Annotated in this window: 54 protein-coding genes (2 of these 54 running past the window's edge); 15 read left to right on the top strand and 39 right to left on the bottom strand. The window is 67.4% G+C overall.

The features are described 5' to 3' along the window. Together AABM56_RS09950 and AABM56_RS09945 are read left to right on the top strand one after the other, a co-directional pair. Nucleotides 1-182, top strand: the 3' end of a protein-coding gene (locus AABM56_RS09950) for an exonuclease domain-containing protein (RefSeq protein ID WP_133859240.1). 370 nt of this gene lie to the left of the window's left edge; 182 of the gene's 552 nt are visible here — the last part of the coding sequence; its start codon lies beyond the left edge, outside the window; its stop codon occupies nucleotides 180-182. 82 nt (nucleotides 183-264) lie between these two features. Then, nucleotides 265-546 (top strand): pyrimidine/purine nucleoside phosphorylase, encoded by a 282-nt coding sequence (locus tag AABM56_RS09945; protein ID WP_027597776.1) that lies wholly within the window; start codon nucleotides 265-267, stop codon nucleotides 544-546. 109 nt (nucleotides 547-655) lie between these two features. Here the strand turns inward: AABM56_RS09945 and pdxB are convergent, their stop codons facing one another. Continuing rightward, entirely contained in the window at nucleotides 656-1,819 is a 1,164-nt protein-coding gene (gene pdxB / locus AABM56_RS09940; protein ID WP_133859241.1) for a 4-phosphoerythronate dehydrogenase PdxB, read from the bottom strand. A 130-nt stretch (nucleotides 1,820-1,949) separates the two neighbouring features. Between pdxB and AABM56_RS09935 the strand changes: the two genes are divergently transcribed. From AABM56_RS09935 to AABM56_RS09925, 3 genes are all read left to right on the top strand, one after another. Next, complete coding sequence (locus AABM56_RS09935; RefSeq protein WP_347884059.1) at nucleotides 1,950-3,326, top strand: MATE family efflux transporter; 1,377 nt, start codon at nucleotides 1,950-1,952, stop codon at nucleotides 3,324-3,326. 70 nt (nucleotides 3,327-3,396) lie between these two features. Further along, a complete protein-coding gene (locus AABM56_RS09930; protein ID WP_133859243.1) occupies nucleotides 3,397-5,550 on the top strand; it encodes a mechanosensitive ion channel family protein in 2,154 nt (717 codons plus the stop codon). An 85-nt stretch (nucleotides 5,551-5,635) separates the two neighbouring features. Beyond that, entirely contained in the window at nucleotides 5,636-6,286 is a 651-nt protein-coding gene (locus AABM56_RS09925; protein ID WP_133859244.1) for an SGNH/GDSL hydrolase family protein, read from the top strand. 220 nt (nucleotides 6,287-6,506) lie between these two features. On the opposite strand, the gene AABM56_RS09920 is transcribed toward AABM56_RS09925, so the two are convergent. The 3 genes from AABM56_RS09920 to rlmM form a co-directional block, all read right to left on the bottom strand. Then, nucleotides 6,507-7,088, bottom strand: coding sequence for an Sbal_3080 family lipoprotein (locus tag AABM56_RS09920; RefSeq protein ID WP_263258679.1), 582 nt, complete (start codon nucleotides 7,086-7,088; stop codon nucleotides 6,507-6,509). Between the two features lie 74 nt (nucleotides 7,089-7,162). Further along, on the bottom strand, nucleotides 7,163-7,402 hold the full coding sequence (tusA, locus tag AABM56_RS09915) for a sulfurtransferase TusA (protein ID WP_027597771.1): 240 nt from the start codon (nucleotides 7,400-7,402) through the stop codon (nucleotides 7,163-7,165). A 56-nt stretch (nucleotides 7,403-7,458) separates the two neighbouring features. After that, a complete protein-coding gene (gene rlmM, locus AABM56_RS09910; RefSeq protein ID WP_133859245.1) occupies nucleotides 7,459-8,520 on the bottom strand; it encodes a 23S rRNA (cytidine(2498)-2'-O)-methyltransferase RlmM in 1,062 nt (353 codons plus the stop codon). Nucleotides 8,521-8,717: 197 nt separating this feature from the next. Between rlmM and acnA the strand changes: the two genes are divergently transcribed. The 3 genes from acnA to AABM56_RS09895 all read left to right on the top strand — a co-directional run bounded on the left by acnA (nucleotide 8,718) and on the right by AABM56_RS09895 (nucleotide 12,348). Next, complete coding sequence (gene acnA, locus AABM56_RS09905; protein WP_133859246.1) at nucleotides 8,718-11,417, top strand: aconitate hydratase AcnA; 2,700 nt, start codon at nucleotides 8,718-8,720, stop codon at nucleotides 11,415-11,417. A 161-nt stretch (nucleotides 11,418-11,578) separates the two neighbouring features. Further along, entirely contained in the window at nucleotides 11,579-11,755 is a 177-nt protein-coding gene (locus AABM56_RS09900; protein WP_133859247.1) for a YhfG family protein, read from the top strand. Next, nucleotides 11,752-12,348: a putative adenosine monophosphate-protein transferase Fic gene (locus AABM56_RS09895; protein ID WP_347884058.1), complete on the top strand. Its 597-nt coding sequence runs from the start codon at nucleotides 11,752-11,754 to the stop codon at nucleotides 12,346-12,348. Before AABM56_RS09900 ends, AABM56_RS09895 begins: the two co-directional genes overlap by 4 nt. A 6-nt stretch (nucleotides 12,349-12,354) precedes the next feature. Here the strand turns inward: AABM56_RS09895 and AABM56_RS09890 are convergent, their stop codons facing one another. The 11 genes from AABM56_RS09890 to AABM56_RS09840 all read right to left on the bottom strand — a co-directional run bounded on the left by AABM56_RS09890 (nucleotide 12,355) and on the right by AABM56_RS09840 (nucleotide 24,222). After that, a complete protein-coding gene (locus tag AABM56_RS09890; protein WP_133859249.1) occupies nucleotides 12,355-13,245 on the bottom strand; it encodes a LysR family transcriptional regulator in 891 nt (296 codons plus the stop codon). Between the two features lie 121 nt (nucleotides 13,246-13,366). Continuing rightward, complete coding sequence (locus AABM56_RS09885) at nucleotides 13,367-14,572, bottom strand: acyl-CoA dehydrogenase family protein (RefSeq protein WP_347884057.1); 1,206 nt, start codon at nucleotides 14,570-14,572, stop codon at nucleotides 13,367-13,369. After that, the gene (locus AABM56_RS09880; RefSeq protein WP_133859251.1) at nucleotides 14,573-15,898 is read right to left on the bottom strand and encodes an LLM class flavin-dependent oxidoreductase; all 1,326 of its coding nucleotides are present in this window, start codon (nucleotides 15,896-15,898) and stop codon (nucleotides 14,573-14,575) included. Then, the gene (locus AABM56_RS09875) at nucleotides 15,895-16,842 is read right to left on the bottom strand and encodes an ABC transporter substrate-binding protein (RefSeq protein WP_347884056.1); all 948 of its coding nucleotides are present in this window, start codon (nucleotides 16,840-16,842) and stop codon (nucleotides 15,895-15,897) included. Before AABM56_RS09875 ends, AABM56_RS09880 begins: the two co-directional genes overlap by 4 nt. A 70-nt stretch (nucleotides 16,843-16,912) precedes the next feature. Further along, nucleotides 16,913-18,001 carry an LLM class flavin-dependent oxidoreductase gene (locus AABM56_RS09870; protein ID WP_133859253.1) on the bottom strand — a complete coding sequence of 363 codons (1,089 nt, stop codon included), beginning with the start codon at nucleotides 17,999-18,001 and terminating at the stop codon, nucleotides 16,913-16,915. A gap of 631 nt (nucleotides 18,002-18,632) precedes the next feature. Beyond that, on the bottom strand, nucleotides 18,633-19,499 hold the full coding sequence (locus AABM56_RS09865) for an ABC transporter permease (protein ID WP_133859254.1): 867 nt from the start codon (nucleotides 19,497-19,499) through the stop codon (nucleotides 18,633-18,635). A 15-nt stretch (nucleotides 19,500-19,514) separates the two neighbouring features. After that, nucleotides 19,515-20,396 carry an ABC transporter ATP-binding protein gene (locus AABM56_RS09860; RefSeq protein ID WP_133859255.1) on the bottom strand — a complete coding sequence of 294 codons (882 nt, stop codon included), beginning with the start codon at nucleotides 20,394-20,396 and terminating at the stop codon, nucleotides 19,515-19,517. 158 nt (nucleotides 20,397-20,554) lie between these two features. Then, nucleotides 20,555-21,436, bottom strand: a complete 882-nt coding sequence (locus tag AABM56_RS09855) for a TauD/TfdA family dioxygenase (protein ID WP_133859256.1) — start codon at nucleotides 21,434-21,436, stop codon at nucleotides 20,555-20,557. A gap of 26 nt (nucleotides 21,437-21,462) precedes the next feature. Further along, entirely contained in the window at nucleotides 21,463-22,470 is a 1,008-nt protein-coding gene (locus AABM56_RS09850; RefSeq protein ID WP_166655854.1) for an ABC transporter substrate-binding protein, read from the bottom strand. A 168-nt stretch (nucleotides 22,471-22,638) separates the two neighbouring features. Next, nucleotides 22,639-23,322: a TerC family protein gene (locus AABM56_RS09845; protein ID WP_133859258.1), complete on the bottom strand. Its 684-nt coding sequence runs from the start codon at nucleotides 23,320-23,322 to the stop codon at nucleotides 22,639-22,641. A gap of 162 nt (nucleotides 23,323-23,484) precedes the next feature. Then, nucleotides 23,485-24,222, bottom strand: a complete 738-nt coding sequence (locus tag AABM56_RS09840; RefSeq protein WP_208690892.1) for an ABC transporter substrate-binding protein — start codon at nucleotides 24,220-24,222, stop codon at nucleotides 23,485-23,487. A gap of 333 nt (nucleotides 24,223-24,555) precedes the next feature. On the opposite strand from AABM56_RS09840, the gene AABM56_RS09835 reads away from it, so the two are divergent. Both AABM56_RS09835 and AABM56_RS09830 read left to right on the top strand, forming a co-directional pair. Next, nucleotides 24,556-25,944: an LLM class flavin-dependent oxidoreductase gene (locus tag AABM56_RS09835; protein ID WP_347884055.1), complete on the top strand. Its 1,389-nt coding sequence runs from the start codon at nucleotides 24,556-24,558 to the stop codon at nucleotides 25,942-25,944. Beyond that, nucleotides 25,941-26,726: a MetQ/NlpA family ABC transporter substrate-binding protein gene (locus AABM56_RS09830; protein WP_347884054.1), complete on the top strand. Its 786-nt coding sequence runs from the start codon at nucleotides 25,941-25,943 to the stop codon at nucleotides 26,724-26,726. The genes AABM56_RS09835 and AABM56_RS09830 overlap by 4 nt, the downstream gene beginning before the upstream one ends. A 24-nt stretch (nucleotides 26,727-26,750) precedes the next feature. On the opposite strand, the gene AABM56_RS09825 is transcribed toward AABM56_RS09830, so the two are convergent. The 10 genes from AABM56_RS09825 to AABM56_RS09780 all read right to left on the bottom strand — a co-directional run bounded on the left by AABM56_RS09825 (nucleotide 26,751) and on the right by AABM56_RS09780 (nucleotide 36,550). Next, entirely contained in the window at nucleotides 26,751-27,353 is a 603-nt protein-coding gene (locus AABM56_RS09825) for a trans-aconitate 2-methyltransferase (protein WP_263258680.1), read from the bottom strand. Between the two features lie 166 nt (nucleotides 27,354-27,519). Continuing rightward, entirely contained in the window at nucleotides 27,520-28,611 is a 1,092-nt protein-coding gene (sfnG, locus tag AABM56_RS09820; RefSeq protein WP_133859263.1) for a dimethylsulfone monooxygenase SfnG, read from the bottom strand. A 226-nt stretch (nucleotides 28,612-28,837) separates the two neighbouring features. Then, nucleotides 28,838-30,022, bottom strand: a complete 1,185-nt coding sequence (locus AABM56_RS09815) for a signal peptide prediction (RefSeq protein ID WP_347884053.1) — start codon at nucleotides 30,020-30,022, stop codon at nucleotides 28,838-28,840. Beyond that, nucleotides 30,019-31,008, bottom strand: coding sequence for a GTP-binding protein (locus AABM56_RS09810; RefSeq protein WP_133859265.1), 990 nt, complete (start codon nucleotides 31,006-31,008; stop codon nucleotides 30,019-30,021). The genes AABM56_RS09815 and AABM56_RS09810 overlap by 4 nt, the downstream gene beginning before the upstream one ends. Next, nucleotides 31,005-31,304, bottom strand: a complete 300-nt coding sequence (locus AABM56_RS09805) for a hypothetical protein (protein WP_133859266.1) — start codon at nucleotides 31,302-31,304, stop codon at nucleotides 31,005-31,007. Before AABM56_RS09805 ends, AABM56_RS09810 begins: the two co-directional genes overlap by 4 nt. A gap of 9 nt (nucleotides 31,305-31,313) precedes the next feature. Continuing rightward, a complete protein-coding gene (locus tag AABM56_RS09800; RefSeq protein ID WP_133859267.1) occupies nucleotides 31,314-32,063 on the bottom strand; it encodes an SDR family NAD(P)-dependent oxidoreductase in 750 nt (249 codons plus the stop codon). A gap of 10 nt (nucleotides 32,064-32,073) precedes the next feature. Then, nucleotides 32,074-32,844, bottom strand: coding sequence for an SDR family NAD(P)-dependent oxidoreductase (locus tag AABM56_RS09795; protein WP_347884052.1), 771 nt, complete (start codon nucleotides 32,842-32,844; stop codon nucleotides 32,074-32,076). A gap of 11 nt (nucleotides 32,845-32,855) precedes the next feature. Further along, nucleotides 32,856-34,214, bottom strand: coding sequence for an MFS transporter (locus AABM56_RS09790; RefSeq protein ID WP_133859269.1), 1,359 nt, complete (start codon nucleotides 34,212-34,214; stop codon nucleotides 32,856-32,858). 25 nt (nucleotides 34,215-34,239) lie between these two features. After that, nucleotides 34,240-35,121 carry a polysaccharide deacetylase gene (locus AABM56_RS09785; protein WP_133859270.1) on the bottom strand — a complete coding sequence of 294 codons (882 nt, stop codon included), beginning with the start codon at nucleotides 35,119-35,121 and terminating at the stop codon, nucleotides 34,240-34,242. A 73-nt stretch (nucleotides 35,122-35,194) separates the two neighbouring features. Next, nucleotides 35,195-36,550 carry an amidase gene (locus AABM56_RS09780; RefSeq protein WP_347884051.1) on the bottom strand — a complete coding sequence of 452 codons (1,356 nt, stop codon included), beginning with the start codon at nucleotides 36,548-36,550 and terminating at the stop codon, nucleotides 35,195-35,197. A 285-nt stretch (nucleotides 36,551-36,835) separates the two neighbouring features. Here AABM56_RS09780 and AABM56_RS09775 point away from each other — a divergent pair, with 285 nt between their 5' ends. Beyond that, a complete protein-coding gene (locus AABM56_RS09775; protein ID WP_133859272.1) occupies nucleotides 36,836-37,849 on the top strand; it encodes a GntR family transcriptional regulator in 1,014 nt (337 codons plus the stop codon). Here AABM56_RS09775 and AABM56_RS09770 read toward each other — a convergent pair. The 7 genes from AABM56_RS09770 to AABM56_RS09740 form a co-directional block, all read right to left on the bottom strand. Then, nucleotides 37,846-38,499: a methionine ABC transporter permease gene (locus AABM56_RS09770; protein ID WP_044342295.1), complete on the bottom strand. Its 654-nt coding sequence runs from the start codon at nucleotides 38,497-38,499 to the stop codon at nucleotides 37,846-37,848. The genes AABM56_RS09775 and AABM56_RS09770 overlap by 4 nt on opposite strands. Then, on the bottom strand, nucleotides 38,492-39,586 hold the full coding sequence (locus AABM56_RS09765; protein WP_133859273.1) for a methionine ABC transporter ATP-binding protein: 1,095 nt from the start codon (nucleotides 39,584-39,586) through the stop codon (nucleotides 38,492-38,494). The genes AABM56_RS09770 and AABM56_RS09765 overlap by 8 nt, the downstream gene beginning before the upstream one ends. Continuing rightward, the gene (locus AABM56_RS09760) at nucleotides 39,583-40,425 is read right to left on the bottom strand and encodes a MetQ/NlpA family ABC transporter substrate-binding protein (protein WP_133859274.1); all 843 of its coding nucleotides are present in this window, start codon (nucleotides 40,423-40,425) and stop codon (nucleotides 39,583-39,585) included. The genes AABM56_RS09765 and AABM56_RS09760 overlap by 4 nt, the downstream gene beginning before the upstream one ends. Before the next feature lie 62 nt (nucleotides 40,426-40,487). Then, the gene (locus AABM56_RS09755) at nucleotides 40,488-41,516 is read right to left on the bottom strand and encodes an ABC transporter substrate-binding protein (protein WP_347884050.1); all 1,029 of its coding nucleotides are present in this window, start codon (nucleotides 41,514-41,516) and stop codon (nucleotides 40,488-40,490) included. A 203-nt stretch (nucleotides 41,517-41,719) separates the two neighbouring features. After that, the gene (locus AABM56_RS09750; protein WP_133859973.1) at nucleotides 41,720-42,685 is read right to left on the bottom strand and encodes an ABC transporter substrate-binding protein; all 966 of its coding nucleotides are present in this window, start codon (nucleotides 42,683-42,685) and stop codon (nucleotides 41,720-41,722) included. 5 nt (nucleotides 42,686-42,690) lie between these two features. Next, nucleotides 42,691-43,644 carry an ABC transporter substrate-binding protein gene (locus tag AABM56_RS09745; RefSeq protein WP_133859276.1) on the bottom strand — a complete coding sequence of 318 codons (954 nt, stop codon included), beginning with the start codon at nucleotides 43,642-43,644 and terminating at the stop codon, nucleotides 42,691-42,693. After that, nucleotides 43,641-44,420 (bottom strand): class II aldolase/adducin family protein, encoded by a 780-nt coding sequence (locus AABM56_RS09740; protein ID WP_133859277.1) that lies wholly within the window; start codon nucleotides 44,418-44,420, stop codon nucleotides 43,641-43,643. The genes AABM56_RS09745 and AABM56_RS09740 overlap by 4 nt, the downstream gene beginning before the upstream one ends. A gap of 251 nt (nucleotides 44,421-44,671) precedes the next feature. Here AABM56_RS09740 and AABM56_RS09735 point away from each other — a divergent pair, with 251 nt between their 5' ends. Continuing rightward, entirely contained in the window at nucleotides 44,672-45,274 is a 603-nt protein-coding gene (locus AABM56_RS09735) for a cysteine dioxygenase (RefSeq protein WP_133859278.1), read from the top strand. Further along, nucleotides 45,271-46,839: a rhodanese-related sulfurtransferase gene (locus AABM56_RS09730; RefSeq protein WP_133859279.1), complete on the top strand. Its 1,569-nt coding sequence runs from the start codon at nucleotides 45,271-45,273 to the stop codon at nucleotides 46,837-46,839. Before AABM56_RS09735 ends, AABM56_RS09730 begins: the two co-directional genes overlap by 4 nt. Nucleotides 46,840-46,969: 130 nt before the next feature. On the opposite strand, the gene AABM56_RS09725 is transcribed toward AABM56_RS09730, so the two are convergent. Next, nucleotides 46,970-47,665: an alpha/beta family hydrolase gene (locus tag AABM56_RS09725; protein ID WP_347884049.1), complete on the bottom strand. Its 696-nt coding sequence runs from the start codon at nucleotides 47,663-47,665 to the stop codon at nucleotides 46,970-46,972. Between the two features lie 112 nt (nucleotides 47,666-47,777). Between AABM56_RS09725 and hemN the strand changes: the two genes are divergently transcribed. After that, the gene (gene hemN, locus AABM56_RS09720; RefSeq protein ID WP_347884048.1) at nucleotides 47,778-49,160 is read left to right on the top strand and encodes an oxygen-independent coproporphyrinogen III oxidase; all 1,383 of its coding nucleotides are present in this window, start codon (nucleotides 47,778-47,780) and stop codon (nucleotides 49,158-49,160) included. Between the two features lie 63 nt (nucleotides 49,161-49,223). Next, on the top strand, nucleotides 49,224-49,955 hold the full coding sequence (fnr, locus tag AABM56_RS09715; protein ID WP_007162251.1) for a fumarate/nitrate reduction transcriptional regulator Fnr: 732 nt from the start codon (nucleotides 49,224-49,226) through the stop codon (nucleotides 49,953-49,955). Nucleotides 49,956-49,999: 44 nt separating this feature from the next. Here the strand turns inward: fnr and AABM56_RS09710 are convergent, their stop codons facing one another. The 6 genes from AABM56_RS09710 to dnaX form a co-directional block, all read right to left on the bottom strand. Next, nucleotides 50,000-52,417: a TonB-dependent siderophore receptor gene (locus tag AABM56_RS09710; protein WP_133859282.1), complete on the bottom strand. Its 2,418-nt coding sequence runs from the start codon at nucleotides 52,415-52,417 to the stop codon at nucleotides 50,000-50,002. A 77-nt stretch (nucleotides 52,418-52,494) separates the two neighbouring features. Next, on the bottom strand, nucleotides 52,495-53,427 hold the full coding sequence (locus tag AABM56_RS09705; protein WP_347884047.1) for a DUF4880 domain-containing protein: 933 nt from the start codon (nucleotides 53,425-53,427) through the stop codon (nucleotides 52,495-52,497). Beyond that, nucleotides 53,424-53,933, bottom strand: a complete 510-nt coding sequence (locus AABM56_RS09700) for a sigma-70 family RNA polymerase sigma factor (protein ID WP_133859284.1) — start codon at nucleotides 53,931-53,933, stop codon at nucleotides 53,424-53,426. Before AABM56_RS09700 ends, AABM56_RS09705 begins: the two co-directional genes overlap by 4 nt. A gap of 98 nt (nucleotides 53,934-54,031) precedes the next feature. Next, nucleotides 54,032-54,631 (bottom strand): recombination mediator RecR, encoded by a 600-nt coding sequence (gene recR, locus AABM56_RS09695; protein WP_133859285.1) that lies wholly within the window; start codon nucleotides 54,629-54,631, stop codon nucleotides 54,032-54,034. Between the two features lie 62 nt (nucleotides 54,632-54,693). Next, on the bottom strand, nucleotides 54,694-55,020 hold the full coding sequence (locus AABM56_RS09690; protein ID WP_007162246.1) for a YbaB/EbfC family nucleoid-associated protein: 327 nt from the start codon (nucleotides 55,018-55,020) through the stop codon (nucleotides 54,694-54,696). A 33-nt stretch (nucleotides 55,021-55,053) separates the two neighbouring features. Next, on the bottom strand, nucleotides 55,054-55,098 hold the 3' portion of the coding sequence (gene dnaX / locus AABM56_RS09685) for a DNA polymerase III subunit gamma/tau (RefSeq protein WP_133859286.1). Its footprint extends 1,935 nt past the window's final position; only the last 45 of its 1,980 coding nucleotides appear in the window; its start codon lies beyond the right edge, outside the window; the stop codon is at nucleotides 55,054-55,056.

Here is a 55,098-nt window from a genome sequence, read left to right as displayed (position 1 = left end):
TCCCGCATCGCAATCTCAAGCAGGCCTTCGCCAAGGCCCGTGGTCTGGCGCGTCCGCTGGGTCTCACCGCCGCCCTGGAATCGGCGGGACTGGCCTTTACCGGGGTACTGCACCGCGCCGAGACCGACGCGCGCAACACCGCCAAGCTGATACCCGCCAGCCTGCCGGCCCTCGCGCGCTAGCCTCGTCTGGAGCGGTGACAGTGGGCCTCGGCCTTGGGCATACTCGCCGACGGTCCCAACCGCTCTCGCACAAGGAAATCCGATGTTCAAGGTCAACGAATACTTCGACGGCACCGTCAAATCCATCGCCTTCAGCCTCAAGTCCAAGCCTGCCACCCTGGGCGTCATGGCCCCCGGCGAATACGAATTCGGCACCAGCCAGCTGGAAGTCATGCACGTGGTGGCCGGCGCCCTGACCGTGAAGCTGCCGGGCAGCGAGACCTGGGAAACCTTCGCCGCGGGCAGCCAGTTCACCGTGCCGGCCAACGCCAAGTTCCAGCTCAAGGTCGCGGAAGACACCGCCTATCTCTGCGAATACCACTAAGCTCGGAGCGCTGTACGGCTCCCTCGCCTTAGGCTCCCGTCATTCGGCCGCGCGGGCCGGGTGGCGGGAGTCCGTTGTCCCGCCTGAACGCTTCCGCTTCGCCTCGGTCCTAAGCGACACCGCCGCTTTCGGAACCGTCGCCATGTCGCCAGCCGCAGCCCAGGGCCCTCGCCAGCCGAGCCACGCCCGCCCCTTCGAGCACCAGCCCCGGAATCTCCCGACGCACGGGATAGCCCTTGCGCAGGGCGTCGAACGCCTGAGCCCGCGCCTGGGCCGGCAAGGCGAGGGTCGCGCGTAGCGCCGCATCGTCGTCGCGCGGGTCATAGACCGCACGACAGACGCGCCTGAAGGCCGTCGCCTCGGGCGTATCCGCACCAAACACCAGGCGCTCCAGCTGCTGCGGCGGCAACAGGTCGCTCAGACCCAGCCGCGGTGTTTCCCCGGTCCAGGCGCAGAAGGCCGCGTAGATCTGCGCCGTGCCGCGCCACTTGCCTTCCAGGCTGTGCCCGGCGATATGGGGCGTCACCAGCTGACAGAGACGGGCCAATTCAGGATCGATACCCGGCTCGCCTTCCCAGACATCCAGGGCCACCGCCAGCTCGGCGCCACCAGCCAGATGGGCACACAGCGCGGCGTTGTCGACTACCTCGCCCCGGCAGGCATTGAGCAGCCAGCTGCCCGGACGCAACCTCGCCAGGCGCGGCGCATCGAACAGGTGTAGGGTGCGCTGTTCGCCGTCACGGATCAGCGGGGTATGCAGACAGAGCACATCACAACGCTCGATCAATTCTTCGAGACTGTGGAAACCGCCGCCCTCCGCAGCCTGGCGGGGCGGATCGCAGACCAGCACCGTCCAGCCCAGTCCGCGCAGCACCTCGGCCAGGCGGCTCCCGACCTGGCCGGCGCCGACGATGCCATAGGTTCGCCTGGCCAGGTCGGCGCCAGCACCATCGGCCAGTGCCAACAAGGCGCCGAGCACCCAGTCCACCACGCCGCGGGCATTGCAGCCAGGCGCATTGCTCCAGCGGATACCCGCCTGGTCCAGATAGCCGAGGTCCAGATGATCGGTACCTATGGTGCAGGTGCCGACGAAGCCGACCCGAGATCCGGCCAGCAGCGTCTCGTCGACGCGGGTGATGGAGCGCACCAGCAGCGCATCGGCGCGACTCACGGCGGCGCGATCGAAGGCGCGACCGGGAAGGCGTTCGAGGGTGGCGTGGGGGCCGAAGAAGGCGTCCAGCAGCGGTATGTTTTCGTCGGCGAGAATGTGCATGCCTGGGCACTCGCAAGGGCGGGGACCGGCACTTTAGCAGGCCGCCGGCGGCAGGCAACGGTCGCCGCGAGGGTTGCCACCCGGGCCATGAGGACTAGACTATCGGCCCCGAAGCTGACCGAACGATCAAGTGACCGCCTCCCTGCCCCGCATCAGACGTGAATCCGGCGCCCTGCTCTCCCTGGCCGCGCCCATCGTCATCGCCCAGCTCTCCCATTCGGCCATGGGCTTCGTCGACGCCGTCATGGCCGGTCGTGTCGGCCCGCTGGACCTCGCCGCCGTCGCCCTGGGCAACTCCGTGTGGATTCCGGTGTTCCTGCTGATGACCGGCATCCTGCTGGCGACCACGCCCAAGGTGGCTGAGCGCCACGGCGGCGGGCGCAGCCAGGAGATCGGTCCGCTGGTGCGCCAGGCGCTCTGGCTGGCCCTGGGGTGTGGCCTTATCGCCAGCCTGCTGCTGCTCAATGCCCGACCGCTGCTGGTGGCCATGCATGTCGACGCCCAGCTGATCGGCCCGACCCTGCTCTATCTCAAGGGCATCGCCATGGGCCTGCCCGCCACGGCCTTCTACTATGTGCTGCGCTGCTTCAGCGACGGCCTCGGGCGTACCCGGCCGGCGATGCTGGTGGGCCTTGCCGGGCTGGCACTGAACGTGCCGCTGAACTGGATCTTCATCCATGGGCACCTGGGCCTGCCAGCCCTGGGCGGCGCCGGGTGCGGCTTCGCCTCGGGCACGGTGATGTGGGCGATGCTGCTGGCCATGCTGGCGATCATCCGCACCGAGCGCTATCGCGCCTGCGCCATTTTCGCCCGCTTCGAGCGACCGCACGGACCAACGCTGCGCGCCCTGCTGGCCATCGGCGTGCCCATCGGCATTGCGGTGTTCGCCGAATCCAGCATCTTTTCCGTGGTGGCCCTGCTGATCGGCGAGCTGGGTCCGACAGTGGTCGCCGGGCACCAGGTGGCGCTCAACTTCTCCGGTCTGGTGTTCATGGTGCCCCTGGCCCTGGGCATGGCGGTGACAGTGCGGGTCGGCCAGGCGCTGGGGCGCGGTGAGCCGCGCGAGGCGCGCTTCTCCGCCGGGGTCGGCATGGCCGCCGGGCTGCTCTGCGCCTGCGTTTCCTGCACCCTGATGCTGACCGCGCGCACGGCTATCGCCGGCCTCTATTCCCAGGACCAGGCGGTGATCCAGCTGGCGGCCTCGCTGCTGGTGTTCGCCGGCATCTTCCAGTTCTCCGATGCCATCCAGGTGACCGCCGCGGGCGCCCTGCGTGGTTACCAGGACACCCGCGCGACCATGGTCATCACCCTGCTGGCCTACTGGGGCGTGGGCCTGCCGGTGGGCTGGGCGCTGGGGCTGAGCGACTGGTTCGGGGCACCGCGGGGTCCGGCCGGCCTCTGGCAGGGTCTGGTACTGGGACTGACCTGCGCGGCCATCCTGCTGTCGGTGCGGCTGGCGCGCAGTGCCCGGCGACGCATCCACAGCGCCAAGCCCTTGCTACACTGACCCCCTCTCGTCGGACGGCCCCAGGCCGTTCAGGACGGGCGTTTCCCCCTTTCGCGAGCGTGCGGCTTCGATGATCTTTCGCCTGCTACAGCTGTTTTGCCTCTGCTTCCTGCTCATCGGCCCGGTCCAGGCTGCCCTCCCCGGGCTGCCGGGCGCCCAGAAGGATCAGGTCGATCCGCAATTCGGCCCGTCCCTGGACCAGGTGATCAAGACCCTGGAAAGCGAGCAGCAGCGCAACCGTCTGCTGGCGGATCTCAAGAAGCTGCAGGCAGCGCAGAACAAGGCCGAGCCCAGCGCCTCCCAGGGCGTGATCGGGTTGATCACCGACACCATGACGGTGGTCGAGCAGCAGCTGCAGCGTGACAACCTGCGCGAGCGCTGGCAGTACCAGCTGGACCAGGCGGGCGCCGAGCTGGCCGCCCTGGCGCCGGCGCCCGAGCAGCGCCTCAACCTGCTGTCAGGTTTCGTCATCACCCTGGCCTTTTGGGCCGGTTGCGCCCTGGGCCTGAAAAGCATCAGTCATCGGCTGCGCATCAGGTTCAGGCTCTCCGAGGAGCTCCCGCTCAGACCGCGGACCCTGGACCTGGTGCGTTTCGCCCTGCGCAAGCTGGCACCCTGGCTGCTGGCGTTCGTCATCACCCTGCTGGTATCCCTGTGGATGCCGGACTCCCTGGGCAAGACCGTCGCCGTCACCCTGGCCTATGCCGCCGTCATCGGCCCGCTGTTCGCGGCAACGGTGGTGGTGATCTGCTCCCTGCCCAGCGGCGCCCATCGCAGCCGGGCGCTGTTGATCCTGCGCCGCCGCGCCTTTCGCCCGCTATGGATCATCGGCAGCCTGGCGGCCCTGGGTGGCGCTGCCAGCGATCCGCACCTGGCCGAGACCCTGGGGCCACATTTGGCGGCGGTCATCGCCATCGGCGCCAACATCTGCGCGGCGCTGCTCACCGCCCAGTTCGCCCTGAGATTCCGCCGGCCCATCGCCCACCTGATCCGCAATCAGCCGCTGGCCAAGCGTCAGGCGCTGCACGGTCTGCAGGGCGTGCGCCATCTGATCGCCCGCCTCTGGCACCTGCCGCTGCTGATCCTGGTGGCGGTCTCGGTGGTGGCCACCTTCGTCTCCGCCGGCGATACCAGCGACGCCCTGCGCCGGGCGCTGCTGTTCGCCGTGACCATGGGCGCCGCCCTGGGCCTCAACGCTCTGGTGCGGGCGCGGCTGCTGCGCCGGCGACCGCACGGCCGCATCCAGGAGGCCTATGCCGAACGGCTGCGGGCCTTCTTCGTGCTGGTGCTGGGCATCGTCATCTGGCTGGTGGGGATCGAGCTGGCCCTGCGCGCCTGGAATCTCTCGCTGCTGAGATTCAGCCAGGGCGACGGCCATGCGGTCGCCAGCAAGTTCTTTGGCCTGGGTGGCACCCTGTTGCTGGCCTGGCTGGTGTGGATCCTGGCCGACACCGCCATCCACCGCGGCCTCAATCTGCATCGCGTCAGCCCGAACAATGCCCGCGCCCAGACCATGTTGCCGCTGATCCGCAACGTGCTGTTCCTGACCATCTTCGTCATCGCCCTGATCGTCGCCCTGGCCAACATGGGCGTGAACGTCACCCCGCTGCTGGCCGGTGCCGGCGTCATCGGCCTGGCGGTGGGCTTCGGCGCCCAGAGCCTGGTGGCCGACCTCATCACAGGGCTGTTCATCATCATCGAGGACTCCCTGGCCATCGGCGACTACGTCGACGTCGGCAATCACCTGGGCACCGTCGAGGGCCTGACCATCCGCACCGTGCGACTGAGGGATATCGATGGCATCGTCCACACCATCCCCTTCAGCGAGATCAAGAGCATCCAGAACTACTCGCGGCAATTCGGCTACGCCATCTTCCGCCTGCCGATTCCCCAGGCGCTGTCGGTGGACAAGGCCATCGAGATGGTCCAGGAAGTGGGTCGCACACTGCGCCAGGATCCCTTCATCGGCCGAGACATCTGGTCGCCGCTGGAGCTGCAGGGGGTGGAGAGCTTCGATTCCGGCATGGCGATCCTGAGATTCCGCTTCAAGACCGCGCCGATCAAGCAGTGGGAGGTGTCGCGGGCCTTCAACCTCAGGCTCAAGCGCTACCTGGACGACGCCGGCATCGAGTTGGCCTCGCCGCGCATGAACGTGCGCTACGAGGTAGGCGGCTCGCCGCTGGATCAGGCGGCCCGGGGGAACGAAGCGCCGAGCGAAGGCTGAGGTCGCTGCCACGACCGTCGGTTCTCGCGGCGCTACGGAAAAGCCTCTAGGGTGGACGTTACTCTGTCCTGGCGAGGTCCCCGACATGCCCCTGCGTACCCTGCTCTGCTATGGCGACTCCAACACCCACGGCACCCGCCCCCTGACCCAGCCCGGCGTGCTCGAACGCTTCGGCTGGGACGAACGCTGGCCCGGCGTACTGGCCCGCGGCCTGGGCAGCGACTGGCGGGTAATCGAGGAAGGCCTGCCGGCACGGACCACGGTGCATGACGATCCTATCGACGGCCACCACAAGAACGGGCTCACCTATCTTCGACCCTGCCTGGAGAGTCAGCTGCCGGTGGACGTCCTGCTGCTGATGCTCGGGACCAACGATCTCAAGGCGCGGCTGTCGGTGACGCCCGCGGACATCGCCAGTGCGTTGCAGGTGCTGCTGGAAGAGATCAGGCGCTGCAATGCCGGCCCGAACGGCGGCACGCCCAGGCTGATTGTCATGGCGCCGGCGCCCATCGAGGAAGTGGGCTTTCTCGGCGAGATCTTCGCCGGCGGTGCGGTCAAATCCCGCCAATTGGCCGCACGTTATCGCCAGGTCGCCGACGCCCAGGGCGCGGCCTTTGTCGATGCGGGCGAAATCATCCAGGTGAGTCCGGTGGACGGCGTGCATTTCGAGGCGGACCAGCATCGGCGGCTGGGGGAGCATCTGGTAGGGGTGGTCAGAGCAGCCGCAAGCGCCTGAGCGTAGCGTGGACAACGGCGCAGCCTTGTCCGCGGACGCGAGACCACGCAGTGGAAAACGCTGCGCGGTTTTCCACGCTACGACTCCCTTGGCATCGGTCCGTTGGGCTTCGACGATGGAGCCGTCTCAACCCAACCTGCGAAAGCCCGGCCCGCGCGGCGGTGCATCTTAGGTGGGTTGAGCGCAGGCGAAGCCCAACATTACGGGCTCGACATTGAAGTCAGCGATCGAGACCATAGCGCTGCCGAAGCGCACGGTACTGATTGCTGTAGTCCTGATAGCTGAGGTTTTTTGCCTGAAGCTCAGCCAATTCGTCTTCAAAGGTCAGCCCGGCAGGTGCGGAGGTCGGGACAGCAGTCGTGATCGGCCTGATTACAGGTGCGGGACGCATCTGACCCAAGAGCTCATCTACCACCGGATTGATCTTTGTTGCGGTCCCCTGCCACTTCATAAGGGAGAAACCGCCCTTACCCCGCAGGTGATAGTCAGCCTGACCCAACAGGCGCCCACTGGCGTCACGCAGGGTCAGCTCGGCAGCTGATAAGTAAGGTACGCCGTCCCAGGTTTGCCGCGCAGTGTATTCAAGAACGTATGGGCACTCGCGTGGCACCTGCGTATAGCTTTCGGTAGGCACCCTGTGCCGAGCAAAGCCGGCCCGGACCACGGGGAGAAAGTCTTTCACCCAAACCGCAGGATTCTCCTGGATACATACCAAGTCCGGGCGTACGGCGACGGGCTGGACCTGTACCGACGTGCACCCCGCGAGAATGAGCGAGACAACACCCAGCATCCCGGCTTTCATAAAAGGCTTCCTTGCTTGCTAGATCACTGATTGTGAACCGAATCACAATAGCAAAGCGAGCTTTCGCGCGACCCTCACTCCACCTTCTTGCGAATCCAGTACAGATAACGCCCTTCCCCTTCGCTCTTTTCCACCAGTTCATGGCCCAGGAAGACGCAGAACTTGGGGATGTCGCGCTGGGTGGAGGGATCGGTGGCGATGACCTTGAGCAGGGCGCCGGGGGCGATGTCGCGCACCTTGTTGTGCAGCATCATCACCGGCTCCGGGCAGTTCAGCCCGCTGGCGTCGAGGGTGGCATCGGCTTCGAGGGTCATGGGGTCTCCAGGGATAGAACGGTTACAGCGATCTGCATTCAGAGCCTGATGGCGGCCTAGGGTTTCCGATCCAGGCGGCGCAGATGACAGGTCACTTCCTCGCGGTCGTGGTAGAGCTGCTTGCAGCCGATGGCGACCCGCTGACCGCGATCGGCGAAATGGGCGTGCAGGCGTTCGAGGATGCCGGCCACTTCGCGATAGCGCTGCTTCATCGGCAGCTTGAGATTGACCACCGCCTCGCGGCAGTGGCCCTCGCCGATCCAGCGTTCGATCAGCGCCGCGGTGCGCGCGGGCTTCTCGACGATGTCGCAGACCATCCAGTCCACCGGGCGCTTGGGCACGAAGGCGTAGCCGTCGACCTGCAGGTGCTCGACGAGGCCGGTATCCATCAGCGCCTCGTTCATGGGGCCGTTGTCCACCGCCGTCACCAACATCTCGCGGGCCACCAGCTGCCAGGTCCAGCCACCCGGGGCGGCGCCCAGATCGACGGCGCGCATCTCGGAGGACAGGCGGGTTTCCCAATCGGCACGCGGGATGAAGTGGTGCCAGGCCTCTTCCAGCTTGAGGGTCGAACGACTGGGCGCCTCGCGGGGAAACCTCAGCCGCGGGATGCCCATGGGCCAGAGCGCGGCGTTGCCCGGTTCGACCACGCCGACGAAAACCTCGCGCCCGCTGAGAAAGGTCAGCTGCAGCCGTGGCGCCCGGGCATCATCCACCAGGCGGCCGGCCTTGCGCAGCGCCAGGGTCAGGGGACGCTCGAATTTCTTGCAGAAGGTGGAGAGCGCCTTGCCATCGTTGGTGTCGGGCATCTCCAGGGCCAGACTGCCGCAGACGGGATAGCCCGCCAGCAGCTCCAGCAGCGGGCCGATGCGGTCCTGCTCGGGCAGGCTGAGAAAGGCGCCACGGGACCACTGACGGGGAAAGATCAGCTCGGCGAAGGTGATGTTCTGCATCAACCGGGCGGCACCCTCGGCGTCGCCACAGACGAATTCGGCATAGGCCGCACCCGGCTTGCCCTTGGCATAACCGGCCACGCCGAGCAGCGCCGCCCGCTCGCCGAGCTCGGCGCAGACCTCGCCTTCGAATCCGGTACGGCACAGCAGCAACAGGGTATTCACGACGGGGCTTCCTCAAGGGGTCACGCAGGGCGCGCACTATACCCCAGCGCGCCCGCTGGGGAACGCCAGCGGCGCCTATCGGTCCAGTACTACACCTAGAAAAATCAGTCCGCCCAGCGCTGGTACGGGTCTCCTTCACGTTTCGAGGCTCGTACGGCCAGCGGGCAACCGTCGAAGCGTCGATAAGGAGACCCCTGATGCCAGCCCTGGACAGCCTCAAAAGCCTCAAGACCCTGCAGGTCGGTGAGCGCACCTACCACTATTACAGCCTGCCCGACGCGGCCCAGACCCTGGGCAATCTCGACAAGCTGCCCAAATCCCTCAAGGTGCTGCTGGAGAACCTGCTGCGCTGGGAAGACAACCAGACCGTTACCGGCGAGGACCTCCAGGCCCTGGCCGACTGGACCAAGACCCGCTCCGCCAATCGCGAGATCCAGTACCGGCCGGCGCGGGTGCTGATGCAGGACTTCACCGGCGTACCGGCAGTGGTCGACCTGGCCGCCATGCGCGAAGCCGTGGCCAAGGCCGGTGGCGATCCGCAGCGGATCAATCCGCTTTCTCCCGTCGACCTGGTGATCGACCACTCCGTAATGGTGGATCGCTACGCCAGCGAAAACGCCTACCACGAGAACGTCGAGATCGAGATGGAGCGTAATGGCGAGCGCTATGCCTTCCTGCGCTGGGGCCAGAACGCCTTCGACAACTTCCGCGTGGTCCCGCCGGGCACCGGTATCTGCCACCAGGTCAACCTGGAGTACCTGGGCCGCACCGTCTGGACCAAGGACGAGGACGGCCGCACCTATGCCTTCCCCGACACCCTGGTCGGTACCGACTCCCACACCACCATGATCAATGGCCTGGGCGTGCTGGGTTGGGGCGTGGGCGGCATCGAGGCCGAGGCGGCCATGCTCGGCCAGCCGGTGTCCATGCTGATCCCCGAGGTGGTGGGCTTCAAGCTCACCGGCAAGCTACGCGAGGGCATCACCGCCACCGACCTGGTGCTGACCGTGACCCAGATGCTGCGCAAGAAGGGCGTGGTGGGCAAGTTCGTCGAATTCTTCGGCGATGGCCTGGCCACCCTGCCCCTGGCCGACCGCGCCACCATTGGCAACATGGCGCCGGAGTACGGCGCCACCTGCGGTTTCTTCCCGGTGGACCAGATCACCCTGGACTACCTGCGCCTGTCCGGGCGGCCCGAGGAGACCGTGCAACTGGTGGAAGCCTACACCCAGGCCCAGGGCCTGTGGCGCAATCCCGGCGACGAGCCGCTGTTCACCGATGTGCTCGAGCTGGACATGGGCGAAGTCCAGTCCAGCCTGGCCGGCCCCAAGCGGCCCCAGGATCGGGTGCTGCTCGGCGAGGTGGCCAAGGCCTTCGGCGACTTCACCGCCCTGGCGCCGAAGAAAGCCGAAGCCGTCGAGGCCGGTAGCAGCGTCGAGGTCCAGGTGAACGGCGAGACCTTCCAGCTGGAAGACGGCGCCGTGGTCATCGCCGCCATCACCTCCTGCACCAACACCTCCAACCCCAGCGTCATGATGGCTGCCGGTCTGCTGGCGAAGAAGGCCGCCGAGAAAGGCCTGATGCGCAAGCCCTGGGTCAAGTCGTCCCTCGCCCCCGGCTCCAAGGTAGTGACCGACTACTACAACGCCGCCGGCCTCACGCCCTATCTCAACGACCTCGGCTTCGACCTGGTCGGCTACGGTTGCACCACCTGCATCGGTAACTCCGGTCCGCTGCTCGATCCGATCGAAAAGGCCATCCAGGACGCCGACCTCACGGTCGCCTCAGTGCTTTCCGGCAACCGCAACTTCGAAGGCCGGGTGCATCCGCTGGTCAAGACCAACTGGCTGGCCTCGCCGCCGCTGGTGGTGGCCTATGCCCTGGCCGGCAGCGTCAAGGTCGATCTGACCCAGGAGCCGCTGGGCATGGGTAACGACGGTCAGCCTGTCTATCTGAAAGACGTCTGGCCCACTCAGCAGGAAGTGGCGGACGCCGTGCAGAAGCTCGACACCGCCATGTTCCACAAGCAATACGGCGCCGTATTCGACGGTGACGAGAAGTGGCAGGCGATCCAGGTGCCGGACGCCGAGACCTATGTCTGGGATGCCGACTCCACCTACATCCAGAATCCGCCCTTCTTCGAGACCATAGCCGGCGATCCGCCGCGCATCGCCGACATCCACGATGCCCGCATCCTGGCGCTGCTGGGCGATTCGGTCACCACCGACCACATCTCCCCTGCCGGCAACATCAAGAAGGACAGCCCCGCCGGCCGCTACCTGGCCGAGCATGGCGTGGACTATGCCGACTTCAACTCCTACGGCTCGCGCCGTGGCAACCACGAAGTCATGATGCGAGGCACCTTCGCCAACATCCGCATCAAGAACGAGATGCTGGGCGGTGAGGAAGGCGGCAACACCTACCACGTCCCCACTGGCGAAAAGCTGTCGATCTATGACGCGGCGATGAAGTACGAGCTGGAAAACACCGCGCTGGTGATCATCGCCGGCAAGGAATACGGCACCGGTTCCTCCCGTGACTGGGCAGCCAAGGGCACCAACCTGCTGGGCGTCAAGGCCGTGGTCGCCGAGAGCTTCGAGCGCATCCACCGCTCCAACCTGGTGGGCATGGGCGTGCTGCCGCTGCAGTTCAAGGATGGCGTGGACCGCAAGTCCCTGGGGCTGACCGGCAAGGAAAAGATCGCCGTGCTGGGCATCGACGGTGTCGAGTTGCGGCCTCGCATGCCGCTGACCCTGGAAGTCACCCGTGAAGATGGCAGCCTGGAAAGCGTCGAGGTGCTGTGCCGCATCGATACGCTCAACGAGGTGAACTACTTCAAGGCCGGTGGCATCCTGCACTACGTGCTGCGGGAGTTCCTGGCGAAGCCGGCGACTTGATGGCCTGCGCCCCGGTCGCTGCGACCGGGGCGACCTCTCACTTCCAGGATGACCGTTCGCGCCACCTGGATTCGAGCAGCCAGAGTCCACGAGGACGCTCTGGCTGATAACGTGCAGGCTTTTTCCGCTAAACTTGGAAGTAACCTGTGAGAGGTATCCTCATGTCCCAGCCCAATCTGGATAGCAAGCGCCGCTATTTTGTACGCGTGCGTCAGGCTAACTATGCAGCCAGCTTGAAACTGGAAGGCTTCGACCTGAAATCCGACGACCCGGAAACCGTGGGGCTAGATAAGCAAGCCCTTCTTGCGCACTACCGACGTCTGAGCCAGGTGCGATGATCGATAAGTACGGAGCCGGCCAGGATCCGTACTGCTGTCCCGGCACCACAACCTTACGCAACCTGCTCGATATCAGGGATGACGAGCTACTGGCGGCAGCTGAGCGCGATCTCTCTCGCCTCGCGGCCAGCAAGTTGACGTTCGAGTTACCGCCCTACAATCTTGACTATCTGTGCCAATTGCATCGACTGCTGTTCCAGGATATCTACTCCTGGGCTGGTGAACTGCGCACCCTTGATATTGCCAAGGACAGCACACGCTTTTGTACAGTGCACCGGCTGGTGCCCGAGGCCAACAAGCTGTTTGCCAAACTGCAGGCGGAAAACTGGTTCGAGGGGCAATCCCGTGACGTCCTGATCACGCTGAGCGCCGAATTCTACGGCGATTTGAACATGGTGCACCCTTTCCGCGACGGCAACGGTCGTGCCCAGCGCCTGCTGTTCGAGCACCTCATCATCAATGCGGGCTACCAGATCGATTGGTCACCTGTGGCGCGCGATGAATGGATAGCTGCCAACATCGCCGCCGTCCACTGCGACTACCGTGCATTGGAACGGATATTCGCTCGCTGCATCGGCTCCGCTATCGAGTGAGTGCGCTCAGCCCTTTAGCAAGCCTTGTGCATCCCGCCCGAATCCCTCGACCACCTCCTGCAGCGGTCCGAGAAAGCGCGGGTGGATCAGCCACAGCTGGATTTCCGGCTTGAAGTCCTTCAGTGGGATCACCGCCAGGCGTTCGCGGTGGGCGCTGTGGGCCAGCAGCGGTGCCGGGACCAGGCCAAGGCCCTGGCCGTCCGCCACCAGGCCGAGCTGGAGTTCGGTGCCATAGGTTTCCAAGTTGATGCGCAGCGCCTGGCCCTGCTCGGCCAGGGTCCGTTGCAGGCTGGCGCGAAAGCCACAGCCGTCGGGGTTGAGTACCCAGCCCTGGCCCTGGATTTCGGCCAGCCGCTGCCCCTTTGCCGGCGCCTGGTCGCGGGCGCAGACCACCTGCAGCGGCATGGTGCCCAAGGCCTGGGCCTCGACGTTGTCGGGAAACACCTTGTTGGCCGGAAACAGCACCAGGGCGCCGTCCAGCTCGCCATGCTCGATACGGCTGACCAGCACACTGCCCCAGCCCGTCGCCACCTGGGGGCGCAACGCCGGATAGCGGGCGCGGATCTCCCGTACCGCCTGCAGCAACAGCGCATCGCCCAGGGTCTGGGGCACGCCCAGGCGCAACAGCCCGGACGGCGGGGCATCGCCTGCCACTCGCTCGCGCAGGGCGTCCATCTCGCGCAGGATGGCGCGGCAGTGGCCGTAGACCTCCTGACCCAGGCGGGTCGGCTTGAGCGGCTTGGTGTGGCGGTCGAGCAACTCGACACCCAGATCCTGTTCCAGGCTCTGCAGCCGGCGGGTGATGGCTGGCTGGGTAAGGCCCAGGGACAGGGCAGCGGCGTTGAGGGAGCCGCTGCGGAGCACCGCGACAAAGGCTGCGATATCGTCGGTCTTCATGAGGAGGCGTCTGACTTCCCGTTGCTGGACATGCGCCTCAAGCATAACGCAAGCCCCCACGCCTGTTTTGGGTTCAGCGTTGCGCCAGCCAGTGGGTGAATCCAGAGCAGGCCGGCTTTAGTCAGGTATAGGCGCGGATCGCGGGGTACTGACCACTTACCGCATAGCGCCCGACCTCCAGCACCTTGTAGGCCAGGGGGTCGTGCAGGCTGTGGGTGCGCACATCGCGCCAGAAGCGATCCAGACCGAGGCGGTTGTGGGTGGCGCGGGCACCCAGGGCATCGAATACCCGGGTGGTGACGTCCAGGGCGGTACGGGCAGCCAGCACCTTGGCGCTGGCCACGGCGATGGCCGTCTCGCCGCGCAGGTCGGCGGTAAAGGTGGCATCGGCCTCGAGCAGGTGATCCACCCGCCGCGCCGCCACATCGGCGAGGGCCACGGCGCCCTGCAGGGCGATCCAGAGTTCGCCCATCTGGCTCAGCACCAGTGGGTCCTCGCTGGCGCTGGCGGCCAGGGAATGCACCCAGGGTCGCGCTTCTGCATGCAGATAGGGTCGCGCTTCTGCATGCAGATAGCGCCGCGCCTCGCGCAGCGCGCCCTGGGCGGCGCCCAGGTAGTATTGGGTGAAGGCCGACTGGTTGACCGGGGTGCGGATGACCGCGGCGAAATCGCCAGCGTCTTCCAGGTCGCAGACCTGGACCTCCTCCGCGCTGGCCCAGACGTCGTCAAGGGTGAAGCTGCCGCTGTCGCTGCGGGCCACGCCGAAATGGTCCCAGTCACCGGCGTAGGCTAATCCGGGCCGGTCCGCCGGCAGGGTGACCATCAGGCGTGCACCGCTCTCCCGGTCACGGGCACTGATGGTGAGTCGATCGGCAAAGGCGGCGCCACTGCAGAAGCCCTTGCGCCCGGTCAGGCGAAAACCGCCGCCAGGGCTCGGCGTGGCGAGGATGTCGTCGTCGCGTGGATTGACCACCCCGGCCAGCCACAGCCGTCCCTCGGCGATCTCCGCCAGCAGCCGATCGCGCCGCGGCTGGGGTTCGCGGCGCAGGTTCACGGTATTGAGCAGGTGATAGCCAAAGAGCAGGCCGACCGAGCCGTCGCCGGCGGCGATCTCGCGCAGCACCCGCATGGCCAGCGACCAGGGCTGGCCGGCACCCCCGAGCCGCACGGGTATGACCAGGTTGGTCAGGCCGCTGTCCTTGAGTCGTTGCAGCTGGGCGTCGGGACGAATGCGCCCGCGTTCGTCGGCCACCACCCTCGCGGCGAATTCCGCGCCGATCTCGCGGGCCAGTGTCAGCCAGCCAGCGACATCCTCGATCGTGCTCATCTAGTCCTCCAGGGGGCCGAGGCCCAGGTGATCTCTCAGGGTCGAACCCTGGTACTGGCGCCGGAACAGCCCGCGACGCTGCAAATGCGGCACCACGCTCTCGCTGAATTCGACGAAGGAACCCGGCAGGTAACCGGGGGAAATCACGAAGCCGTCGCAGCCGCCGGCCTCGAACCACTCGGCCAACTGGTCGGCGATCTGGGCAGCGGTACCCACCAGCTGCGGCACCCGGACGCTGGCGGCGTAGCTGCGACCCAGTTCGGCCAGCGTGATGCGCGGCCCCAGCGCCAGCAGCTTTTCGGCGGCGGCCGGCGGCAGGTCGCCGACTTCGGCCACCTCGCCCAGGGTGGTGTCCAGGGTGAAGCGCGACAGGTCGATATTGAGCTGTGAGCAGAGGGTGATCAGCCCCACCTCCGGTTGCGCCAGGGCGTTGTGTCTTTCCTGCTTGGCGCGCGCCTCGGCTTCGCTGCCGCCGATGAAGGGCATGACCGAGGTGAGGATCTTGCAGCCATCCGGCGACCGTCCCTGCTCCCGCACCTGGCGGCGGACGTCGTCGCGAAAGGCGCGCATGGCGGCGAGATTCGGCTGGATGGTGAAGATGGCCTCGGCCCAGCGCGCGCCGAAGCGCCGGCCGCGGCCGCTGGAACCGGCCTGGATCAGCACCGGGCGCCCCTGAGGACTGCGCGGAATATTGAGCGGGCCTTCCACGCGGAACCAGTCGCCCTGGTGATCGAGGGCGCGCACCTGCGCGGGATCGGCCAGCACGCCGGCGTCCCGATCCAGGCGCAGCGCCGCGGGTCCCCAACTGCGCCACAGCTTGACGGCCACCTCGACGAATTCATCGGCGCGGTCGTAGCGCAGGTCGTGTTCCAGGTGGCGCGCCTTGCCGAACAGCCGGCCCTCGCTGTCGTTCATCGAGGTGACGATGTTCCAGGCGGCGCGCCCGTGGGACAGGTGATCGAGGGTGGCGAAGGCCCGGGCGACATGGGCGGGTTCATAGTAGGTGGTGGAGCGGGTGCAACCCAGCCCGAGGTGGCGGGTGTGGGCCACCAAATAGGACAACAGCGGCAGCGGATCGAGTCGGGTGGCGTCCTGGGCGCCCAGGCGCAGGGCGGTCTCCCGTGAGCCGCCGAGCTGGTCGCCCACGGCCAGGCGGTCGGCGAAGAACAGGAAGTCGAACAGCCCCTCCTCCAGCGCCTTGGCCGCGCGGACGTAGTAGGCCGGGTCGAGGAAATCACCCTGGGTCTCGGGGTGGCGCCAGACGGCGTGGCTATGGACGACGGGACCGGCCAGCAGGAAGCCGGCGAGGTGCAGGTGGCGACTCATCGGCTGGCCTCCCGGGGCGCTTGCAGGTAGCGATTGAAACTCTGGTCATAGAGCGACTTGACGTCATAGGGCTGCGGCAGCACCCCGGCCTTGACCAGGAAGTCGGCGGTCTTCTGGCCATCGCTCAGGGTCTGGGCGCTGATTGGTTCGACCCAGGTGGCGTCGCGCCGGAACCAGCGTTCGGCGATGGCCGGATCGGAGTTGTTGCGCCTGGCCCAGGCCTGGGCATAGACGTCGACGTGGTCCCGCGCCCAGCTACGGGCGCGTTGCAGGCGGGCGACGAAATCGCCGATGGCGGCGCGGTTCTCCTCCAGGTGCTGGGTGTTGGCCACCACATAGACCGGCGCTGGCATCAGGTCCTTGGCGGTGACCAGCACCCGTCCGCCCTGGCGTTCCACCATGCTGACATAGGGCTCCCAGGTGGCGGTGGCGTCCAGGGTGCCCTGGCTCAGGGCGGCCACGGCCTCGGTGGGCATCAGGTAGCTGTAGCGCGGGGCGTCGCTGGGCAGTCCGGCCTGTTCCAGCGCCGAATAGACCAGTTGCTGGCTCCAGGAGCCCTTCCAGATGGCCACGCGCTTGCCGGCCAGGTCCGCCACCGTCTTGATCGGCGAATCCTTGCCGACCACGATGGCGGTGCCGTCGGGGCGGTTGCGGGTCACCGCCACCACCTTGACCGGTCCCCCGCGCGCGGCCAGGGCGATCACCGGGGTGTCGCCGACGATGCCCAGGTCGATGGAGCCGACATTGAGCGCTTCCACCACCGGCCCCCCGGCGTTGAATCTCTTCCACTGGATCTGGTACGGCAGATCCTTCATCTCGCCGGCCTGCTCCAGCAGGGTACTGCTGTAGTAGAACTGGTCACCGATGGTGAGGGTGACCGCCTGGGCCAGGCTGGCGGAGGTGCCGGCCAGCAGGCCGGCGGCGAATAGCAATCCCTTGATCACGAAGGCGTCTCCTCGAAGGTATCGGGAGCGCTCCGTGGGTACGGTCGCGCGGTGGGTGGGTCAGCAGACTTCAGCCGGTGCGACGGGCGCCGGCCAGGCGCGCGGCGACCTTCTCACGCGTCAGGGGGATCAGCTCGCGACCGTATTCGACAGCGTCGTTGAGCGGATCGAAGCCGCGGATCAGGAAGCTGTCCACGCCCAGGTCGTAGTAGTCCAGCAAGGCATCCGCCACCTGCTCGGCGGTGCCCACCAGGGCGGTGGAGTTGTGCCCGCCACCGACCAGGGCGGCGATACCGGTCCAAAGTCGGCGATCCACGCGATCGCCCAGGGCCACGGTATCGCGCAGGCGCTGGGCCCCGACCGCTTCCGGCTTGGCCGGATGCACGGCGCCTTCTGCGGCCAGGCGCGCCCTGGCCTGTTGGCGAATGGCCTCGGCCTTGGCCCAGGCAGCGTCCTCGGTATCGCCGAGGATCACCCGGAAGGAGACGTTGAAGCGGGGGGTGCGGCCATGGCGCGCCGCCTCGGCGCGGACCGCCGCGATGGTCTCGCGGGTCTGGGCCAGGGACTCCCCCCAGAGCGCGAAGACATCGGCGTGCTTGCCGGCCACCCGCAGGGCGGCTGGCGAGGAGCCGCCGAAATAGACCGGCAGGCTCGGCTGCTGCAGCGGCTTGATGGCGGAGAAGCCATTCGCCACCCGGTAGTGCTCGCCCTCGTGGTCGAAGGGCTGGGTGCTGGTCCACTCCTGGCGCACCACGTCGAGGAATTCCTCGGTGCGGGCGTAGCGCTGGTCATGATCGAGCCAGTCACCGTCCTTGCGCTGCTCGCCGTCGCTGCCGCCGCTGATGATGTGCACCGCCAGGCGGCCGTCGAGCAGATGGTCGAGGGTCGCCAGCTTGCGCGCCGCCAGGGTCGGGGCGACGAAACCGGGCCGGTGGGCCAGCAGGAACTTGAGCGTCTGCGTCGCCTGCCCGGCCAGGGCGGTGACCAGGAAGCCGTCGGGCTGATCGGACCAGTAGCCCACCAGGATGCGATCGAAGCCGGCCTGCTCGTGGGCCTGGGCGAAGCGGGTGACATAGCCCTTGTCGAAGATGGGACCAGAGGGGGCGATGATCTCCGAGGTGAGGCGATGGCCGATCATGCCGAGGAACTGAACGCTCATGGTGGTGAATCCCGTGCCGAGGTAAAGGGGACGCCTTCCGGGAAGACGTTGGCTCGGGTTCACCTTAGGCAGCCAGGGCATAAGAAGGAAATTCCTTATACGCATATCCTAATTCGAGTTTTATTTATCTTGCGCATTTAATGCAGATAGCTCAGGGCTTTATATCGTGACCGCGGTGGTGCTGTAGCGTGGAAAACGGCGCAGCCTTTTCCGCTGGGGGAGTTCGCTGCGAATGGCGCCCTCACCCCAGCCCTCTCCCAGGGGGAGAGGGAGTGGTCCTAGCGAAGGTCTAGATCCGCTGCTTCCCGGCCAAAGCCCGTGCATTGTTGGGCTTCGACGGAAGAGCCGTCTCAGCCCAACCTACAGAGTGTTCCCTAGGTTGGGCTGAGCACCGTAACGTGGAAAACGGCGCAGCCTTTTCCACTGGTGGAGTTCGCTGCGAAGGGCGCCCTCACCCCAGCCCTCTCCCAGGGGGAGAGGGGGCGGTCCGAGCTAACGTTGAGAAGTGTTGGTCCCGGGGCAGATCCGGTGGTCTGTTGCCCTTCAACGGTGGAGCCGTCTCAACCCAACCTACGGTGCTATCCCGTAGGTTGGGTTGAGCGCAGCGAAGCCCAACAGGCCGGGGAAAACCCTACCGCTGCATGCCCCACTTCTTCACCGTCAGCCGTTCCAGGGTGGCGAACACCAGGCCCTCCACCAGCAGGCCGATGATGATCACCGCGGCGAGACCGGCGAAGACACGGTCGGTGTAGAGCTCGTTGCGATTCTGGAAGATGTACCAGCCCAGGCCGCCCTTGCCGCTGGAGGCACCGAATACCAGCTCGGCGGCGATCAGGGTGCGCCAGGCGAAAGCCCAGCCGATCTTCAGGCCCGAGACGATGGCCGGCAGCGCCGCCGGGATGAGGATCAGCCCGACGTACCTCAGCCCCTTGAGGCCGTAGTTGCGCCCCGCCATGCGCAGGGTGTCGGAAACGCCGAGAAAGCCCGAGTAGGTGTTGAGCGCCATGGGCCAGAGCACCGAATGCACCAGCACGAACACCAGGCTGTTCTCGCCGAGGCCGAACCAGAGCAGCGCCAGGGGCAGCAGGGCGATGGCCGGCAGCGGATTGAACATCGAGGTCAGGGTGCCGAGCAGGTCGCGACCGAACTGGGTGGAGACGGCCAGGGCGCTCAATGCCAGGGCCAGGACCACGCCCAGCAGATAGCCCTTGAGCAGGGTGCCGAGGGAAACGGCGACCTTGGCCGGCAACTCGCCAGTCACCAGGCCATCCCAGAAGGCCGCGGCGGTCTGCAGGAAACTGGGTAGCAGCAGGTCGTTGCCCTGCCAGCGGGCGGCCACTTCCCAGGCCAGTATCAGGATCGCCAGGATCACCAGCTTGCGTAGCCAGGCCTGGCTCCACAGGCGCGTCGCCAGGGGCAGCTCGACCGCCAGCGGCAGGTCGTCGAGGGGCGCGAGGTCGCGTTGGTATTCGGCCCGCACCGGGGGCTGTCGAGTCATGGGTCTACCTCGAAACTAGTAGGAAATGCGGCCCTGGACGATGGCCTGCTGCAGGCGCAGGCGCTCGTCGGCGACCTCCGGTGGCAGGGGCTGAACGTCGTCGGGGAACAGCAGGCTGTGGATGCGCAGCGCGGTACTTTGGAATTCGGCGCCGCCGAAGTCTTCGAGGCCGAACTGGTGGCAGTTGAGTTCCGCGCGGACCCGGCCCGGATGGGGCGACAGCAGCAGGATGCGATTGCCCACCACCAGCGCCTCTTCGATGGAGTGGGTGACGAACAGCAGGGTGAAGCGCACCTCGTCCCAGAGCGCCAGCAATTCTTCCTGCATCTTGCGCCGGGTCAGGGCATCCAGCGCAGCGAAGGGTTCGTCCATCAGCAGGATCTTGGGCTGCATGGCCAGGGCGCGGGCGATGGCCACCCGCTGCTTCATGCCGCCGGAAAGATGATGCGGATAGGCATCGACGAAGCGCGTCAGACCGACCTTGTCGAGGTAATGCAGCGCCCGCTCGCGCGCCTCGCCACGACTGGCCTGGCGACTGGCGAGCAGCGGGAACATGGTGTTCTCCAGCACCGTCTTCCACGGCGGCAACTGGTCGAATTCCTGGAACACCACGATGCGATCCGCTCCCGGCCCCTTGATCGGCTGGCCATCCAGGCGGATCTCGCCGTGCAGCGGCGGCAGAAAACCCGCCACCGACTTGAGCAGACTGGACTTGCCGCAGCCGGACGGCCCGAGCAGCACGAAACGGTCGGCGCCATGCACCTCGAAGGACACCTGGTGGGTAGCCCGCACCCGGCGCTCGCGGGTGCGGTATTCGAGGTCGAGATCCTGCACCTGCAGCAGCGGCTGGGTCTGCGCCAGGGTCAGGTGCGGACGGGAAGCGAGAGGGGCCTTCATGGTCGTCTCCGGTATTTAAAGGTTGCTCAAAGTTTTGCGAGCTAGAGCCAAACGAGGCGAAAAGGCCGGAGGAAGCGGAATTTACGTGTGGTAAATGAGCATTCCGACGGGCTTTTCAACGCGGTTTGGCCGACGCGCAGCAGACTTTGAGCAAGCTTTCAAAAAGGCGCATCGCCCTGGATGGTCGTGCGATACAGCTTGCGCCGCAGATGATTGGGGCAGCCGGCCGCCAGGTGCAGCAGCGAGCGGTTGTCCCAGAACACCAGGTCGTGGGGTTGCCACTGGTGGCGATAGAGGTGCTCGGGCTTGATGCTGTGGGCATGCAGCTCGGCCAGCAGCTCGCGACTCTCGTCTTCCGGCAGGCCGACGATGTGGGTGGTGAAGCCCTCGCTGACGAACAGGGCCTTGCGGCCGTTTTCCGGATGGGTGCGCACCACCGGATGCACAACCGCCTTGACCTCGGCCAGTTGCGCGGCGGTCAGGGTCGGCCGCCAGTTGCCCTCGAACTTGGGTTTGGCATAGGTGGCGGTGTAGGAATGCTCGGCCTGGAGACCCTCGACCTGGCGCTTCAGCGCCGCCGGCAGGGTGTCGTAGGCCAGGTGCATGTTGGCGAAAAGGGTATCGCCGCCCTCCTCCGGCAACTCCTGGGCATGCAGCATGGAACCCAGGCTCGGCAGCTCCTTGTAGGAAAGATCCGAGTGCCAGAACTTGCCGGCATCGCCGAGGCCGATGGGCTGGCCGTCTTCGACGATGTTGGAAACGATGAGGATCTCCGGATGGCCGGCCAGGTGGAATTGCTTGAGGACATGGATCTGCAACTCGCCGAAGCGGCGGCTGAAGGCGATCTGCTCCGCGGGGGAGATGCGCTGGTCGCGGAACACCACCACATGGTGGTCCAGGTGGGCGCGATGGACGCGGGCGAAGTCGTCGGCATTGAGCGGCTGAGCCAGATCGATGCCGAGGATCTCGGCCCCCAGGTTGCCGAAGGGACGGATCTCGAAGGCCTGGCCGGCGGCCGGACGTGGGGAGGCGAGGGTCATGGGAGTGTTCTCCTTGGTGGTCCAGCTCAGCTGCCGGGACGCTCGTGAGCTTCGGGGAAGAAATAGTCCTGCCAGGCGGCAGCCTGGTGTTTCAAAACGCCCAGCTCGTGCAGCTTCTGGGCGTAGACGAAGGTCCGCTGGGGCTCGACGGTGAAGTCGATCTCCGGGTCCTCGACGATGCGCTGCACCAGGGCCAGCGGCAGCTTGGAATGCTCGACGCGGATATAGGCTTCCGCGGCCGCGGCCTTGTTGGCGCGGATGAAGGCGGCGGCTTCCACCAGGGCGTCATATAAGGCGCGGTAGGTCTGGGGATTCTCGTCGTGGAATTTCTCGGTGGTGTAGAGCACGTTGAAGGTGCCCGGACCGCCGAGGACGTCGTAGCTGCTGAGGATGCGATGGACTCGGGGATTCTCCAGCGCCTGGTACTGGAACGGCGGGCTGGAGAAATGGGTAGTGATCTCGGAGCCGCCCGCCATCAGGGCGGCACTGGCATCGGGGTGCGGCAGACTCACGCTGATGGCATCGAATTTCTTGAACTGGGCGTCGCCGAAGACCTTGGCCGTCTCGATCTGCAGGGTGCGCGACTGGAAGCCCACGCCTGCCGCCGGCACGGCGATGCGGTCCTGGTCGGTCAGGTCCCTGATCGACCTGACCTCGGCGCGATTGCTCAACAGGTAGTTGGGCATGGCGCCCAGGGCGGCGATGGCCTTGACGTTCTGCCGGCCGCGGGTGCGATCCCAGACGGTCAGCATCGGAGGTACGCCGGCGGAGACCACGTCCAGCGCGCCGGCCAGCAGCGCCTCGTTCATGGCGGTGGCGCCGGAGATGCTGTTCCAGTCCACCTGGATGTCCAGGCTGGCGGCCTTGCCGTGCTTTTCGATCAGCTGCTGGTCGCGTACCACGTCGAGGATCAGATAGCCGATGCCGAATTGCTGGGCAATGCTGATCCTGCCCTCGGCGGCGGCGCTACCGACCAACCCAAGAGCGCCGGCCACGGCGGCGATAGCCGCCAAGCCCTTCCCTACCCTGCTCATCATCCCGCTCCGTGCCGACTGGCTACCCGAAAGCGTTATAGGCTAATGAGCTGTTATAACTTTTGGTAAAGACGGAATTTGACTAACGATATGCAGTGACAGCGCAGACGCGGGTTACGCCGTCACTTGGGAACTTCCGTTTAGCAGCTCCAGAGCAGCTGGCGACACTCAGGCGGTGACCGCGCGCCGTGCCAGTAGCTGACCCACCGCCAGCACGAAGGCCGCCCCGATCGCCCCGGCCACATAGGGCACCCAGTGCACATCGGCAAAGCCCAGCCAGCCCTGTAGCAGTTCGTCGCTGGCGATCAGTTTGCCGGCGATCCAGCCGAGCAGCGCCGCGCCGGCCACCACCAGCCAGCGATACTTTTCCATGAGCTTCAGGATGAGCTGGCTGCCAAAGATGATGATGGGGATGCTGATGAGCACGCCGGCGATGGCCAGACCCAGGTGCCCCTGGGCGGCGCCCGCCACGGCGATGACGTTGTCCAGGCTCATCACCACGTCGGCCACCATGATGATCCAGATGGCCTGGCCCAGGGTGGTACCGGCCTTGACGTTGGCCTCGTCCTCTTCGGGCGTCAGCAACTTGATGCCGATCCACAGCAGCAGCACGCCACCGACCACCTTGAGCAGCGGCCAGCCCAACACATAGCTGGCGACGAACAGCAGCAGGATACGCAGGATCACGGCGCCGGCGACGCCGCCGAGGATGGCCTTGCGGCGCTGGGCATCCGGCAACCGCCGACAGGCCAGGGCGATCACCACGGCGTTGTCGCCGCCGAGCAGGATATCGATGATGACGATCTGCAGGAGACCGGTGAGAAAGGCAGGATCGGACAGGGTGGCAAGCAAGATCGACCTCGAAGCTAAGGTGCTGGGACAGGCATTTGGCAGCAGGGGACGTCGATGATTTCATCCAGTTCCTGCGGCGGCGCCAAGAATAGCGCCCCAAGCTGTCATCCAGCCGACGAAACGGCGCCGCGGATCGATTCCGTCTGGCGCCGAGAGATCGCTTCAGCCACTGGTCGACGGCGCGCCGATCCGCACGTCGCCCTGACCGCTGGCCGCCAGCTCGCGGGCGACAAGGCCACTGCCCAGTTGCTCATCGAGAAAGCCTTGCACGAAGGCCGCCGCGGCAACGCGCCCCTTGGGCACGGCCATGGCTTGGCGGATCTCGGTGAAACTGTCGGCCAACACGCGGTAGCCCGGATGAGCCGCCGCGTAGGCTTCCAGAGGCTGGCGGACCCCGGCGGCGGCGTCCAGGCGCTGCTCGACGAACCAGTCGATGGCCGCCGGCGAGGTCGGCGCTCGCACCAGCCCCGCCTGGGTCAGGGTGCGACTGAGATAGAGGTCATAGGCTGCGCCCTGTCCCACGGCGATGCGGCGCCCGGTCTGGTCCAGTTCGGCGACGCCCTGGGCCGGATCGTCCGCGCGCAGCAGATAGGTGCCCTCGATGATGACATAGGGTTCGCTAAAGGCGATCTGCGCCGCCCGCACCGGTTCGATGGCGAGAAACGCCAGGTCCCAGGCGTCTTCCTGCAGCGCGGCAAAGACCTTGCCGGCGGCGTCGTGGGTCGTGAACTGCACCGGCACGCCCAGGCGCTCGGCCAGCGCCCGGGCCAGAGCCACCGAGACGCCGGCCGGCTCGCCATCGGCGCCGCGTTGCGCCAGCACCGGATTGCCGTAATTGATCGCGGTCCGGAGAACGCCCTGGGGGGCCAGTTCGGCCAATACCGCTGCGGATGGGGTCATGGGAAGCTCCTTGAGATCGAGTCTGCTGCCCCGCTACCGGCGCTGAAGCACCTTCGTCGCAGCGGTCTCATAGTGGTCCCCATGCCGGTACTTTGCACGCCGACATTCGGCTATTGCGACGCGCCGCCTATCCAGACGCAGTGAGACATGGCGGCGCGGCCGTTCCGGGCAAGTGGGTCCTTGTCCTATCGTTATGCCTAATGGCTATTTAAACAAGGAAGCATCGCCCAGCTAACGTATAACCACCGGACCACCGGATCTCTCCTTTCGCCTTGAACCCGAGGATCCCATGGCCGTGCTCCGGACTCTTCTCCCTACGGGGGCGCCCGCCCCATGACCGCCCCCGCCAAGCAGGTGCTGCTCAACGCCTTCAACATGAACACCGTGGGCCACATCAACCACGGTCTCTGGACCCACCCGCGTGACACCTCCAGCCGCTACCACACCCTCGGCTACTGGACCGAGCTGGCCCAGTTGCTGGAACGCGGGCTGTTCGACGGGCTGTTCATCGCCGACATCCTGGGCGTCTACGACGTCTATGGCGGCAATGTCGACCTGACCCTGCGCGACTCCATCCAGTTGCCGGTCAACGATCCCTTCCTGCTGGTCTCGGCCATGGCCGCCAGCACCCGGCATCTGGGTTTCGGCCTCACCGCCAACCTCACCTACGAGCTGCCCTACCCCTTCGCCCGCCGCCTTTCCACCCTGGATCACCTGAGCGAAGGCCGCGTCGGCTGGAACATCGTCACCGGCTACCTGGACAGCGCCGCCCGCGCCATGGGCCTGGACCGGCAGATCGCCCACGACCGCCGCTACGACCAGGCCGACGAATACCTGGAAGTGCTCTACAAGCTGCTCGAAGGCAGCTGGGCCGACGATGCGGTGATCCGTGATCGCGTCCAACGGATCTATGCCCGCCCCGAGCGGGTACGCAAGGTCGTGCACCACGGCGAATTCTTCGATGTCGAGGGCTATCACCTCTGCGAGCCCTCGCGGCAACGCACTCCGGTGCTGTTCCAGGCCGGCTCCTCGGATCGCGGCCTGGCCTTTGCCGGGCGCCATGCCGAGTGCGTGTTCATCTCCGGGCAGGACCAGGCCGCCACTCGCGCCCAGGTCGCGCGGGTGCGGGGCGCGGCAGTGGCCACCGGCCGCCGCGCGGATGACGTCAAGCTGTTCATGGGCCTCACCGTGATCGTCGCCCCCACCGCCGCCGAAGCCCGTGACAAGCACGCCGAATACCTGGCTTATGCCAGCGCCGAGGCCGGCGTCGCCCACCACGCCGCCTCCGTGGGCATCGACCTGGCCGCCTATGGCCTGGACGAACCCATCCGCCCGCAACGGACCGAAGCCATCGAGTCGGCGCTCAAGCGCCTGGTCGCCAAGGACGCCGGCTGGACCCGCCGCAAGCTGCTGGAGCAGCACGCCCTCGGTGGCCGCTACACCGCCCTGGTCGGCGATCCCGGGCAGGTGGCCGATGCCCTGCTTGGCTGGATAGACGAAACCGGGGTGGACGGCTTCAACCTGGCGCGCACCGTCACCCCCGAGTGCTACGGCGACTTCATCGACCTGGTGATCCCGGAGTTGCAGAACCGGGGTCGCTACAAGACCGCCTATGCCGAGGGCAGCTTCAGACACAAGCTGTTCGGCCGCGGCGACCACCTCGACACCCGCCATTTCGGCAGCCGTTTCCGCCAGGACTGCCCCCTCAAGGACACCCCATGACCCGCCTCAAACCCCTGCTCTTCGCCCTCGGCCTCTGCAGCACCGCAGCCCTGGCCGCGCCTCTCAAGATCGGCACCACCGCCGCCTTCGCCCCGCCGCTGGAAGTGACGGTGCAGGAGGCCAGGGCCGCCGGGGTGGACGTCGAGATCGTCGAATTCAGCGACTGGATCGCCCCCAACACCAGCCTCGCCAACCACGACATCGACGCCAACTACTACCAGCACATCTCCTTCCTGGAGAACGCCAAGCGCACCGCGGGCTATGACCTGGTGGCGGTGGCGCCGGGGATCATCAACAACGTCGGGCTCTACTCGAAGAAGTACCGCACCCTGGCGGAAGTCCCCAAGGGCGCGCGGGTGGCCATCGCCAACGATGCCATCAACGGCGGCCGTGGCCTGTTGCTGCTGGAAAAGGCCGGCTTCATCACCTTGAGGCCCGGCGTCGGCTACCACGCCACCCTGGCGGACATCACCGGCAATCCGCGCGACCTCCAGATCGTCGAACTGGAGGCCGTGCAGCTGGCCCGTTCGCTGGACGACGTCGACGTGGCCCAGGGTTATCCGCACTACCTGCGCCTGGCCAAGACCCTCGATCCCAACCAGGCCCTGCTTTTCGATGGCCTCGACCACCCGGAGTACGTCATCCAGTTCGTCGCCCGCCCGGACAACAAGGACGATCCGCGCCTGGCCAAGCTGATCGATCTCTACCAGCATTCGCCCAAGGTCCGCGCCGCGCTGGACCAGGCCCACGGCAGCCTCTACCAGCCGGGCTGGAAGGACTGATCGGCGCCTCGTTCTCTTGGAGCGTCAGAGCTTTTCCACGACGAAGGCACAGCGTCCCCTATTTCGCCCCCCGTCGGGCAGGTCCATGAATTCCTCGATGAGGATGCGCACGCCCTGCGACAGCAGCAGCGCGCGCAGCTCCTCGGGCGGATGGGAGTCGTAGAAGAACGGCTGGTCGAACATGGTATCGACGAAGGCATCCGCCGCCGAGCCGCCCGCCGTCAGCATCATCCGTCCCCCTTGCGGGAGCCCGGCGATCACTCGCGCCAGGAGCGTCGCGTGCCAGCGGCGCTCCAGATGGAACAGCGAATCCCACAGCAGCGCGCCCTGGTAGCGTTCGGCGCAGGCATAGGTTTCCAGCCGCGCCTCGATCCAGCGCTGCTTGGGAAATTCCCGCCGCGCATGGGCCAGCATGGCGGCCGCCTGGTCGACCCCCAGCACGCGATGCCCCTGGGCGAGGATGGCGGCGGCCACCGGGGTGCCGGTGCCGCAGCCCAGATCGAGCAGGGTGGCGCCGGGTTCGAGCTTTTCCAGGAGCACCTCCAGGTAGCGACGCTCGTCGTTCCTGAGGCTGACGCGGGCCTGGCGAAAGGTGTCGGCGATGGCGTTGTAGGAGGTCTTGTTCATGGCGTGGGCTCCCTGGCAATTCTTGGGAGCTTAGCCCACCCAGCCGCCGGCTTCCGGCCCTGCCTCTCGCTCTTGGCAGCTTTCCTGGTCTGGCCTGGCCTCGATTCGGCTGGCTCAGCCGGGTCGCGCTGGACTTATGCCATCCGCGACCCCGGTGAGCCTCAGCCTAGGCCGCCGCCTGGGCCGCGGCCCGGGCTTCGAGGTCGCGCACCAGGGGCAGCACCCGCTGGCCGAAGTACTCCACCTCTTCCTGGAAGTGCAGGAAACCGGCCAGCACCAGGTCCACGCCCTCGGCCTTGAGGGCCACGATGCGCTCGGCGACCTGCTCGGGCGTGCCGATCAGGTTCGGCTTGAAGCCATCGTTGTACTGCACCAGATCCTCGAAGCTGGAGTCGGCCCAGTTGCCCTTGCCTTCCGGGCTGGCAGCACCAGCCTGGCGCGCCGCATCGCCAAAGGCCTTGACCGCCTCCGGGTTGGCCTTGGCCACGATCTCCCGCAACACCTCGCGCGCCTCGGCCTCAGTGTCGCGCGCGATGATGAAGGCATTCACCCCGACCTTGACCTCACGCCCCTCCGCCGCGGCCTTGGCGCGCAGGTCCTGCACCTGGGCGCGAATCTCCTCGCGGGTGCCGCCGTTGGTGAAGTACCAGTCGGAGACCCGCGCCGCCATGTCCCGCGCGGCCCGCGAGCTGCCACCCTGGAAGATTTCTGGATGGGGCTGCTGCAGCGGCTTGGGTTTCAGGGTGTAGTCGCGGAAGCGATAGAAGTCGCCGGCGAAGCTGAAGTTGTCCTGGGTCCAGATGCCCTTGAGGGCGCGGATGAATTCCTCGGAACGCCGATAGCGTTCGTCGTGCTCCAGCCAGGGCTCACCGATGCCGTGGAATTCACCCTTGAACCAGCCGGAGACCAGGTTGATGGCGACCCGGCCGTTGGTGAGCTGGTCGATGGTCGCCAGCTGCTTGGCCGCCAGCGCCGGATTCCAGGGGCCGGGCAGGATGGCGGCGATCACCTTGAGCCGCTCGGTGGCGGCCAGCAGCGCATGGCTGAAGGCCACCGATTCATGCTGGTATTCGGCGCCGTAGCCGGCGGTGAAACGGATCTGCGTCAGGGCGTAGTCGAAGCCGGCCCGCTCGGCGAGCTGGGCCAGCGTGCGGTTGTAGTCGATGCCCCAGTGGGTGCGCTGCTCGATGGTGCTGACCACCAGGCCGCCGCTGACGTTGGGGACCCAATAGGCGAATTTGACGGGGTTCTGCGACATGCAAAGGCTCTCCGGGTTGGGCTCGCCGCGAGGACGAGCGAAACAGTGACCCTGAGCCTTCTATCAAGAACCGAACCAAGTCAAAAAATCGTTTTACATCAATAATTTGCGAACAGATGTAAGACAATTTCAGGTGTAGCGCCAAGGGCAGCTGTCCAGCTGCTGTCGCCTGGGCAACAGCGCAGCAAGGCGTCTGGCGCGCGGTCCTTGCCCAAAGGATGTCGCCTCAGGCGGCCGTGGTGCGCAGGAATTCGCTCCAGCGCCGCACCAGATAGTTGTGCTCGTCCATCACCGAATTCCACACACCGATATGGCTCATGCGTTCGGCATAGGAACCGCCTTCGCGACGCTGGCCCACCTCGATCAGCGGCAGGCCGTCGCTGCCGGCGAGTTCTTCACGGGCCGGCAGGCCGCCGTACCAGAAGTCCCACTCGGCGGCGCTAAGGTGATCCCGCGCCTGCACCGGATTGGCGATGTAGAACCCCTGGCGGGCCATCACCGCCCCAGGCCAGCCGGCCAGCCACCAGTTGAGGTAGGCATAGGCGGCATCGCGCACCCGCCCCTCCGCGCAGCGCGACAGCGACAGGCCGCCGAACCAGGCGCGGTAGCCCTCGCGCGGGACCGCCACCCGATAATCCACCCCCGCCCGGTGCAGGGCCATGAGCATGGGCGACCAGAGACTCTGGATGTCCACCCCGGCGGCCAGGGTCAGCTCGCCGGCGCTGCGGTCGTCGGACCAGAACGCCGCGAAATGCCGATGGCGCTGGCGCTCCACCAGCAATTCGGCCAGGCGGTCGATCTCCTCCAGGCGCAGATTGCCGATGTCGTCGAAACGGGCGAGACCGGCGGCCTGGATCGCCAGGGCGGCGTCCAGGGCGCCGATGGCGGCGTCGCTCTGCAGGGCGCTGTGGCCACACCAGCCTTCGTCGATCAGCCAGGCCCAGCTCTCCTGCTGACCCGCCAGGGCGGCAGGCAGGCTTTCCGGACGATAGGCGAAGCTGTCGGCGTTGTGGGTCAGCGGCAGCATGCTGATGCGTTCACTGGGCTGGCCACCGAGGCTGCCGTCGTGCTGTACATAGAGGCGGTCGCACGGCCGGCAGCCGGGCGCCAGGCGATCGGTGGCATGCAGTCGGCCGCGCTTGGGCAGGTCGTTGATCTCTTCCCAGAGCGCGATGCGGCGGATGTCGATGGGCTGGATCGCCCGCGCCGGCCAGACGAAGTCGACGTTGTGGAACCACTGGTCATAGAGGTCGTAGCTGTCCGGCTCCAGCACCGCGATGCGCTGGGCGGTCTGGACGTCATGGATCTGGTAGACCAGGCGGATGCCCAGCTCCGCCTCCGCCCGCTGGCGGATGGGTTCGAGCAGGGTCACCGAGGTGCCCAGCACCCTCAGGGTCAGCGGCGTGCTCATGCGGCCCGGCCCAGGCCACCCATGAAGGCAGAGAAGGAGCGCCTGAGCAGCGCGGTGTCCAGGTCACGGACGATGAACACCAGGCGCGAGCGGCGTTCGCCCGCCGGCCAGGCCGGCAGGTGCACCGGTGGATGCAGGCTGTGCTGCACGCCATGGATGACGATGGGTTGGCTGGCGTCGATCACGTCGAGGATGCCCTTGACTCGCAGGATGCGTTGCCCGTGGCATCTTAGCAGCATCGACAGCCACACCCCGAAGGCCATCCAGTCCAGCGGCCGGTCGAACTCCAGGCAGCAGACCTCGGCGCTGCCGTGGCGGCCTTCGGCGACCTCGGCGAACAGTCGCCAGCGGCCGACCTCGGCCGCCGGATCGGCGGCGCGCAGGCCCTCGCCCAGCAGCAGGTCATCGCCGCTAACCACGGAAGCCGCCAGGGCCCGGGTGGCGGTGGGATTGAGCTGGGCCAGCTGCCGGTCCAGCCGCTCCAGCACGGCAGGCACGACCCGGTCGGCCTTGCTCAGCAACAGCCGGTCGGCCGCGGTGACCTGGTTGAGCCACTCCGGGTGCAGCCCTTCCTGTAAGGCGGCGTGCTCGGCGTCCACCACGGTCACCAGCAAGCCCAGGTGGAAGCGTCCGCGCAACTGGGGATCGAGATTGAGGGTGGCCAGGATCGGCCCCGGATCGGCCAGGCCGGTGGTCTCCAGCAGGACCCGGCGGAAGGCCGGAATCTCGCCGCGGCTGCGCCGACCGTGCAGGGTCAGCAGCGCCGCCTTGAGATCGCCGCGCACCGAGCAGCAGACGCAGCCGCTGGGCAGCAGCACGGTGTCCGGAGCCACCTCTTCCACCAACAGGTGGTCGATGCCGACCTCGCCGAATTCGTTGATCAGCAGCGCCGTCTCGCCCAGGGCTTCCTGGGCCAGCAGGCGCCGCAGCAAGGTGGTCTTGCCGCTGCCGAGAAAGCCGGTGATGACATTGACGGCAAGGCTCATGGCGCCAACTCCAGCGGCGCCAGCACCCGTGGATCCAGGGGATCGAGCGGTCGCCCCAGCACCGATTCGGCCTGGCGCCAGAGGTCGTCCAGGCCCTCGGCCAGGGCCTGGCGCCCGGTCGGGCCCTGGATGAGGTAGGAGGCACCCTGGACGTCGCTCACGGTCAGCCGGAACGGCGCCACCACCCGGTTGATGGCGGCGACCCGACGCAGGCGCTCGCGCCGCCGGGGCAGGTCATCGCCCAGCGGATCGCTCCAGTGGAGATCCGGGCCCAGCAGGCCGCACAGTCCGCACATGGCTACCTCCTAGGGCATGACGTCGCCGGAATTGGGACCCAGGGTCTGGCCGACGAAGAGATTGCCACCCGGATCGCTGGCCAGCAGCAGCGCCACCGGCGCCACCTCCTCCGCGCGACCGAAGCGGCCCAGCGGCAATTCGCGGGCCTTGGCCGCCTTCCAGTCGGCGCTGATGCCATCCACCAGCGGGGTCTCGATGGGCCCGGGGGCGATGGCGTTGACCAGCACGTTGTCGCGGCCCACCTCCAGCGCCAGCGACTTGGTGAAGCCGATCACCCCGGCCTTGGCCGCCGCATAGTGGCAGAGCTCGGCGCCGCCCTTGATGCCGAGCTGGGAAGCGACGTTGATGATGCGGCCCCAGCGCTGCGCCTGCATGTGCGGCAGGGCGCGCTGGCTGGCGAGAAAGACGCTGGTGAGGTCGACGCGCAGCATGTCGTTCCACTGTTCCAGGGTCAGGTCGACGCAGGGTGCCTGGGTCAGCATCCCGGCATTGTTGACCAGGATGTCGATGCCGCCGTAAGCCGCCACGCAGGCGTCCACTCCGGCTCGGGCGCCATCCGGCTGGCCAACGTCGGCGACGGTCTCCGTCACCGACGCACCCAGGGCACGGCATTCCGCAGCCACCCGCGCCAGCCGCTCGGCGTCGCGGTCGGCCAGCACCAGGCGCGCCCCCGCAGCGGCATAGCTGCGGGCGATGGCAGCGCCGATCCCGCTGGCCGCGCCGGTCACCAGGGCGCGGCGGTCTGTCAGCTCGAACATGCTCTTCTCCTCAATCGGGCCAGCGGACGGTGAGACCGCCATCGACGATCAGACTCTGGCCGGTGATGTAGCTGGCTTCGGTACTGGTCAGGAACCGCACCAGCGCCGCCACCTCGTCGGGCCGGCCGACCCGCCCCAGAGGAATGCTGCGGGCGGCATTGGCCAGGCCTTCCGGACCCAGGGAGTTCTTGGCGTCCAGCGATTGCGGCGTCTCGATCAGACCGGGAATCACCGCGTTGCAGCGGATGCCACGCGGCGCCAGTTCGACGGCCAGCGAGCGACACAGTCCCGGCACCCCGGCCTTGGCGGCGGCGTAATGGGCATGGTCCTGCCAGCCATAGACGCCGCCGGCGATGGAGGAGATGGCCACCAGGGCACCGCCCTCCCCCAGGTGCCGCGCGGCGGCGCGAAAGGTGCGCATGACGCCGGTGAGGTCGACGTCGAGCATCTCGTGCCAGCGCGCGTCGCTCATCTCCAGCAGCGGTGCGGCGCGGAGAAGCCCGGCGTTGGCCACGGCATAGTCGAGGCGGCCGAAGTGCGCCAGGGCGGCATCGGCCAGGGCATCCACCGAGGCGCTGTCGCTGACGTCCAGGGGTTCGAGCAGGCACTCGCCACCCGCGGCGGCTACCAGCCGCCGGGTGTCTTCGGGGTCATGGGGATCGCCCGGGTAGTAGCCGCCGACCACCCGCACGCCCCGCTGGGCATAGGCCACGGCCAGGGCCTGGCCGATGCCGCTGGCGGCACCGGTGATCAGGGCGACGGGAGAGGTATGAGCTGTCATGGGGGCTCCTGTCATTTGAGGCTGGTGGGTTCGACGTGGCGCGCGGTCCACATCACCAGGCCGGAGAGAAAGCACGGCAGGGCACCGAACCAGAGCGCGGCGCTGTGCCACTGGCCACCGCTGCCGAGCACGCTGGTGATGCCGAGGCCGGCGAGGATGGCGCCGATCGGTCCCATGGCGTGGACGATGGCGCCACCGGTGGCGCGAATGCTGGTGGGAAAGCTTTCGCCCATGAAGAACAACATGGCCGAATAGGGGCCGGTGAGAAAGAACAGTCCCAGGCTGTAGAGCGCCACCACCGGCACCAGCTGGCTGGGCGCCTGCAGCATGGCGAAGAAGGCCACGCCGCCGCACATCCAGCCGAGGGCCACGGTGTTGCGCCGACCGATGCGATCGCCCAGCCAGCCATGGAACAGGTAGCCGATGAAGCCGACGGCGTTGGACAGCACCAGGATCCACAGCGAATTCTCGAAGCTGAGCTTGTGCACGCTGACGATCACCGAGGTCCCCAGCACGCTGAACACCTGGATCGCCGACCAGTTGAGCAGGATGGCCAGGCTCAATACCAGGGTCGGGCGCAGGGCCTGGCCCTTGAAGGCCATGGCCACGCCGGCCTTGGCGTGCTCTTCGTAGTCCACGCCGTATTCACGGGCCAGGCTGCGGGCGTCCTGCTCCTGGCCTTCGCGGCGCAGGCGCTGGATGCGGGCGTGCACCTGGAATTGCGGGCTTTCCTTGAGCTTGCGCGCCAGTACGGCGATGACGAAGGCCGGTACGGCGGCGAACACGAAGCAGCCCTGCCAGCCGATGTGCGGCAGCAGCAAGGCGGTGAGCCCGGCGGCAATCAGCGCACCGATCGGCCAGCCACTCTGCACCAGGCTGTAGATGAAGCCCCGGCGGCGGATCAGCCGCGGATCGTCGGAGGCCGCATAGACCTCGGTCAGGTAGGTGGCGTTGACCCCCTCCTCCGCATAGCCCAGGCCGGCCACCGAACGCACCAGCACCAGCGGCACCTTGCCCATGCCGGCGCACAGCGCGGTCAGCGCCGAGCACACGGCCGTGCCGCCGATAGTGACGATGATGCCGCCGCGGCGACCGATCCGGTCCACCAGCGGGCCGATGGCGAAGGCGATGATGGCTCCACCCAGGGCTACCCAGGTGGCGAGTTCGGCCTGCTCGGCCTCGCTCCAGTTGAAGTGTCCACCCATCACCGGCAGCAGGGTGCCGAAGAGGATGAAGTCGTAGACGGCGAACACCCAGGCGAAGAAGGCGATCCAGGTGGCGTAGCGGACATCACCGGAAGACAGCGGCTGCGGTTTCCAGGCAGCCGTGGCGGTTTCCGGGTGGAGCGAAGGGGCGGCAGGGAGGGTCATGATCCTGTACCTGTGGGCTGGGCGCTTAGCGCTGGCGCGGCTGGCGCCGCAGGAAGTCGTCGGCGATCTCGTCCATGGTGGCGAAGCGCACCCCGGCGTGACCCTGGATATGCTCGATCAGGCGTTCGAGCATCAGCAGCACCTGCGGCCGCCCCGAGACATCGGGGTGGATGGTGATGGGGAAGACGGCGTAGTCCATCTCGCGATAGACCCAGTCGAACTGGTCGCGCCACATCTCTTCGAGGTGGCGTGGATTGACGAAGCCATGGCTGTTGGGCGCCTTCTTGATGAACATCATCGGCGGCAGGTCGTCGAGGTACCAGTTGGCCGGGATCTCCACCAGATCAGTTTCCTGGCCGCGCACCAGCGGCTTCATCCAGCTCTCGGGCTGCTGGCTGTAGTCGATCTTGGTCCAGTTGTCGCCGACCCTCACGTAGTAGGGAGAAAAGTCGTTGTGCATCAGGCTGTGGTCGTACTTGATGCCCTTCTTCAGCAGCAGCTCGTTGGTCACCCGGCTGAATTCCCACCAGGGCGCGACATAACCGGTGGGGCGCTTGCCGGCCAGCGCGGTAATCAGCTCGATGGACCTGTCCAGCACCGCCTCCTCCTGCTCGGGGGTCATGGCGATGGGATTTTCGTGGCTGTAACCATGGATGCCGATCTCATGGCCTGCCGCGGCCACCGCCTGCATCTGCTCGGGAAAGGTCTCCACCGAATGGCCCGGAATGAACCAGGTGGTCTTGAGGCCGTAGCGCTCGAACAGCTTGAGCAGCCGGGGCGACCCCACCTCGCCGGCGAACAGGCCGCGGGAGATGTCATCGGGCGAATCCTCGCCGCCGTAGGAACCGAGCCAGCCCGCCACCGCGTCGACGTCGACGCCGATGGAAACGAAGATTTCTTTGGCCATCGTTGCACTCTCCAGTACCCGGAAGAAACCCAGGTCGATGACGGAGCCGGGCCCCCGCCACCGCCACTTGAAATCAAACGCTGACCAGGGCTTCCACGGCCGTGGCGGCATCGAGCAGGCGCTCGTCCGCGGCGGCGGGGGCCACCAGCAACAAGCCGGTGGGCAGGCCCTGGGCATCGCTGCCGCTGGGTAGCGAGACACCCGGCGCGCCGAGCAGGCTGCCGGCCATGGTCAGGCGCAGCAGCTCCAGATTGGTGGCCGCGAAGAGGTCTATGTCGGCTTCCAGAGGAGCCAGCAGCGGTGCCACTCGGCTCACCGTCGGCACCAACAGCAGCGCCTCGGCGAATTCGGCGGCAAAGCGCTCCCGCAGCTGATCGCGGCGTTCATGCAGAACGGCCAGATGGCCATCGGGCAAGGCCCGTGCCCGCTCCAGGCGCTGCCGTACCCGTGGGTCCAGGCGAGCGGCCGCGGGACCGTCGAGCACCTCGCGGTGCAGGGCGAAGGCTTCCAGGGCCCCTGGCCAACCTTCTACGGCGAGAAATTCCAGGGCCTCGGTAAAGACCGTGCGGGCGCGGCGCTCCACGCGCACCCCGGCGCGGGTCAGCCGCTCGGCGGCGGCCAGCAGATTGGCCCGCACCGCCGGCTCCACCCGGGCGTCGTCCAGCACGCTCAGGTCCAGCACCACGCGCAACGCCGTCAGCGCCGGCAGCGGTCGGGCGGCTGCGCCTTTCAGCAGGCGATCCAGGCACTGCACATCGCGCAGGCTGCGCGCCAGCGGACCCGGCACGTCATAGGATGCGGCCAACGGAAAGATGCCGGTCGCCGGATAGCGCCCCAGGCTGGGGCGATAACCCACCAGCCCATTGAGCGCGGCCGGCAGGCGCACCGAACCGGCGGTGTCGGTACCGAGGGCCAGGGGCACGATGCCGGCGGCGACAGCCACCGCCGACCCCGAGGAGGAGCCGCCAGGTATGCGCACCTCAGCCTGCGTCCGGGGATTGGCAGGCGTGCCGAAATGGGGATTCGATCCCACGCCGGAATAGGCGAACTCGCTGAGATTGACCTTGCCCAGGCTGACCAGGCCGGCCCGGCTCAGGCGCTGCACCAGCTCGGCGTCGGTGGCCGCCGGTGGCGCCAGGCGGCGCAGCTCGGCGCCGCAGGTGGTGACCTCGCCCTGCAGGTCGAACAGGTCCTTCCAGGCCAGCGGCACGCCATCCAGCGGCGAACGCGGCTGCCCGGTCTGCCAGCGCTCGCGCGCGGCCAGGGCTTCGGCGCGTCCACGCGCGGCGGTCAGGCTGATGAATACGGCCGAGGATGCCTGGGCGCGTGCCAGCGCCGCCTCGAAGACCGCGACCGGATCGAGGGTACCGGCGGCATAGGCCTCGCCGAGACCGACCGCATCCAGGGACAGGGCGTGGGCAGAATCCATGGCTGCTCCTTAAACGTACATTTTATAATTTGGTACGTTTGATAGAGCAGGCTTTGTGCCAGCTTGAGAAAAAGGCTGCTACTTAATCGCAAAGCCAGCGCTTAGAGGTCGCTCGATCCTTTCTTCACCTGCAGCCAATAAAATGTACTTAAATTAAATAGATCCATCTTTGTGCAGAACCGTAACGACTGCCCCGTTACCGTGCGTGCACCCGACCCCGGCGGTAACGCGCGAAAGGCCGCAGGCCTGTGCCACAATTCTCATCTCGTTTCCGGAAGGCCCCCGATGTCGGCAGCAGTCCCCGCCCCCCTCGATGACAGTCGTACCGCCGCGCGCTACGCGATGATCCGCAATGCGCTGCGCGAAGCCATCCTGGCCGGTCGCGCGGTGCCGGGGCTGGTCCTGGTCGAGGCGCCGCTGGCACAGCTGTTCGGCACTAGTCGGGTACCGGTGCGCCAGGCGCTGACGCTGTTGCAGGAGGAAGGCCTGATCCGCCGCTTCGAAGGGCGTGGTTATCTGATCGATCCGGCCGGCACCGCGGGCGAGCCGCAGCGCCAGCCGCTGACCCGCCAGTTGCTCGGGCTGGACAGCGGTGACGAACTGATCGATACGCGCTCCCTGGGCGAACGGGTCGGCGACGAGATCGCCGCCTGTGTCAGCCACGCCCTGCTCTTCGGCCATTTCCGCCTGGACGAGCAGCAGGCGGCCGATCACCTGGGCGTCAGTCGCGCCGTGGTGCGCGAAGCCCTGATGCGCCTGCGCGATCGTGGCCTGGTGGAAAAGGAACCCTATGGCCAGTGGCTGGCCGGTCCGCTCACCGCCCAGGCCATCCGCGACGACTACGAGATCCGCGCCCTGCTGGAACCCGAAGCGCTGTTGCAGACGGCGCCGGGACTGGCGCGCGGCGAGCTGCTGGCGATGCTCGAACGACTGGAGCAGCTGGCTGCCCACCCTGCGCCCACCTCCTGGATCGCAGTGGAGCGCATCGAGGCGGATCTGCATGGGCGCTGCCTGGCCGGCCTGCGCAATCGCAAGCTGGCCCAGTTGATCGCCCACAGCCAGAGTCCGCTGAATGTCTCGCGCATCTTCCACCAGTCCCTCGGCACCCCGCTGGACGAGGCGGTGCTGGTGGAGCATCGCCTGGTGCTGGAATCCCTGCTGGTAGGCAGTCCCGACTCGGCCGCCAGCCAGTTGCGCAATCACCTGCTGCGCGGTCGCGACCGCACCCTGCAGCGCCTCAAGGTGCTCTCGGTGCTGCCCGACCCGGAATTGCCGGCCTATCTGGAGCGCCTGAGCTAGCGCGCCCGCAGGTGCCGCACGTAGCGGTCGCCGATGAACTGGATGCCGCACACCAGCACCACCAGGATGGCGATCACCACGGCCATCACCTGGGTGTCGTAGCGCTGGTAGCCATAGCGGATCGCCAGGTCGCCGAGCCCCCCTGCGCCTATGGCGCCGGCCATGGCCGAGGCGCCGATCATGGCCACCAGGGTCACGGTGAAGCCGCCGATGATGCCGGGCAGCGCCTCCGGCAGGAGCACATTGAAGACGATGTGCCGCCGTTCGCAGCCCAGTGCCTGGGCCGCTTCGATCACCCCACCGCCGACCTCGCGCAGGCTGACCTCGGCGATGCGGGCGAAGAACGGCGTGGCGCTGAGGGTGATGGGTACCACCGCCGCCCAGACGCCGATGGTGGTCCCGGTGATCAGCCGAGTCAGCGGGATCAGGGCCACCAGCAGAATGATGAAGGGCGTGGCGCGAAAGGCGTTGATCAGGGTGCCCAGCACCCGGTTGAGGGTGGGCGCGGCGAAGATGGCGCCGCGCCCGGTGGTGACCAGCACCACCGCCAGGGCGATGCCGGCGAACCAGACGATGGCCGCCGACACGCTGACCATGGTCAGGGTGTCGAGAAAGGCCTTCCACAGCGCCTTGAGCATGAAGTCAGACATAGCCCAGCACCTCCGCCCGGGCGAACAGCCCGGTCTGGGCCAGGAAGCTGGCCAGCCGTCGTTCCGGCGCCGCGGTCGCTACCAGCAGGCGACCCAGGGCATGGCCCTGGATGCGGTCGATACCGCCATGCAGCAGCTCGACCGGTGCGCCGAGGGCCTGGCCCAGCGCCTGGAAGTCGGGCTCCGCACCCTCGCCGTCGTAGCCGAGCTCCAGCACGGCCCGGGCGCCCGGTTGCCGGTTGGTAGCGAGCCGCCTGGCCAGATCCGCCGGCAGCTGGGCCGCCAGGGGGGCCAGCAGCGCCCGGGTGGCTTCTGCCTGGGGCGCGCCGAACAGCTGCCACACCGAACCCTGTTCGACGATGCGGCCATGCTCCAGGACTACCACCCGGTCGCAGATCTGGCGAATCACCGCCATCTCGTGGGTGATGAGCACGATGGTCAGCCCCAGGCGGCGATTGATGTCCTGCAACAAGGCCAGGATCGACTGGGTGGTCTCCGGATCCAGCGCCGAGGTGGCCTCGTCGCAGAGCAGCAATTCGGGCTTGAGCATCAGCGCACGAGCGATGCCCACCCGCTGCTTCTGCCCACCGGACAGCCGCGAGGGATAGACCTGCTCCTTGCCCTGCAGCCCGACCAGCTCGAGCAATTCCCGGGCCCGGGCTTCGATCTCATCGCGACGAAAACCGGCGGCCTTGAGCGGCAGTGCCAGATTCTCCAGCACCGTCTGCGAGGCCAGCAGATTGAAGTGCTGGAAGATCATGCCGATGCGCCGCCGCAGCGCCACCAGCCGGTCGCCCTTCAGGGTACCGAGATCGACGCCATCGACCAGTACCTGGCCGGCGCTGACGTCTTCCAGGCGATTGAGGGTGCGAATCAGGCTGGACTTGCCGGCGCCACTGCGACCGATGATGCCGAAGATCTCGCCACGGGCGATGCTGAGGTCGATGTCGGCCAGCGCGGTCACTGGCAGCGCACCGCCGGTGTAGATCTTTTGCACCCCGCTCAGGCGCAGATGCTCGCGCGCAGGGGCGGCCTGGGGTTCGACGGGCGGCTGCGCCGGTGCGGTGCTGAGCAGCGCGTTGCTCATCGGACGGCCTCCTGCCGGTTCAGCCAGGCCAGGCTGTAGAGCTGCGGATTGCCGTAGGCCTGGGCGATGGCCTCGCGCACCCGCGGATCGTTCTGGAACACCTGGATGAAGGTGCGGATCGCCGGGTCATCGGCCTTGTCCGGCCTGGTCACGAACCTCAGGGCATAGCGGTGGCCGCTGGCCTCGTCGTCGCTGAACAGCAGCGCACTGTTGGGGTCCGTGGTGCCGGCCGCAAGGATATGCGAGGGATAGCTCTGCGCCAGGGTCACGTCGTCCAGCACCCGCGCCAGTTGCGGACCGGGCAGTTCGATGAATTTCAGCTGGCGGGGATTGGCGACGATGTCCTGCAGGCTGGCCTTGGGCCCGATGTCCGGCTTGAGCTGGATCAGGCCGGCGCGGGCATAGAGGTGCAGCCCGCGGCCCTGGTTGACCGGATCGTCGGCCACCGCCACGGTGGCGCCGTCCGGCACCTCGGCAAAGCTTTTCACGCGTTTGGAATAGAGGCCGACCTTGTTTTCCACGCCATAGGCGATGGGCACCAGGCCGTAGCCGTTCTGGGCGTTGGCGTTTTCCAGGAAGGGTTGATGCTGGAAGTAGTTGACGTCGATGTCGCCGTGGGCGAGCGCCAGATTCGGCGTGTTCCAGTCGCTGAAAGCGACGACTTCCACCGCCACGCCCTGTTCCCGCGCCACCTCGGCGGCGCGCTCCAGGGCGGCATTCTGCGGACTGTCGTTGATGCCGAGGCGAATCTTCTGCGGCTCGGCGGCCTGGGCGGACAGCACCAGGGTCGTGCTCGCCAGGAGCAGCCCGAGGCGCAGGAAAAACGGAGGAATAGCCATGGGAGACCTCGAGATGTCGAGGGCTCGTCCGGTGGTCCGGTGGAACCCTAAGGGAAAAGGGATCAGCTGCCCTTCTGATCGGGCGCGTCGACGAAGAAATAGTCCTGCCAGCCGCTGGGCTGGTTGCGGATGGCGCCGATGCGGTACATGAATTCCGCCAGCTTCAGGGTGTTCTGCGGCGCCGTGTCGAAGTTGACCTCGGGGCTTTCGATGATCCGCTGGATCAGGGCCGGATCGAGGCGGGAATTCTCGACTTTCACGTAGGTACGGGCGGCGGCGGCCTTGTCCTTCTCGATGATCTGCCCGGCTTCGACCAGGGCCTCACGGAAGGCCTTGTAGGTCTTGGGATTGTCCCGGCGGAATTTCTCGGTGACGAACACCAGATTGGGCGAGACGGCCCCACCGAGCACGTCATAGGAACTGAGCACCCTGTGCACCTTGCCGCTGGCCAGTTCCTGTTCCTGGAACGGCGGATTGGCGAAGTGGCTGTTGATCTCGGTACCGCCGGAGATCACCGCCGTGGTGGCATCCGGATGCGGCACCGCCACGGTCAGGGGATCCAGGCGATTCCAGTTCTTCTCGCCGAAGGCCTGGGCGGCGGCGTACTGCAGGAAGCGCGACTGCACCGAGACGTTGACCGCCGGCACGGCAATGCGGTCCTTGGCGGTGAAGTCGGCCAGGGTCTTGACCTGCGGATTGTTGGTGACCAGGTAATTGGGAAAGGCCCCCAGGCTGGCCACAGCCTTGACGTTCTGCCGACCATGGGTGCGGTCCCAGAGCGTGAACAGCGGCCCGAGCCCGGCGGAGCCGACGTCCACCGCGCCCGACAGCACCGCCTCGTTGACCGCCGCGCCACCGGACAGCTTGATCCAGTCGACCTTGATGTCGACGCCCTCTTGCTTGCCGTGCTTTTCGATCAGTTGCTGGTCACGCAGCATGTGCAGGATCACATAGGACACACCGAATTGTTCGGAGATGCGCAGGGTGCCCTCGGCCTGGGCCGCCTGGGGTGCGGTGATCAGTCCGGTGAGCAGGCTGGCCGCGAGCCCCAAGGCCAGGGGACGACGGGTGAAGGGGAGACGTGGGGGCATCGAGGTGCGCTCATCCATGGAATTGGCTTATAGCCTACTCAAGCTGTTCAGCGTTTTTGAAATAAGGATGGGTTATATGGATAGGTCGAGTGACGTGTGGGCTTTCCCTCACCCGAGTCCTCTCCCGGAGGGAGAGGGGGCGCCCCGCCGTACGCAGGTTGGCGCTGAGCGAAGCGAAGCCCAACACCACCCTGCATCCCGCCCTACTCCCGCGCCGCCTGCCGCGGCGCGTCCGGCTTGGCCACCCGGAACCCCTCGGCGAAGGTCCCCTGCGCATCCAGGCGCTGCGGTATCAGGCCGCTGCGATGATAGAAATCCGCCGCCGCCTGCTGGTCGGCCACCACCTGCTGGTCGATGGGTTCCCAGTGCAGCTGGCGGCGCTCGAATTGCAGCCGGGCCACCGCCTCGGGAAAGCCGATGATCTGCGCCAGGGTCTTGGCATAGCTGTCGAGGTGGGCGTAGCCCCAGCGCTGAGCAGCGGCCAGACGATCGAGGTAGTCCTGCAGCGCCGCGCGCCGGGCCGGATCGGCCAGGGCCGTATCGGTGGCGGCCAGGAAGCTGTTGCCCGCCCAGAGTCCTCGACCACTGACCAGCACCCGGGCGCCGTCGACCTGCTCGGCCTGGGCGGTATAGGGCTCCCAGGTCGCCCAGGCATCCACCGAGCCATTGGCCAGGGCCATCTTGGCGTCCACCGGACCAAGGAAGCGAAAGCTCACGTCCCGGGCGGTCAGGCCCACGGAATCCAGCGCCTTGAGCGCGATGTAATGGCCGATGGAGCCGCGCCCGGTGGCGATGCGCTTGCCCTTGAGATCGGCCGCGCTCCGCAGTGGCGAGTCGCGCGGCACGATCACCGCCGTGCCATAGGGATCGGACTTGTCCACGGCGATGGCCTTGACCGGCGCGCCGGCGGCCAGGGCGAACAGCAGCGGGCCATCGCCGATGATGCCGGCATCCACCGCGCCCGCATTGAGCGCCTCGGCGAGGGGCGCGGCGGCGGGAAACTCCGCCCACTGGATGCGATAGCCCGGCAGCTCGCGCAGGCCGTCGGCCGCCTCCAGCTGGGCGCGCATGTTGCCCTTCTGGTCGGCGATGCGCAGGGTCAGGGTCTCGGCGGCCAGGGCCGCGCTGGCGGCGAGCAGCAGCGGTAGCGCCAGCAGGGTACGGCGGATGAGGGTCATGGTTTGGCTTCCTGAGTAAAGACACTGGCATCGGCCAGGGCGGCGACGTCGACCGGTTTGGGCAGCACCTGGAGTTCGCTGAAGAGATCGGCCACCTGCTGCACCGCGGCGACGTCTGCTGGCTGCACCGGGCGCAGGCCACGGGAGGTGCGGGTGGAAATGGCCACCGCGGCACCTTCCGGCAGGCGCGTCAGCTCGGCGTAGACCCGGGCATAGTCCTGCGGATGGGCGACCGCCCAGGCCCGCGCCTGGGCCAGGCGCCCGGCGAAATCGGCGATGGCGGCGCGCTTGGCCGGGTCCTCCAGCGACGCTGGCGTGGCGGTGAGAAAGCCCAGCGCGGTGGTCAGCCCCTGGCCATCGCGCAGCAGCCGGGCGCCGTGCTGCTCGGCGATGCCGAGATAGGGATCGAAGGTGGCCCAGGCGTCGATCTGCCCGGCATTGAAGGCGGCGCTGGCATCGGTGGGCAGCACGAACTTGACCGTCACCTCGTCGCGCCTGACCCCTGCCTCTTCGAGGGCGGCATACAGCAGATGCTGGGAGATGCTGCCCTTGGCCGAGGACACCACCACGGTACGCCCCTTGAGGTCCCTGACCGAACGGATCGGCGAATCCTTCTGTACCAGCAGGCCATTGGCCTGGGGATAGCCGACATTGGTGGCGATCAGCTTGAGCGGCACGCCGCCGGACGCGGCCATCAGCACCGGCAGGTCCCCGGCGTAGGAGGTATCCACCGCGCCGACGCGCTGGGCCTCGAACAGCGGCGCGGCGCCCTGGAAGTTGGCCCAGCGATAGCGGTAGGGCGCGCCTTCGAGGGTGCCGGCGGCTTCCATCATGGCGCGCAGACCGCGGGCCTGGTCGCCCAGCACCAGGGTCACCCCGGAGAGATCCGGCGCCGCCTGGGCCTGCCCCAGCAGCAGCGCCAGGCCCAGCGTGGCAAGCAAGCGCTTCATTGCGCGTACTCCCGGCCCTCGTGGCGCTCCAGTTGGCGCACCGCCGCCTCCCAGTGGCGGACATGAGCGCCGCGCGCCAGGTTGCCGGGGATGAGGTCGCTGACCTTCTGCGCCACGGCGTCCGCGGCGATCACCAGCTCGGCACCGCCGCTCTGGGCCGCCAGCTGCGCCGCGCAGGAACGCTCCAGGTAATAGAGGTGCCAGAAGGCCTCTTCCAGACTGGCGCCCACGGTCAGCAGCCCATGGTTGCAAAGGATCATCGCCGGGTGCGCCCCGAGGTCGGCCACCAGCCGACTCTGCTCGTCCAGATCCAGGGCCACGCCCTCGTAGCCATGATAGGCCAGGCGGCCGAAGAACCTCATGGCGTGCTGGGAAAGCATGAGTAGCCCACCGCGCTGAGCGGAGACGCCGATGCCCGCGGCCGTATGGGTGTGCAGCACCGCATGGAGGTCCGGCTGGGCACGGTGGATGGCGCTGTGGATCACGTAGCCGGCCGGGTTGATGCCGAGCCCGGTGGGGTCGAGGACGATTTCGCCATCGAGGTCCACCTTTACCAGCGAGGAGGCGGTGATCTCGTCGAAGGTCTGGCCGAAGGGATTGATCAGGAAGTGCGCTTCCGGGCCCGGCACCCGTAGCGAGAAGTGGGTGTAGATATGGTCGGTCCAGCGTTCGCGGGCAGCCAGGCGATAGGCGGCGGCGAGCTTGACCCGCGCCTCCCATTCGGCGGCGGATACCTGGGCGCGGACGCTGGCGAGGGCATTCTGGAAGACGGTCATGCAGCGGCTCCGAAAGCAGAAGAGGCGCCAGGGCGACGGGCGTTGCCCTGGTCTGCTTAGAACCTAACGTTGTGAGTCACCGAGACGGAAATATCGATTGCGCATAACCTAATATGCTCGTTCTGGATAACAAAAATAGCTAAATATGCGAAAACTTGTTTTCAGCACAGAACCAATCGATCTAAGGCGCTGGGCCCTGACCTTGCTTTAATGGCGATCATTGTCCACCCGCCTTCTCCGTGGAGCTCGCCATGATCCCTAGGCTCGACCGCCTGCGCCTGTTCCTGCATGACCTCGCCACCCTGGTCGACGAACACCCTGCCGAAGCTCAGCTGCTGCAGCACGGCGCCGCCCTGCTCGGCGAGCTGGTGCGCCATGACGACTGGCTGCCCGAGGACTGCGCCCTGCCCCGCCCCGAGCGCTACAGCCAGTACCTGCTGCATGCCGATGCCCGCCAGCGCTTCTCGGTGGTGAGTTTCGTCTGGGGTCCGGGCCAGGCCACGCCGGTGCATGACCACCGCATCTGGGGCCTGATCGGCATGCTGCGCGGCGCCGAGATCGCCCAGGGCTTCGCCCGCGACCCCGTCGGCCGCCTACTGGCGGAAGGCGCGCCCGTGCGCCTGGAGCCGGGCCAGGTGGAAGCGGTCTCGCCGCGGGTGGGCGATATCCACCAGGTCAGCAACGCCTACGCCGACCGCACCTCCATCAGCATCCACGTCTATGGCGGCAACATCGGCGCCGTGCGTCGCGCCGTCTATGCCGCGGATGGCCAGGAAAAGCCCTTCATCTCCGGCTACACCAATCGCCAGTTGCCCAACCTGTGGGACCTGTCCCAGGAGACCGCCACACCATGACCGCCATCCGCACCGCCGAGGACATCCGCCAGGCCCTGCTCGCCGGCACCGAAGTCGCCCTGCTCGACGTCCGCGAGGAAGACCCTTTTGCCGCCGGCCATCCGCTGTGGGCCGCCAATCTGCCGTTGTCGCGCCTGGAGCTGGAGGCCTGGTCGCGGCTGCCGCGGCGCGACGTGGCCATTACCCTTTACGACAATGGCGAGGGCCTGGCGGAACGCGCGGCCGAACGCCTGCACGCCCTGGGCTATACCGACGTGGCCCTGCTCGAAGGTGGCCTGGCGGGCTGGCGCGCCAGCGGCGGCGAACTCTTCATCGACGTCAACGTGCCGAGCAAGGCCTTTGGCGAACTGGTGGAAGCCCGGCGCCATACCCCTTCGCTGCCCGCCGAGGAGGTCCGGGCGCTGCTGGATCAGGACGCCGACCTGGTGATCCTCGACGCCCGCCGTTTCGAGGAATACCAGACCATGAGCATTCCCGGCGGGGTCAGCGTGCCGGGTGCCGAACTGGTGCTGCGGGTGGCCGAGCTGGCACCCGATCCGCGCACCCGGGTCATCGTCAATTGCGCCGGCCGTACCCGCAGCCTGATCGGCGCCCAATCGCTGATCAACGCCGGCATTCCGAATCCGGTGGCCGCCCTGCGCAATGGCACCATCGGCTGGACCCTGGCCGGCCAGACCCTGGAACATGGCCAGCAACGCCGCTTCGGTGCGGTGAGTCCGGCGACCCGGGCGACCGCCGCGACCCGCGCCCGCCAGGTCGCCGATCGCGCCGGCGTCGCCCGCCTGCCCTTCAGCGAACTGGCAGCCTGGCGCAACGACGCCCAGCGCACGAACTACCTGATCGATGTGCGCACCCCCGAGGAATTCGCCGCCGGCCACCTGCCCGGCGCCCGCTCGACACCAGGTGGCCAGCTGGTCCAGGAGACCGATCACAGCGCCCCGGTGCGTGGCGCCCGCCTGGCGCTGGTGGACGACGACGGCGTGCGCGCCAACATGAGCGCCTCCTGGCTGGCACAGATGGGCTGGACGGTGGCGGTGGTCGACGCCATCCCGCCCGGCGCCCTCAGCGCTACGGGCCCCTGGCAGGCACCGGCACCCACGCCGGGGCCGTTGGAGCGCATCTCGGTGACGCGGCTGCAGGAATGGCTGGCCGAGCCGGGCACCCTGGTGGTGGATATCACCACCAGCGCCAACTATGTGCTGGGGCACATCCCGGGCGCGGCCTGGGTGCTGCGCGCCGATCTGCCGGCAGCGCTGCCACCCGCCGAGCGCTATGTCTTCACCTGTGGCAGTGGCCAACTGGCCGCCTTCGCCGCCCTCGACGTCCAGGCCACCACCGACCGGCCGGTCCTGCTGCTGGAAGGCGGCACCGCGGCCTGGCTGGCCGCCGGCCTGCCGGTGGAAGGTGGCGAGACGCGGCTGCTGTCGACCCGGCGCGATCGCTACCGACGCCCCTACGAGGGCACCGACGCCCCGCGTGCGGCCATGCAGGCTTACCTGGACTGGGAATTCGGTCTGGTCGAGCAGTTGCGGCGGGATGGCACCAGCGGCTTCCGGGTCATCTAAGAGCCTCCTCAAAGTCTGCTGCGCGTCGGCCAAACGGCGTTGAAAATGGCCTGGAAGGCCAGCCCCGTCGCAATGCTCATTTACCACTCGTAAACCCGAGCGCGGGTCCGATCCGCTTCCTCAGCTATTTTCAACGCCGTTTGTCTCTAGCTCGCGAGACTTTGAGCAGGCTCTCATGCTTCGATGCCGTACGCACAAAGGCCGCCACCCGGGCCGCCGTCTCTACCAGCGCCTGGGAATGGCTCAGGCCGCTGCGCTTGAGCGGCTTGAGATCATGGTCCGCGGTGGCGATCCACTGCACCTCGATGCCTGGTGCCAGCGCATAGCCCGCCACCTCCTCCCGCGTGCCCAGGGCATCCCGCTCGCCCTGGACGATCAGCGTCGGTGTCGCCAGGGTCGCCAGGTGGTCGGTGCGCAGCCGTTCGGGCTTGCCCGCCGGATGGAAGGGATAGCCCAGGCAGATGAGGCCCGCCGCGCCCAGTTCATCGGCCAGCAGACTGGCCATCCGCCCGCCCATGGACTTGCCCGCCAACCACAACGGTCCGCTTTCCGCCGCGCGCCAGGTGGCGACCATGGCCCGCCAGTGCTCCAGCAGGACCGGGGCCGGATTCGGCGGGCTCCGTTTGCCCTCGGCGCGCGCTCGCGCCATGTAGGGAAAGTCGAATCTCAGGGTCCGGATCTCGCGCCGGGCCAGTTCCTCGGCCAGTTGCTGCAGGAAGGGGCTGTCCATCCCCGCCCCCGCCCCATGGGCCAGCAACAGGGTCGCCAAGGGCTCACCCGCGGGTCGGCATTCGCGAAAGCCGTCGAGGTACAACTCGTCTGCCATGGGCCACTCCTCGTCCAAACGCCAGAGCTTAACCCGGGCTTTATTGATCTGGATCAATAAAGCCCGGAGCCTGCCCCTCACACTGGGCACCTCGAAACCACTGGAGCCCGGCATGACAGCCGCCCTCGCCTGGGACGCCGACCTCATCGCCCGCTACGATCGCGCCGGCCCCCGCTACACCTCCTACCCCACCGCCGTGCAATTCCACGACGGCATAGGCCCCTTCGACCTGCTCGGCGCCCTGCGCCTGAGCCGCCAGGCCGGACGGCCGCTGTCGCTCTACCTGCACGTGCCCTTCTGCGCCAACATCTGCTACTACTGCGCCTGCAACAAGGTCATCACCAAGGACCGCAGCCGCAGCGCCGCCTACCTCCACGCCCTGCGCCAGGAGATGATCCTCACCAGCCGGCACCTGGATGGCGGGCAGCGGGTGGAACAACTGCACCTCGGCGGCGGCACCCCGACCTTTCTCAATCCCATGCAGCTGCGCGAGCTGATGGCCGACCTGCGCCGCCACTTCACCCTGGCCGACGACGACCGCGGCGACTACTCCATCGAGATCGATCCGCGCGAAGCCGACTGGAGCACCATGGGCCTGCTGCGCGAGCTGGGCTTCAACCGCGTCAGCTTCGGCGTCCAGGACCTGGATCTGCAGGTGCAGCTGGCGATCAATCGCCTGCAGCCCTTCGACGACACCCGCACCCTGGTGGAGGCCGCTCGCGCCCTCGACTATCGCTCCATCAACCTGGACCTCATCTACGGGCTGCCGCGGCAGACCCCGGCCAGCTTCGCCCACACCGTGGAGCGGGTGCTGGAACTGCAGCCGCATCGGCTGTCGGTGTTCAACTACGCCCATCTGCCGCAGCGCTTTCCGCCGCAGCGGCGCATCGAAGCCAGCGAACTGCCGGACCCCGCGGCCAAGCTGGAGATGCTGCAGCGCACCGTGGAACAGCTGCTGGCCGCGGGTTATCGCTACATTGGCATGGATCACTTCGCCCTGCCCGACGATGACCTGGCCATCGCCCAGGAAGACGGCACCCTGCAGCGCAACTTCCAGGGCTACACCACCCACGGCCATTGCGACCTGCTCGGCCTGGGCGTCTCCGCCATCAGCCAGGTGGGCGAGGTGCTCTGCCAGAACACCCCCGACCTCGCCCGCTACCAGGAACGCCTGGGCCAGGGCGAACTGGCGGTGGCCCGCGGCCTGCGTCGCTCGCGGGACGATCGCATCCGCGGCGCGGTGATCGCCCAGCTGATCTGCCATTTCCAGCTGGATTTCGCCGCCATAGAGCGCAGCTGCGAACTGGATTTCCGCCAGTACTTCGCCGATGCCTGGCCGCACCTCGAGGCCATGGCCGCCGACGGCCTGATCCGTCTCGATGCCCGCGGCCTGCAGGTGCTGGCGCCGGGCCGCCTGCTGATCCGTGCCCTGTGCATGCTGTTCGACCGCTACCTGCCGGACCATGACAAGCAGCGCTTTTCCCGGGTGATATGACCCATGCCTGCCACCACTGCTAAAGTTAGACTTTTGGAACCAGACGAGAAGCGATCTTCCCCCATGACCGAGCCCCTCAAGCTGCGCAACGCCCAGGCCCATTGCAAGGATTGCAGCCTCGCCTCGCTGTGCCTGCCGCTGTCGCTCGATCTGAAAGACCTGGACGCCCTTGACCAGATCGTCAAGCGCGGCCGGCCGCTGGCCAAGGGTGACCATCTGTTCCGCCAGGGCGATACCTTCGGCTCGGTCTATGCGGTGCGCTCCGGCGCCCTGCGCACCAGCAGCCTGAGCGATGCCGGCGAGGAGCAGATCACCGGCTTCCACCTGCCCAGCGAACTGGTCGGCCTGTCGGGCATGGACACCGAGCGCTATCCGGTCTCGGCCCGGGCGCTGGAGACCACCACCGTCTGCGAGATCCCCTTCGAGCGCCTGGATGAACTCTCCGAACAGCTGCCGCAACTGCGCCGCCAACTGCTGCGGGTGATGAGCCGGGAGATCCGCGACGACCAGCAGATGATGGTGCTGCTGTCGAAGAAGAGTGCCGACGAGCGCATCGCCACCTTCCTGGTCAATCTCTCCGCGCGCTTCCATGCCCGCGGCTTTTCCGCCCAGCAATTCCGCCTGAGCATGTCGCGCAACGAGATCGGCAACTTCCTCGGCCTGGCGGTGGAAACCGTGTCGCGGGTGTTCACCCGCTTCCAGCAGAGCGGTGTGCTGGCGGCCGAAGGCAAGGAGGTACGCATCCTCGACTCCGCCCGCCTCTGCGCCCTCGCGGGTGGTCAGTTGGAAGGCTGACGGCGGGCGCCTGCCGCTCGGTCAGCGGCAGGCGCCCGGCCCGTCTAGAAGCTATAGCTGACCGTCGCGGTCACGTTGCGCTCCTCCCCGAAATAGCAGAAGTCCAGGCTGTAGCAGGACGCCACATAGTCCTTGCCCATGAGGTTGTTGGCATTGACCCGCGCGGTCAGCCCCGGCAACCCCAGACGGGTGAAGTCATAGGCGAGCATGGCGTCCACCAGGGTGTAGGCCGGCACCTTGAGTGTGTTGGCCTTGTCCGCCCAGCTGGTGCCCACGTAGCGTGCGCCGGCGCCGACGCTGAACCCTGCCAGCGGTCCGGCCAGCTCGTACTCACCCCACAGCGACGCCTGGTGCCGAGGCGCCTGGTTCGGCGTGTTGCCCTGGGTGCCGTCCAGCGCCTGGGTGTACTCGATGTCGGTAAAGGTGTAGCTACCCAGCAGCTTGAGCCGCTCGGCCAGTTGCAGATGGCCCTCCAGCTCCAGGCCACGGGAGCGGATCTCGCCTACCGAGGAATAGAAGTCTTCCTGGGGCAACTTGGTCGCCACGTTTTCCTGGGTGATATGGAACAGCGAGGCGGTATAGAAGCTGGCGCTGCCCGGCGGCTGGTACTTCAGGCCGAGCTCCCACTGCTTGCCCTCGGTGGGCTCCAGGGGATTGCCCGCGGCGTCGTTGTAGGCGTTGGGATTGAAGGAGGTGGAATAGCTCAGGTAGGGCGCCAGGCCGTTGTCGAACAGATAGAGCGCTCCGGCACGGCCGCTGGCCTGGCCACGGCGCGCGCTGCTGCGGGTGCCCGCCAGGCGATCCTCGATGCCGATTTCCACCCAGTCCTGGCGTAGACCCAGGGAAAGGCGCCAGCGATCCAGTTCGATGAGATCCTGCAGGTAGACGCCGGTTTGCTGCAGTTCGCGGCGGTACTCGCTGCCGGGGGAGATAGTCACCTGGCCACCGTAGTTCGGCGCGAAGGCATCCAGCGCATCCGCCGTGCCGCTGGGCCAATCCACATGGGTCCAGCGACGCTGGTAATCCAGTCCGGCGAGCAGGGTATGGCGGCTGCCGGCCCAGTCGAAGTCCGCCTGCACCAGGTTGTCCAGGGTATAGGCGTGCAGGTTCTCGCGGCCGCCGGAGTAATAGCGATTGAGCAGGTTGCTGTCGCCGACATAGCCGTAGCCATAGACCTGCTCCAGCTCGACCCGCGACTTGGCGTAGCGGAAGTTCTGCCGCGCGCTCCAGACGTCGTTGAACCTGTGCTCGAACTGATAGCCGACCATCTGCTGGGTCCGTTCGAACCTGTCGTGGTCCGGTTCGCCGTCGAAGAAGTGGTTGCTGATATAGCGGCCATTGCGGCGATAGAGGCTGCCCTCGGCCGGCACGCCACTGTGGTAGCCGCCATCCGGGTCCTTTTGCAGATAGGCCTGCAGGGTCAGGGTGGTATCGTCGCTCAGGTCGATGGCCAGGCTGGGCGCCAGGGCGTAACGCTCTTCTTCCACTTGGTCGAACTGGGTGTCGCTGTGCTGCGCCAGACCCACCAGCCGATAGGCGATGCGCCCCTCCTCGTCCAGCGGTCCGCCGAAATCGAAGCCGGCGCCATGCTGGCCGAGATTGCCCAGGGTGGCCTGGACCTGGTGATAGGGCTGGTACAGCGGCTTCTTGCTGGTCAGGGCCACCAGACCGCCCGGCAGGCTGCGGCCATAGAGCACCGACGCCGGGCCCTTCACCACGTCGATGCGCTCGAGGAAATAGGGATCGACCTGCAGCGAGCTGAAGGTACCGCTGTCGCCCATGGTCTTGAGGCCGTCGAGAAAGACATTGTCGACGCTGTTGTCGGCGAATCCGCGCATCACCACGTAGTCGTAGCGATTGGAGGCGCCGATCTGGCCGGTGAAGATGCCCGGGGTGTACCTCATGGCCTGCTGCACGGTCTTGGCACCCTGGTCATCGATCTGCTCGCGGGTCACCACCGAGACCGACTGGGAGGTTTCCAGCAGGCCCTTGCTGGTCTTGGTGGCCACGTCGCTATGGGTCGCCAGGTAGCCATCGGTCTCGCCCAGGGCATTGCCCAGGGCGAAGCCAGTCACCGTGGTATCACTCAGGGAGGTCACGCCGGTCGCGGCCACCGCCTCCAGGCGATAGCTGCCATCGGCCTGCCGCACCGCCTGCAGGCCACTGCCCTGGAGAATCTGCTGGAAGCCGTCGGCCGGTGTGTAGCGGCCCTGCAGCCCCGGACTGCGCCGACCTTCCAGCCCCTGGGCGGGCGCCGACAGCAGTACGCCGCTCTGGGCGGCGAAGGTACTCACCACCGTGGCCAGACTGCCCGCCTCGATGCGGTATTCCTGCGCCAGGGGCGCCGCCTGGACCAGGCCCGGGGACATGGCCAGGCCGGTGATGCCCAACGGCATGGCCAGGGCGAAGACGCGCAGGGCGCGGCGCAGCGGATGCAGGGTGAAACGGGTATCGCGATGCATGGAGGGCCTCGAAACGGAGATCGTTTCCCCTAAGCCCCGCGAGCGCGAAAAAGGGGAACCACCCGCGCCATATTTTTTCAGGCGGGCACGATCTGCACCCACCAGGGCAGGCGCCGTTCCACCCGTACCGGCAGGCTGTCGGCCAGGGCCGCCAGCGCGCGGTCGGTATCCGCCAGGGGATAGCTCCCCACCACCCGCAACTGGGCGACCGTGGCGGTGCAGGTCAGCAGGCCCGGTCTATAGCGACCCAGCTCCGCCACCAGCGCCGCCAGCGACCAGTCGTCGACCACCAGCCGCCCCTGGCGCCAGAGTTGCCGCCCCGGATCGACCGGGCCTAGCGGCTGTACGGCGGTAGCCGTCATCAGCGCCCGGGCCCGTTGCGCCAGGCTCTCGGGCCGGGCCTGGCGTGGCAGCAGCTGCAGAGCCCCACGATAGGCTGCCACCTCCAATCCGTCGTCACGCGCCTGGACCGCGCAGCAACCCGCCCCGAAGCGCACCCGGCCTGGCGTCGCCTCCAGCACCATGGGAGCCGTCCCCCCTCGGCTTTCGAACAGCGCCTCGCCGCGCAGCAAGCGCCAGTGATCCGCCGTGGCCCCGCGCGCGAGTTGGCTGTCGGTGTTGAGCCAGACGCGCACCCCGGCGGCCAGGTCGAAGGCACGGATCTCGCCGACCGCCGTGCTCAGGTCGGCGCCCTGCCCCAGCCGCCAGTCGTCCGGCCGCGTCCAGCCCAGCGCCAGACCACCCAGGGCCAATCCCAGCACCTTGAGCGCCCGGCGCCGTCCCAGGGACTCGCGCCGCGCCAGGGCCATTCGCCCGGACGCAGGCAGACCGGTGAAGCGCGCACTGATTTCCTCCACCCGCGCCCAGGCCACGGCGTTGCGGCTATCCGCCTGCAACCAGCGTTCCCAGGCCCGCTCAGTGACGGGGTCCACCTCGTCGGCAGCCAGTTCGGCGAACCACACCGCCGCTTCCTCCAGAGGTCCGCCACGACCGGGGGTCAGCGCACTCAAGACACCAGTTCCAGGCAGTGCAGCATGGCCTGGGCCATGTACTTCTTGATCATCCGCTCCGACACGCCCAGCCGCTCGGCGATGACGCCATAGGTGAGCCCCTCCAGTTGCGCCAGCAAGAAGGCCTGGCGCACCCGGCCGGGCAGGCGGTCGAGCAGCGCATCGAGTTCGGTGAGGGTCTCCAGGATCAGGGCCTGAGCTTCCGGCGAAGGCTGCACGGCCTGCGGTTGCGCGGCGAGGGCATCGAGATAGGCGCGCTCCAGGGCCTGGCGCCGCCAGTGGTTGGCCAGCAGGCCCTGGGCGACGGTCGCCAGGAAGGCACGGGGTTCACGCAGGCGTTCCAGCTCGGCTTCCCGAGCCAGCAGCCGCACGAAGGTGTCCTGGGCCAGATCGGCAGCCTGCCCCAGGCAACCCAGCCGTCGCTGCAGCCGCTCGCGCAGCCAGCCATGGTGGTCCAGGTAGAGGGTCCGGATATGTCCGTGCCGGTCGGACTCGAGCGTCTGCATCACCATCCTCGGAAGCAGCTGACTTCCGATAATGATAATGCTTCTCGATCACAAGATACAGGCCTGTCGCCGTCTCGCGGCGACGGGACAGCGCAGTGCTAGAGCGCTATCGGCTTGCGCCCGGCAAAGGCGTGGGTCAGAGTGCCGCCGTCGACCAGGTCCAGTTCGCCACCCAGGGGCACGCCATGGGCGATGCGGGAAATGGTCAGGCCCTTGGGCGCCAGCAGCTGGGCGATGTAGTAGGCGGTCGCCTCGCCTTCCACCGTGGGGTTGGTAGCGATGATCATTTCCTGGAAACCGCCCTCGCTGACACGCCGTTCGAGCTCGGGTACGCCGATGGCGTCCGGACCCAGGCCGTCTATGGGCGACAGGTGCCCCTTGAGCACGAAGTAGCGCCCGCGATAGCCGGTCTGCTCCACGGCAAAGACATCCATGGGGCCTTCCACCACACAGAGGATGCTGTCATCACGGCGGCTGTCGGCGCAGAAGCCGCAGATCTCGTCTTCGCTCAGGGTGCGGCAGCGCTTGCAGTACCCGACCCCTTCCATGGCGGCGCTGAGGGCAGTGGCCAGGCGCTGGCCACCCTGGCGTTCGCGTTCGAGCAGTTGCAGGGCCATGCGCTGGGCGGACTTCTGGCCGACCCCGGGCAGGACCCGGAGCGCATCGATCAATTGGCGAATCAGGGGACTGAAGCTCATGGACTACCGTACTGGAAGGCGGGAGGAACGGGTGCCCGACGGACACCCGCAGCTGGAGCGTCTTAGAAAGGCATCTTGAAGCCGGGCGGCAGCTGCATCCCGGAGGTCATGCCGGACATCTTGTCCTGGCTGTTCTGCTCGATCTTGCGCACGGCGTCGTTCACCGCGGCGGCGATCAGGTCTTCGAGGATTTCCTTGTCTTCCTGCATGAGGCTGTCATCCAGGCTGACGCGCTTGACGTCGTGTCGGCCGGTCATGACGACGCTGACCAGGCCGGCGCCGGATTGACCGGTCACTTCGGCGTTCGCCAGCTCTTCCTGCATCTTCTGCATCTTTTCCTGCATCTGCTGGGCCTGCTTCATCAGGCCGGCCATGCCACCTTTCATCATGTCTGCTACCTCGAACTATGAATGGAAAACCGGTCAGGCTTGGGTGTCGACCGGCTCGATGGTACCCGCGCGCACCGT

This window comes from Pseudomonas aestiva, from assembly GCF_039908605.1.
Lineage (GTDB): Bacteria > Pseudomonadota > Gammaproteobacteria > Pseudomonadales > Pseudomonadaceae > Chryseomonas > Chryseomonas aestiva.
Note: the sequence above shows the minus strand (reverse complement) of the source record. Positions and strands in the feature narration are given on the sequence as shown.

Excerpts from the sequence above, each read along its gene's own strand:
- AABM56_RS09765 (WP_133859273.1), bottom strand. The coding sequence starts at position 39,586 with ATGAGCAACGCGCTGCTCAGCACCGCACCGGCGCAGCCGCCCGTCGAA.
- AABM56_RS09835 (WP_347884055.1), top strand. The coding sequence starts at position 24,556 with ATGACCGCCCCCGCCAAGCAGGTGCTGCTCAACGCCTTCAACATGAAC.
- AABM56_RS09815 (WP_347884053.1), bottom strand. The coding sequence starts at position 30,022 with ATGAGCACGCCGCTGACCCTGAGGGTGCTGGGCACCTCGGTGACCCTG.
- AABM56_RS09775 (WP_133859272.1), top strand. The coding sequence starts at position 36,836 with ATGTCGGCAGCAGTCCCCGCCCCCCTCGATGACAGTCGTACCGCCGCG.
- AABM56_RS09895 (WP_347884058.1), top strand. The coding sequence starts at position 11,752 with ATGATCGATAAGTACGGAGCCGGCCAGGATCCGTACTGCTGTCCCGGC.
- AABM56_RS09805 (WP_133859266.1), bottom strand. The coding sequence starts at position 31,304 with ATGTGCGGACTGTGCGGCCTGCTGGGCCCGGATCTCCACTGGAGCGAT.
- AABM56_RS09885 (WP_347884057.1), bottom strand. The coding sequence starts at position 14,572 with ATGAGCACGATCGAGGATGTCGCTGGCTGGCTGACACTGGCCCGCGAG.
- AABM56_RS09780 (WP_347884051.1), bottom strand. The coding sequence starts at position 36,550 with ATGGATTCTGCCCACGCCCTGTCCCTGGATGCGGTCGGTCTCGGCGAG.
- AABM56_RS09745 (WP_133859276.1), bottom strand. The coding sequence starts at position 43,644 with ATGAAGCGCTTGCTTGCCACGCTGGGCCTGGCGCTGCTGCTGGGGCAG.
- AABM56_RS09855 (WP_133859256.1), bottom strand. The coding sequence starts at position 21,436 with ATGACCCTCGCCTCCCCACGTCCGGCCGCCGGCCAGGCCTTCGAGATC.
- tusA (WP_027597771.1), bottom strand. The coding sequence starts at position 7,402 with ATGACCCTCGAAGCCGATGCCACCCTCGACGCCAGCGGGCTGAACTGC.
- hemN (WP_347884048.1), top strand. The coding sequence starts at position 47,778 with ATGACAGCCGCCCTCGCCTGGGACGCCGACCTCATCGCCCGCTACGAT.
- AABM56_RS09860 (WP_133859255.1), bottom strand. The coding sequence starts at position 20,396 with ATGAAGGCCCCTCTCGCTTCCCGTCCGCACCTGACCCTGGCGCAGACC.
- AABM56_RS09920 (WP_263258679.1), bottom strand. The coding sequence starts at position 7,088 with ATGAAAGCCGGGATGCTGGGTGTTGTCTCGCTCATTCTCGCGGGGTGC.
- AABM56_RS09930 (WP_133859243.1), top strand. The coding sequence starts at position 3,397 with ATGATCTTTCGCCTGCTACAGCTGTTTTGCCTCTGCTTCCTGCTCATC.
- AABM56_RS09810 (WP_133859265.1), bottom strand. The coding sequence starts at position 31,008 with ATGAGCCTTGCCGTCAATGTCATCACCGGCTTTCTCGGCAGCGGCAAG.
- AABM56_RS09800 (WP_133859267.1), bottom strand. The coding sequence starts at position 32,063 with ATGTTCGAGCTGACAGACCGCCGCGCCCTGGTGACCGGCGCGGCCAGC.
- AABM56_RS09865 (WP_133859254.1), bottom strand. The coding sequence starts at position 19,499 with ATGACTCGACAGCCCCCGGTGCGGGCCGAATACCAACGCGACCTCGCG.
- AABM56_RS09755 (WP_347884050.1), bottom strand. The coding sequence starts at position 41,516 with ATGCCCCCACGTCTCCCCTTCACCCGTCGTCCCCTGGCCTTGGGGCTC.
- AABM56_RS09690 (WP_007162246.1), bottom strand. The coding sequence starts at position 55,020 with ATGATGAAAGGTGGCATGGCCGGCCTGATGAAGCAGGCCCAGCAGATG.
- recR (WP_133859285.1), bottom strand. The coding sequence starts at position 54,631 with ATGAGCTTCAGTCCCCTGATTCGCCAATTGATCGATGCGCTCCGGGTC.
- AABM56_RS09770 (WP_044342295.1), bottom strand. The coding sequence starts at position 38,499 with ATGTCTGACTTCATGCTCAAGGCGCTGTGGAAGGCCTTTCTCGACACC.
- AABM56_RS09795 (WP_347884052.1), bottom strand. The coding sequence starts at position 32,844 with ATGACAGCTCATACCTCTCCCGTCGCCCTGATCACCGGTGCCGCCAGC.
- AABM56_RS09730 (WP_133859279.1), top strand. The coding sequence starts at position 45,271 with ATGACCGCCATCCGCACCGCCGAGGACATCCGCCAGGCCCTGCTCGCC.
- AABM56_RS09710 (WP_133859282.1), bottom strand. The coding sequence starts at position 52,417 with ATGCATCGCGATACCCGTTTCACCCTGCATCCGCTGCGCCGCGCCCTG.
- AABM56_RS09840 (WP_208690892.1), bottom strand. The coding sequence starts at position 24,222 with ATGACCCCATCCGCAGCGGTATTGGCCGAACTGGCCCCCCAGGGCGTT.
- AABM56_RS09945 (WP_027597776.1), top strand. The coding sequence starts at position 265 with ATGTTCAAGGTCAACGAATACTTCGACGGCACCGTCAAATCCATCGCC.
- AABM56_RS09830 (WP_347884054.1), top strand. The coding sequence starts at position 25,941 with ATGACCCGCCTCAAACCCCTGCTCTTCGCCCTCGGCCTCTGCAGCACC.
- AABM56_RS09870 (WP_133859253.1), bottom strand. The coding sequence starts at position 18,001 with ATGAGCGTTCAGTTCCTCGGCATGATCGGCCATCGCCTCACCTCGGAG.
- AABM56_RS09880 (WP_133859251.1), bottom strand. The coding sequence starts at position 15,898 with ATGAGTCGCCACCTGCACCTCGCCGGCTTCCTGCTGGCCGGTCCCGTC.
- AABM56_RS09740 (WP_133859277.1), bottom strand. The coding sequence starts at position 44,420 with ATGACCGTCTTCCAGAATGCCCTCGCCAGCGTCCGCGCCCAGGTATCC.
- AABM56_RS09700 (WP_133859284.1), bottom strand. The coding sequence starts at position 53,933 with ATGCAGACGCTCGAGTCCGACCGGCACGGACATATCCGGACCCTCTAC.
- sfnG (WP_133859263.1), bottom strand. The coding sequence starts at position 28,611 with ATGTCGCAGAACCCCGTCAAATTCGCCTATTGGGTCCCCAACGTCAGC.
- acnA (WP_133859246.1), top strand. The coding sequence starts at position 8,718 with ATGCCAGCCCTGGACAGCCTCAAAAGCCTCAAGACCCTGCAGGTCGGT.
- AABM56_RS09925 (WP_133859244.1), top strand. The coding sequence starts at position 5,636 with ATGCCCCTGCGTACCCTGCTCTGCTATGGCGACTCCAACACCCACGGC.
- AABM56_RS09725 (WP_347884049.1), bottom strand. The coding sequence starts at position 47,665 with ATGGCAGACGAGTTGTACCTCGACGGCTTTCGCGAATGCCGACCCGCG.
- AABM56_RS09760 (WP_133859274.1), bottom strand. The coding sequence starts at position 40,425 with ATGGCTATTCCTCCGTTTTTCCTGCGCCTCGGGCTGCTCCTGGCGAGC.
- fnr (WP_007162251.1), top strand. The coding sequence starts at position 49,224 with ATGACCGAGCCCCTCAAGCTGCGCAACGCCCAGGCCCATTGCAAGGAT.
- AABM56_RS09785 (WP_133859270.1), bottom strand. The coding sequence starts at position 35,121 with ATGGCCAAAGAAATCTTCGTTTCCATCGGCGTCGACGTCGACGCGGTG.
- AABM56_RS09890 (WP_133859249.1), bottom strand. The coding sequence starts at position 13,245 with ATGAAGACCGACGATATCGCAGCCTTTGTCGCGGTGCTCCGCAGCGGC.
- AABM56_RS09825 (WP_263258680.1), bottom strand. The coding sequence starts at position 27,353 with ATGAACAAGACCTCCTACAACGCCATCGCCGACACCTTTCGCCAGGCC.
- AABM56_RS09790 (WP_133859269.1), bottom strand. The coding sequence starts at position 34,214 with ATGACCCTCCCTGCCGCCCCTTCGCTCCACCCGGAAACCGCCACGGCT.
- pdxB (WP_133859241.1), bottom strand. The coding sequence starts at position 1,819 with ATGCACATTCTCGCCGACGAAAACATACCGCTGCTGGACGCCTTCTTC.
- AABM56_RS09735 (WP_133859278.1), top strand. The coding sequence starts at position 44,672 with ATGATCCCTAGGCTCGACCGCCTGCGCCTGTTCCTGCATGACCTCGCC.
- AABM56_RS09900 (WP_133859247.1), top strand. The coding sequence starts at position 11,579 with ATGTCCCAGCCCAATCTGGATAGCAAGCGCCGCTATTTTGTACGCGTG.
- AABM56_RS09850 (WP_166655854.1), bottom strand. The coding sequence starts at position 22,470 with ATGAGCAGGGTAGGGAAGGGCTTGGCGGCTATCGCCGCCGTGGCCGGC.